This window comes from Flavobacterium sp. HBTb2-11-1 (assembly GCF_009826975.1).
Lineage (GTDB): Bacteria > Bacteroidota > Bacteroidia > Flavobacteriales > Flavobacteriaceae > Flavobacterium.
Genome location: NZ_WUMO01000005.1, coordinates 230,687 through 288,357, shown reverse-complemented (window position 1 = coordinate 288,357; position 57,671 = coordinate 230,687). Strand labels below are relative to the sequence as shown.

At 33.7% G+C, this 57,671-nt stretch carries 40 protein-coding genes (2 of these 40 running past the window's edge); 23 read left to right on the top strand and 17 right to left on the bottom strand.

All coding sequences use genetic code 11. The features are described 5' to 3' along the window. On the bottom strand, positions 1 to 33 hold the 5' portion of the coding sequence (locus tag GR162_RS13005; protein ID WP_160782525.1) for an NAD(P)H-hydrate dehydratase. The gene continues 816 nt to the left of window position 1, outside the view; 33 of the gene's 849 nt are visible here — the first part of the coding sequence; it begins with the start codon at positions 31 to 33; its stop codon lies off the left edge, out of view. 302 nt (positions 34 to 335) lie between these two features. On the opposite strand from GR162_RS13005, the gene gcvT reads away from it, so the two are divergent. The 14 genes from gcvT (at position 336) to GR162_RS12935 (ending at position 33,230) form a co-directional block, all read left to right on the top strand. Then, on the top strand, positions 336 to 1,418 hold the full coding sequence (gene gcvT / locus GR162_RS13000) for a glycine cleavage system aminomethyltransferase GcvT (protein WP_160782524.1): 1,083 nt from the start codon (positions 336 to 338) through the stop codon (positions 1,416 to 1,418). Between the two features lie 199 nt (positions 1,419 to 1,617). Further along, entirely contained in the window at positions 1,618 to 3,654 is a 2,037-nt protein-coding gene (locus GR162_RS12995; protein WP_160782523.1) for a S41 family peptidase, read from the top strand. A 287-nt stretch (positions 3,655 to 3,941) separates the two neighbouring features. Beyond that, entirely contained in the window at positions 3,942 to 4,655 is a 714-nt protein-coding gene (locus tag GR162_RS12990; RefSeq protein ID WP_129749175.1) for a YebC/PmpR family DNA-binding transcriptional regulator, read from the top strand. Between the two features lie 688 nt (positions 4,656 to 5,343). Continuing rightward, positions 5,344 to 10,038, top strand: coding sequence for a hypothetical protein (locus GR162_RS12985; RefSeq protein ID WP_160782522.1), 4,695 nt, complete (start codon positions 5,344 to 5,346; stop codon positions 10,036 to 10,038). A 2-nt stretch (positions 10,039 to 10,040) separates the two neighbouring features. After that, positions 10,041 to 12,116 carry a fibronectin type III domain-containing protein gene (locus GR162_RS12980; RefSeq protein WP_160782521.1) on the top strand — a complete coding sequence of 692 codons (2,076 nt, stop codon included), beginning with the start codon at positions 10,041 to 10,043 and terminating at the stop codon, positions 12,114 to 12,116. A 39-nt stretch (positions 12,117 to 12,155) separates the two neighbouring features. Next, positions 12,156 to 13,487 carry a hypothetical protein gene (locus GR162_RS12975; protein ID WP_160782520.1) on the top strand — a complete coding sequence of 444 codons (1,332 nt, stop codon included), beginning with the start codon at positions 12,156 to 12,158 and terminating at the stop codon, positions 13,485 to 13,487. 4 nt (positions 13,488 to 13,491) lie between these two features. After that, positions 13,492 to 14,664 (top strand): hypothetical protein, encoded by a 1,173-nt coding sequence (locus GR162_RS12970; RefSeq protein WP_160782519.1) that lies wholly within the window; start codon positions 13,492 to 13,494, stop codon positions 14,662 to 14,664. A gap of 74 nt (positions 14,665 to 14,738) precedes the next feature. Further along, positions 14,739 to 15,917: a hypothetical protein gene (locus GR162_RS12965; RefSeq protein WP_160782518.1), complete on the top strand. Its 1,179-nt coding sequence runs from the start codon at positions 14,739 to 14,741 to the stop codon at positions 15,915 to 15,917. Continuing rightward, entirely contained in the window at positions 15,914 to 22,270 is a 6,357-nt protein-coding gene (locus GR162_RS12960) for a T9SS type A sorting domain-containing protein (protein WP_160782517.1), read from the top strand. Before GR162_RS12965 ends, GR162_RS12960 begins: the two co-directional genes overlap by 4 nt. 94 nt (positions 22,271 to 22,364) lie before the next feature. Continuing rightward, complete coding sequence (locus GR162_RS12955) at positions 22,365 to 24,812, top strand: hypothetical protein (protein ID WP_160782516.1); 2,448 nt, start codon at positions 22,365 to 22,367, stop codon at positions 24,810 to 24,812. A 43-nt stretch (positions 24,813 to 24,855) separates the two neighbouring features. Continuing rightward, positions 24,856 to 31,314, top strand: coding sequence for a fibronectin type III domain-containing protein (locus GR162_RS12950; protein WP_160782515.1), 6,459 nt, complete (start codon positions 24,856 to 24,858; stop codon positions 31,312 to 31,314). 3 nt (positions 31,315 to 31,317) lie between these two features. Further along, positions 31,318 to 32,013, top strand: coding sequence for a hypothetical protein (locus GR162_RS12945; RefSeq protein ID WP_160782514.1), 696 nt, complete (start codon positions 31,318 to 31,320; stop codon positions 32,011 to 32,013). After that, positions 32,014 to 32,805: a hypothetical protein gene (locus tag GR162_RS12940; protein ID WP_160782513.1), complete on the top strand. Its 792-nt coding sequence runs from the start codon at positions 32,014 to 32,016 to the stop codon at positions 32,803 to 32,805. Beyond that, positions 32,802 to 33,230: a hypothetical protein gene (locus GR162_RS12935; protein ID WP_160782512.1), complete on the top strand. Its 429-nt coding sequence runs from the start codon at positions 32,802 to 32,804 to the stop codon at positions 33,228 to 33,230. The genes GR162_RS12940 and GR162_RS12935 overlap by 4 nt, the downstream gene beginning before the upstream one ends. A 53-nt stretch (positions 33,231 to 33,283) precedes the next feature. Here the strand turns inward: GR162_RS12935 and GR162_RS12930 are convergent, their stop codons facing one another. From GR162_RS12930 to GR162_RS12915, 4 genes are all read right to left on the bottom strand, one after another. Beyond that, on the bottom strand, positions 33,284 to 34,195 hold the full coding sequence (locus GR162_RS12930) for a LamG domain-containing protein (protein ID WP_237421361.1): 912 nt from the start codon (positions 34,193 to 34,195) through the stop codon (positions 33,284 to 33,286). A gap of 355 nt (positions 34,196 to 34,550) precedes the next feature. Beyond that, a complete protein-coding gene (locus GR162_RS12925; RefSeq protein ID WP_160782511.1) occupies positions 34,551 to 35,450 on the bottom strand; it encodes a LamG domain-containing protein in 900 nt (299 codons plus the stop codon). 345 nt (positions 35,451 to 35,795) lie between these two features. Beyond that, the gene (locus tag GR162_RS12920) at positions 35,796 to 36,836 is read right to left on the bottom strand and encodes a PLP-dependent cysteine synthase family protein (RefSeq protein ID WP_008462690.1); all 1,041 of its coding nucleotides are present in this window, start codon (positions 36,834 to 36,836) and stop codon (positions 35,796 to 35,798) included. A 71-nt stretch (positions 36,837 to 36,907) separates the two neighbouring features. Then, complete coding sequence (locus tag GR162_RS12915; protein ID WP_160782510.1) at positions 36,908 to 39,043, bottom strand: S9 family peptidase; 2,136 nt, start codon at positions 39,041 to 39,043, stop codon at positions 36,908 to 36,910. A 69-nt stretch (positions 39,044 to 39,112) separates the two neighbouring features. On the opposite strand from GR162_RS12915, the gene GR162_RS12910 reads away from it, so the two are divergent. Next, positions 39,113 to 39,433: a YbaB/EbfC family nucleoid-associated protein gene (locus GR162_RS12910; protein ID WP_008462685.1), complete on the top strand. Its 321-nt coding sequence runs from the start codon at positions 39,113 to 39,115 to the stop codon at positions 39,431 to 39,433. A 127-nt stretch (positions 39,434 to 39,560) separates the two neighbouring features. Here the strand turns inward: GR162_RS12910 and GR162_RS12905 are convergent, their stop codons facing one another. After that, a complete protein-coding gene (locus GR162_RS12905; RefSeq protein WP_160782509.1) occupies positions 39,561 to 40,580 on the bottom strand; it encodes a low specificity L-threonine aldolase in 1,020 nt (339 codons plus the stop codon). 152 nt (positions 40,581 to 40,732) lie between these two features. Between GR162_RS12905 and prfB the strand changes: the two genes are divergently transcribed. Both prfB and msrB read left to right on the top strand, forming a co-directional pair. Further along, positions 40,733 to 41,831 (top strand): peptide chain release factor 2 gene (gene prfB, locus GR162_RS12900; protein WP_119789908.1). Its coding sequence is split into 2 segments (ribosomal slippage): positions 40,733 to 40,795 and positions 40,797 to 41,831, totalling 1,098 coding nucleotides; the frame shifts between segments, so codons are not numbered across the junction. 61 nt (positions 41,832 to 41,892) lie between these two features. After that, positions 41,893 to 42,339, top strand: a complete 447-nt coding sequence (gene msrB, locus GR162_RS12895) for a peptide-methionine (R)-S-oxide reductase MsrB (RefSeq protein ID WP_160782508.1) — start codon at positions 41,893 to 41,895, stop codon at positions 42,337 to 42,339. Positions 42,340 to 42,483: 144 nt separating this feature from the next. On the opposite strand, the gene GR162_RS12890 is transcribed toward msrB, so the two are convergent. The 3 genes from GR162_RS12890 to GR162_RS12880 form a co-directional block, all read right to left on the bottom strand. Further along, positions 42,484 to 42,792, bottom strand: coding sequence for a DUF3817 domain-containing protein (locus GR162_RS12890; protein ID WP_160782507.1), 309 nt, complete (start codon positions 42,790 to 42,792; stop codon positions 42,484 to 42,486). A 2-nt stretch (positions 42,793 to 42,794) separates the two neighbouring features. Beyond that, positions 42,795 to 43,253, bottom strand: a complete 459-nt coding sequence (locus GR162_RS12885) for a hypothetical protein (protein WP_160782506.1) — start codon at positions 43,251 to 43,253, stop codon at positions 42,795 to 42,797. Positions 43,254 to 43,322: 69 nt separating this feature from the next. Beyond that, a complete protein-coding gene (locus GR162_RS12880) occupies positions 43,323 to 43,913 on the bottom strand; it encodes a TetR/AcrR family transcriptional regulator (protein ID WP_160782505.1) in 591 nt (196 codons plus the stop codon). A gap of 164 nt (positions 43,914 to 44,077) precedes the next feature. Here GR162_RS12880 and GR162_RS12875 point away from each other — a divergent pair, with 164 nt between their 5' ends. The 5 genes from GR162_RS12875 (at position 44,078) to hemN (ending at position 48,763) form a co-directional block, all read left to right on the top strand. Continuing rightward, positions 44,078 to 45,706 (top strand): acyl-CoA carboxylase subunit beta, encoded by a 1,629-nt coding sequence (locus GR162_RS12875; protein ID WP_160782504.1) that lies wholly within the window; start codon positions 44,078 to 44,080, stop codon positions 45,704 to 45,706. 122 nt (positions 45,707 to 45,828) lie between these two features. Beyond that, on the top strand, positions 45,829 to 46,251 hold the full coding sequence (locus GR162_RS12870; RefSeq protein WP_160782503.1) for a DoxX family protein: 423 nt from the start codon (positions 45,829 to 45,831) through the stop codon (positions 46,249 to 46,251). 97 nt (positions 46,252 to 46,348) lie between these two features. Then, complete coding sequence (locus GR162_RS12865) at positions 46,349 to 46,696, top strand: hypothetical protein (protein ID WP_160782502.1); 348 nt, start codon at positions 46,349 to 46,351, stop codon at positions 46,694 to 46,696. Positions 46,697 to 46,802: 106 nt separating this feature from the next. Then, entirely contained in the window at positions 46,803 to 47,279 is a 477-nt protein-coding gene (locus tag GR162_RS12860) for a hypothetical protein (protein ID WP_066032201.1), read from the top strand. A gap of 119 nt (positions 47,280 to 47,398) precedes the next feature. Then, a complete protein-coding gene (gene hemN, locus GR162_RS12855; RefSeq protein ID WP_160782501.1) occupies positions 47,399 to 48,763 on the top strand; it encodes an oxygen-independent coproporphyrinogen III oxidase in 1,365 nt (454 codons plus the stop codon). 18 nt (positions 48,764 to 48,781) lie between these two features. Here the strand turns inward: hemN and GR162_RS12850 are convergent, their stop codons facing one another. The 8 genes from GR162_RS12850 to GR162_RS12815 form a co-directional block, all read right to left on the bottom strand. Then, positions 48,782 to 49,483: a sulfite exporter TauE/SafE family protein gene (locus GR162_RS12850; protein WP_160782500.1), complete on the bottom strand. Its 702-nt coding sequence runs from the start codon at positions 49,481 to 49,483 to the stop codon at positions 48,782 to 48,784. Between the two features lie 6 nt (positions 49,484 to 49,489). Beyond that, positions 49,490 to 49,939 carry a FixH family protein gene (locus GR162_RS12845; protein ID WP_160782499.1) on the bottom strand — a complete coding sequence of 150 codons (450 nt, stop codon included), beginning with the start codon at positions 49,937 to 49,939 and terminating at the stop codon, positions 49,490 to 49,492. 12 nt (positions 49,940 to 49,951) lie between these two features. Beyond that, entirely contained in the window at positions 49,952 to 51,370 is a 1,419-nt protein-coding gene (ccoG, locus tag GR162_RS12840) for a cytochrome c oxidase accessory protein CcoG (protein WP_160782498.1), read from the bottom strand. A 10-nt stretch (positions 51,371 to 51,380) separates the two neighbouring features. Then, entirely contained in the window at positions 51,381 to 52,322 is a 942-nt protein-coding gene (locus tag GR162_RS12835) for a cbb3-type cytochrome c oxidase N-terminal domain-containing protein (RefSeq protein ID WP_160782497.1), read from the bottom strand. Positions 52,323 to 52,324: 2 nt separating this feature from the next. Next, positions 52,325 to 52,519, bottom strand: coding sequence for a CcoQ/FixQ family Cbb3-type cytochrome c oxidase assembly chaperone (locus tag GR162_RS12830; protein ID WP_111378528.1), 195 nt, complete (start codon positions 52,517 to 52,519; stop codon positions 52,325 to 52,327). A gap of 7 nt (positions 52,520 to 52,526) precedes the next feature. Continuing rightward, positions 52,527 to 54,713, bottom strand: coding sequence for a cytochrome-c oxidase, cbb3-type subunit I (gene ccoN, locus GR162_RS12825; protein ID WP_160782496.1), 2,187 nt, complete (start codon positions 54,711 to 54,713; stop codon positions 52,527 to 52,529). A 2-nt stretch (positions 54,714 to 54,715) separates the two neighbouring features. Then, complete coding sequence (gene ccoS / locus GR162_RS12820; RefSeq protein WP_095930917.1) at positions 54,716 to 54,907, bottom strand: cbb3-type cytochrome oxidase assembly protein CcoS; 192 nt, start codon at positions 54,905 to 54,907, stop codon at positions 54,716 to 54,718. Between the two features lie 115 nt (positions 54,908 to 55,022). Further along, positions 55,023 to 57,410, bottom strand: a complete 2,388-nt coding sequence (locus GR162_RS12815; RefSeq protein WP_160782495.1) for a heavy metal translocating P-type ATPase metal-binding domain-containing protein — start codon at positions 57,408 to 57,410, stop codon at positions 55,023 to 55,025. 202 nt (positions 57,411 to 57,612) lie between these two features. On the opposite strand from GR162_RS12815, the gene GR162_RS12810 reads away from it, so the two are divergent. Further along, positions 57,613 to 57,671, top strand: the 5' end (the start) of a protein-coding gene (locus GR162_RS12810) for a Crp/Fnr family transcriptional regulator (protein ID WP_129748689.1). Its footprint extends 625 nt past the window's final position; only the first 59 of its 684 coding nucleotides appear in the window; the start codon lies at positions 57,613 to 57,615; the stop codon falls past the right edge of the window.

Sequence of the window (57,671 nt, the reverse complement as noted above, 5' to 3'; positions counted from 1 at the left end):
TTCTTCTTTATTGATTAAATAGGGTGATTTCATCTAGACTATTTTATACAATAAAATTACATAAAAAATTGAAATCATGATTCTTCTTTTGAAACTGTCGCCCCTAGCCCTGATTACTTCACTATATTTTTATTTTTATAGGAGTTCAGTGAACTTCGTTTGTAGCGGCATCTCCCGATTTAGAAAAACAAGGCTTTTTAGCCGTAGTTTTTGTTGATCGGGAATATAGCGGATAGCAGGAAATAGCTCCTAATTATTGCGAAATTTATAATTTAAGGTATTCGAAATCGATATTTTTTGAATAGATTTGCAGAACAATTTTATAAAACAACACAATGAAAAATACTGCGCTTACGCACATACATGAAGGTTTAGGAGCGAAAATGCTTCCTTTTGCTGGTTATAATATGCCTATTACTTATGAAGGGGTTAATGCTGAACACGAAACGGTTCGTAATGGTGTCGGCGTTTTTGACGTTTCGCACATGGGTGAATTTTTGTTAACGGGTCCAAATGCATTGGCTTTGATTCAGAAAGTGACTTCAAACGATGCATCAACTTTAACAATTGGAAGAGCGCAATATTCTTGTCTTCCAAATAATGAAGGCGGAATCGTTGACGATTTGATTATTTATAAAATGAAAGAAGAGCAGTATTTACTTGTTGTAAATGCTTCTAACATTGAAAAAGACTGGAACTGGATTTCTTCTCATAATGATTTGGGAGTTGAAATGAAAAATCTTTCTGATGATTATTCTTTACTAGCAATTCAAGGTCCAAAAGCGGTTGAAGCTATGCAGTCTTTAACTTCTGTAAATTTATCTGAAATCGCTTATTATCATTTTGAAGTAGGTGATTTTGCTGGAATTGAGCATGTAATTATTTCTGCTACAGGATATACGGGTTCTGGAGGATTTGAAATTTACTGTAAAAACGACGAAGTAGAACAAGTTTGGAACAAAGTTTTTGAAGCTGGGGCTGCTTTCGGAATTAAACCGATTGGTCTTGCTGCTCGTGATACTTTACGTTTGGAAATGGGATTCTGCCTATACGGAAATGATATTAACGATACTACTTCTCCACTTGAAGCTGGTTTAGGATGGATTACAAAATTTACTAAAGATTTTACTAATTCTGAGGCGCTTAAAAAGCAGAAAGAAGCAGGTGTTACAAGAAAATTAATTGCTTTTGAAATGCAAGAGCGTGCAGTGCCAAGACACGATTACGAAATTGTTGATGGTTCTGGAGCGGTAATCGGAATTGTAACTTCTGGAACTATGTCTCCTTCTATGAATAAAGGAATTGGTTTGGGATACGTAACAGTTGCAAACAGTGCGGTAGACAGCGATATTTATATTAGAATCAGAAAAAATGATGTTCCTGCAAAAGTGGTTAAATTACCGTTTTACAAGAAATAATTTTTTGCTTTATATTATTAAAGAATGCGTTACGTTTGTAACGCATTTTTTTTGCTTTAAATAAGCAGATTCAGGTTAATTTATTTGATGCGTATTCGTTTAACGGTTAAATGCTTTTCGTTGTCGATATTTTGCTAAAAATACTACAATTTGTAAAAAAATTAGTGTAACTTTAATCATGAACCATGAATTTCCATTTATGAAAAAGATTTCACTACTCCTTTTTTTGCTGACATCAACTGTATTCTTTGGTCAGAACAGCGCAGAAACCTGTGAAATATTAAACAAAATAAATGCGCTTATTCAAGCTGAACATTTGAGACCCAAACCAGTTGACGACAGCTTATCTGTGTTCGTTTTTGATAACCTAATTAACGAACTTGACCCTTCTCGCAATATCTTTTTTAAGAGCGAATACGACGAATTGGCTCAGAAATACCGCTACAACTTAGATGATTTGATCCTAAAGAACGATTGCAGTTTTCTTACTGATATAAAAGCGAAATATGTAAATGGCCTCATACGCACCAAAAAAGTTTTAGAAAAAATCCAGACCATTCCGATTGATTATGTGAAGAAAGATACGATACGTTTTTATAAAAAATCTTTTGCCTTTTATTTAAAGAAAGAAGACTTGGAAAAAGTTTGGATGAAAAAACTGCGTTATCAAATCTTAGATGATATTGCTGAAATGAGCGAAAATCTAGACTCTGTAAAAACCAATTTCAAATCGATTGAACAGGCTTCTAAAAATCAAATTGTTTCGAATGAAATCTGCCGTTTCAGCACATTAATACAATCGAATACCAAACAGGAAGAAAAGCTGTATAATTTCTTCTGCACGTACTTTGACCCGCATACAGCTTATTTTAGCGATGATTCTAAAACTAGTTTTGTGGCTTCTTTATCAAAAGAACATTTGTCGCTTGGAATGACGGTTAATTTGAATGAAAAAAATGAAATTATCATAGATGAGGTTGACCCAAACGGACCAGCGTATCAGACCGGACAAATAAAAAAAGGCGATCAGATTATTTCGATTTCCAATCAGAAAGAAACACTTCAGGTTTCGTGTGCTTCGTTGGAGTCTATATCGACCATGATTTTATCTGAAAGCAACAAACATATCACGCTTACTTTAAAACGCAATTCAGGCAAAAGTTTTGATGTTTATATTGAAAAACAAATGATGAAAGATGAAGAAAATTCTGTTTTCAGTTTCATTATTGGCAAAGACAGCAAAATTGGTTACGTAAAAATTCCGAGTTTTTATGCAGATCTTGATGGCACAAGCAGAAAAGGCTGTGCAGATGATGTGGCCCGTGAAGTAATCAAACTGCAAAGAGACAGTATAAAAGGACTTGTTATTGATCTTATAGACAATGGCGGCGGTTCTATGGAAGAAGCCATAAAATTGGCTGGAATGTTTGTAGACTATGGTCCGCTCTCGATTGTAATTGACAGCAAAAAAGAAAAATCTGTAATTAATGATCCTTTTAAGGGTGTTATTTACCGAGGTCCAATTGTGGTTTTGGTCAATAGCAATACGGCTTCGGCAAGTGAGTTTTTCTCTTCTATCATGCAAGACTATAATCGCGCGCTATTGTTAGGAAGCACGACACTTGGAAAAGCTACGATGCAGACGATTCTTCCGCTTGACGAAGAAAAAAATACCGATTTTTTAAAAATTACAATCAATAAATTCTACAGGATTACGGGCAAAAGCCATCAATACATTGGAGTAAAACCAGATGTTGTGCTTCCTGAATTTTATGAAGATGTTTACCAGAAAGAAAGCGATTTTCTGACGGCCATAAAAAATGACAGCATCGAACCTTTCTTGAAATACAAAACGTATGTCAAGAGAAACTTGATAGATAAAATTGCTAAAAACAGTTCGGAAAGATTGTCAGACAATTATTTTTTCAACAACATTAAAAAGATCAATCTCAAGATAGATCAGCTTGTAAATACTCCAAAAGCAGAGATTCCGCTTACGCTAGATGCGGTTTTTAAACAGAAAAAAACATTGAATGCGCTTTGGACAGAGATTAATACTTTTAATGACGAAAATAATCCGCTAGATGTATACAATTCGAGCGTGAATCAGTTTCTTTTAGGAGCTTATCCTAATGATAAAACGATTAACCAATACCAAATGGATAATCTTAAAACTAACCCTTACCTGAATGAGGCTGTAAATATTATTAATGAATTTAATGGTGTCAGTAAATAGTCTTTAAGTTCTAAGATGCTGAGGTTCTATGTTTTTAGCAATCCCACAACTATCGGGAGCAAAGTTTTATTTATATAGCTTTGTGATTTTTTTATTTTATAGCTTAACTTAAAAATTTCTTTGCGTCCTTTGCGTTCCCGATAGCTATCGGGATTGCGTACTTTGCGGTTAAATTCAACACAAACCGAGTAACTTGATGCCTTGAAACTTGAAACAAAAAAGAACAATTTTGTTTTTGTAAAAATTAGGAAAACCTTATTTTTGCATCACAAAACTAAAAATTAGAAATGGGAAGAGCGTTCGAATTTAGAAAAGGAAGAAAAATGAAACGTTGGTCAGCAATGGCCAAAACATTTACCAGAATTGGTAAAGATATCGTAATGGCTGTTAAAGAAGGCGGACCAAACCCAGACGCCAATTCTAGATTAAGAGCTGTTATTCAAAATGCAAAAGCCGCTAACATGCCTAAGGACAATGTGGAGCGCGCGATTAAAAATGCAAGTAATAAAGATACTGCTAACTATAAAGAAATTTTGTTTGAAGGATACGCTCCTCACGGAATTGCAATCTTGATTGAAACTGCTTCTGATAATAATAACAGAACGGTAGCCAACATCCGTAGCTATTTCAACAAATGTAATGGAACAATGGGAACTCAAGGTTCTGTTGAGTTTATGTTTGACCATACTTGCAACTTTAGAATTGCAAAAGATGGTATCGATGCTGAGGAATTAGAATTAGAACTTATCGATTTTGGTGCTGAAGAGGTTTTTGAAGACGAAGACGGAATCTTAATCTATGCTCCTTTTGGAAGTTTTGGTGCTTTACAGAAAGAATTAGAAAACAGAGGTCTTGAAATCCTTTCTTCTGGTTTTGAGCGTATTCCTCAAATCACAAAAGAATTAACTGAAGCTCAAATCGCTGACGTTGAGAAATTGATCGAAAAAATCGAAGAAGATGATGACGTAATGAACGTTTATCATACCATGAAAGAAGATTAATCTTTCTATAAAATATATTTTAAAAAAAGCTCTGGATTTTTCTGGAGCTTTTCTGTTTTTTGAAGAACTTTACTTAAATAACTGTAAAAACAAAAAGCAAACCATTATTCAGCGTGAAATGGATACGTTATTTGGACTCATTTTAAACTAAGCTTAAATACTTCAAAAGATAACATTTCGATTATATTTGCAATACCTCAAATAAAATTAAAACTAAAAATGCAAACATCAAAAATCACACGAATTGCCGTAGTAGTACTGGTTCTTTTGTTCTTAGCACTAAGCGTTATTAGCTGTAGCGCACATGTACACACTCGCAGCCCACACCCTGCCCCAGGTAAAATACCACCAGGACAAGCCAAAAAAATGACTGGAGACCAAAGCGCCAAAGCATATGCTCCAGGTCAACAGAAAAAAAGATAATAAGCACAGGCCTTCCAATTTTGGAAGGCCTTTTTATTTTTTCTTCACAAAATGTGGAAACCCGTAATGTTTTGTCTAATTAAAAGTTTATTTTTGGCGAAATTTTAACAATCTATTACGTTTTAAAACCCAAATCAGATTTATGAAAATAACTTTACTTTCTTAAACATTGCTTTCAAGATTAGAATTTCGCAAGTTTATTCTCAAAGCATTCTTTTCTTCTTTATAGCCTTATCTCAAAACACATAACCAAACCTACTATAAATTGAAAAAAATTACTTCAAAGTTTCATTCTTTTGTATTTAGTATAGTTTTATTTTTATCAAGTATTAACTGTTTTTCAAACTCGAACATTGATACTATTTCAAATGTTAAAAAGAGCAATCCAAAACAGTCAATACTTGATCAGCAAGTTGTAAAAAGCACATTCAACGGCGTTACCGAAAGCGAATTTACGAGCTCATTTATAGCGAAAAATTACCCTGTAAGTGATCCAACCAATCAATTTCTTGAAAAAGCAAAAGAGGTTTTCAATGAAATCGAGAAAAACGATAATCTTACCGATTATTTAGAACCTAAAAATCTAACAATGCTACCAATAGGAATTAAAAAAACTATTGGCGGCATTCAATATTCTTTAGGGATTAGCAATGCCAAATTTACTCCTCAATATACTGAATTAACGGCTTTTGTAAAAATTGTACTTCCGCAAACAGATTCACAAGGAAATAGAAAAGAATTATTTTTTGGAGCCAATAATATCAAACTTTCTCATAAAGGGGGCCTAGTTGGTGACACTAATCTAGTTTTACTGGGTGATGTGCCAATTCAGATGTTTGGCGATAAAACGCTTTTGGTTTTAAAAGGCGGTATGGAAATGGCCACCGGTACTGTTACAAACAAGACCTATGTCACTATTGATTGTAACGGTTTTAAGGAACTTGGTGTAGATGCAGAGGTTCTATTCTCAAGAACTATGCTTGAGCCTGTTGATTCAGCTTATAATCCTATTGCTGGTGATAGTCGTGTAACGGCAAAATTTAAGGCTGTTGTTGGCAACTGGAATGATATTTTGATTGATATCAGCCTACCTACTTTTCAATTGACTAAACATCCTGGGTATTGTTTTGAACTGAACAGAGCGGTCATTGATATGAGCGATTTGAGAAATTCAAGTAATATTGTTTGGCCAAAAGATTATGAAAAGGATTATCTAGTGCCTGGAAATGAAAAACTATGGCGTGGATTTTATGTTCAGTCTTTAAAATTAGTTTTACCATCCCAATTTAAAAAGAAAGGCACAAACGAACGAATTACATTCCAAGCTACCAATCTGTTAATTGACAGAATGGGAGTTTCTGGTGTTTTTTCTGGAGACAATATCTTAAATATTAATGAAGGAAATGCTTCTGGATGGCAGTTTTCTGTAAATCATATTGAATTAGGCTTTAGAGCTAACTCTCTTGTTTCTGCAGGATTTAATGGCGGAATTGTTTTACCAGTTTCCTCGGGACAATGCACATCAGACGCGAGAGGAGAACTTGGATATACAGCTCTTTTTAATACCATTGACAATGAATATCTTTTAAAAGCTGAGGTTACTAACGATATTTGCTTTCAGGTTTTTAAAGGTAAAGCTAACTTAGAAAAGAACTCTTACGTAGAACTAAAAGTAAAAGAAGGCAAATTTTTACCAAAAGCCGTCCTATACGGAACTCTTTCGCTTAAAGCGAGTAACAAACCTGTAACCGCTGCTGAAGCTGTTGCTGGAGTAAAAGAGAAAACAGAAGGAGAAAACGCAGCGGATGAAAAAGAAACTGCTGTTTTCAAAGGAATTATATTTCAAAATCTAACTCTTCAAACTGTTAATCCAATTATTACTGCAGATTATTTTGGGTATAAAAACATAAAGGAAGATGACGCAAAGGTTAGTAACTTTCCTGTTACCATAAATGAGATTGCTTTAATAGCCAACACTGAATCGGCAAGCTTAAAAGTCGATTTAGCTATCAACTTAATGAAGGATCAATTTAATGGCCAGACAAAATTCTATGTTATTGGAAAATTTGCTCCTGAAGAAGGAATTCAGAAATGGAAATTCGACCGTCTTAAATTTGAAGAAATTAAAGTTGCTGCCGATCTTGGAGGAGTTAAATTTAAAGGAAGCATTACCATATTAGACAATGATCCTATTTACGGAAATGGATTCAAAGGAATGCTGGGCGCCGATTTTACAGGAGGAATTTCTGTTGAAGCCAATGCTATATTTGGTTCAAAAAGCTTTAGATATTGGTATGTTGATGCAATGGTCGACAACCTGAATATTCCGGCAGGCGCTATTACCTTTAAAGGATTTGGCGGTGGCGCTTACTACAAAATGAAAAAAGACGGATTTAGCAACAGTTTTGTCGCTTCTGGTTCTAACTATGTTCCAGATATCGATTCCGGACTTGGAGTTAAAGCCATGATTAAATTTGCAGGTACTGCTACTGCAGATGCTTTTTGGGGTGGTGCTGGATTCGAAATTGCATTTAATACACATGGAGGTATAAACCGAATCAGTATTTATGGTGAAGGACACGTAATGCAAACTTTCGAAATACCTGGAGCATCAGAATTAACAGAAGCTTTAAAAACTGTAACTGAAAATGAATCTTTAATGTCATCAGTTGCATTAGAGGCACTAAAAACTTCAAATCTTTCTAAAGCGGCCGAGCAATTGTACCCTACAGATGTTAAAGCGCGTATGGGAATCAATGCATTTGCAGCAATCGAATATGATTTTAGATCTAAAACTCTTCACGGAACTTTTGACTTGTATATAGATACTCCTGGAGGTTTTATTAAAGGTCGAGCATCTGGCAACAGAGCTGGGTGGGCAGTACTACATTTTGCACCGGACAAATGGTATATCAGAATGGGAACTCCAACAGATCGTTTAGGAATAAAACTGGCTATTGGATCTTTTGAAGTTGAAGCTGGAGGCTATTTTATGATTGGAGATGATATTCCCGCAAGTCCTCCTCCACCATCTATTGTTGCCCAAATTCTTGGGGTTAGTGCAGAATCTCTCGATTATATGAGAGATGAAAATAGCATAGCTTCTGGCAAAGGTTTTGCATTTGGATCTGATTTTAGTTTAAAAACAGGAGATTTAACTTTTCTGGTATTTTATGCCAACTTCCAATGCGGATTTGGGTTTGATATTATGGTGAAAGATTATGGCGAAGCACAATGTAAAGGTTCGGGGCAAATTGGTTTAAATGGATGGTATGCTAACGGACAATCTTATGCTTATTTGCAGGGAGAACTGGGAATCAAGATTAAATTGTTTATGATTAAAAAGAAAATATCCATCATAAAAGGTGGCGGTGCAGTTCTTTTACAGGCTAAACTACCAAACCCCGTCTGGATTCGAGGTTATCTTGGAGGTTATTTCAACTTACTAGGAGGTGCGATAAAAGGCAGTTTCAGGTTTAAATTAGAATTTGGTAAGCAATGCGAATTTCTTAATGATGCTCCCTTAGGTGGCTTAAAAACAATTGCTGACATTACTCCAGCAGAAGGTACAAAAGATGTTAGTGTTTTTGCAGTTCCTCAAGTTGGATTTAATTTTCCAGTAGAAAAGAGCTTTACATTAGAAGAAGATTCTGGTGTTAAGACATATAAGCTCAAATTAGAAGAATATACTGTTAAAAAAGATGGTGTCATTATTCCGGGAGAAATCACATGGAACCAAACTAAAGATTTATTAAGCTTCACTCCTTTTGATGTATTTCCGCCGAATTCAAATCTAGTGAGTACGGTAAAAGTAAGTTTTCAGGAATTTACTAATGGAGCGTGGAAAACAGTTTATGACGATGGACAGATTGCCACTGAAACTGAGGCTCGAAATTTCACTACAGGACTTGCACCAAACAATATTCCTGTAACTAATATCGCGTATTGCTATCCTGTAATAGACCAGAAATATGTTTATCAAAATGAATCCAAACAAGCATATATAGTGCTAAAACAAGGACAACCTTACTTATTTGAATTAAAACAAGGACAGTCTCAAAAAGCATTCTATAAAACGGGAACAGCTTCGAGTACAGGAACAATAACTTATAATAGCACTCTAAGAAAAGTAAGCATAGACTTGCCAGTGTTACAAACGTCTAAGACTTATAATATTTCCTTAATGACGCTCGAAACAAAAAGCGATGTCAATAGCAATTTAAAAGAAAGCTATACTAAACAAGATTTGGGTGAAAATGCAAATGTTGAGATAAAGGATAGTAAACTGGCAGAAGTTGTAACTGGTGGAGATGGTGTTGAATTATTGCAATATAATTTCAATACAAGCCAATACAATAGTTTCGCTGAAAAAATGGCGGCTAAAAAGCCAAAACAGACCCTAGTAGAAATTATCTACTCTGATGTTCATGCTTTACAGTCGCTAAACAGCTCAACTGAACCTTTTGATGAAATTGAGATTATAGGAAATGCAAAAACAATGTATGTTCCTTTAATCAATACTGAAGCAATATTAGATGACAGTTACTACAAAAATGAAATTTTCCCTTTAGTTTACCAAGGATATCCTCTAGAAAATGATTTCCAATTTGATAGAAGTAACTCCTCTCTTGGTGTTCCTCCAACAAAAGGTGTAGAAACTTTAGCATGGTACCAGGATTATCTCATCAATAATCCAACAAGCTATATGTTAAAGGAATATCTGCCTTTCCGATATAATCTGCCATATTATTATAAAACAGATTTTGTCAATTTGAGATATAAAGTGGTTAACAAATATTTAAACACTTTGAATCAACAAATGATTACGAAGTATGATTACATCATTAACGGAAAATTCCCTTATATCAAACAAGGAACCTATAACATAAAACTGAATTACACTCTTCCAGGAGGACAATTGGGAAGCAGTTCAGTATTCACATTCAATAAATCAATTTAATAATGAAGTTCAAATTTTTCTTTATCCTTTCTTTAATTTTCAATTTTTCTGGAATTGCCCAAAACAATTCTAAGGAAAATAATGACATAGAAAAAAAGAACGAAATCCAAGTAATTGCTAGAGTTCAAAAAGACCGCATTTTATTACGTTGGGCAGTAAATACTCCTATTGCTTGGAAAAAATTAAATACTTACGGTTATTTAATTGAACGATTTACCGTTACAAGAGACAACAAAACACTGGCAAAACCAGAACGTGTAGTTTTAGCTGAAGCTTTTAAACCAGAACCAGTAGAGACATGGGAAAAATTAATTGATGAAAATGATAATGCCGCCATTATTGCTCAAGCAATTTTTGGAGAAAGCTTTAGCGTGACTGGAGCTGATAATTTAGAATCTATTGTAAATCTTTCTGAAGAAGCTGAACAGCGTTTCACATTTGCATTATATACAGCTGATAAAGATTTTGAAGTTGCTAAAAAAGCAGGTTTAGGTTTTGAAGACAAAAATGTAAAGCAAAACGAAAAATATGCCTATCGAATTTCCTCAAATGTGCCCGAAAAAGAGTTAAGCATTGTTTATGGAGGAGTATTTGTTAGCTTAAAAGAATATGAGCCATTACCAAAACCAATGGATCTAACAGCACATTTTACTGACAATAGCACTATGTTAAGTTGGAATTTTAAAATTCTATCTCATATTTATGGAAGCTACTATGTGGAACGTTCTACTGATAAAATTAATTACAAAAGAATCACAGAAAAACCATACACAAGCTTAAGTCAAGAAAATGCAAACAATAATAGAATTTTTTATGTTGATTCTATAGCAAATAATACTTCATATAATTATCGTATTCAAGGAATTTCTCCTTTTGGTGAGCTAGGCCCCTATTCAGAGGTTGTTTCTGGAAAAGGAAAAGCTTTATTGAAATATGTTCCGCACTTAACGGTAAAAGATTTCAAAGACGATTCTACTGTTACATTAACTTGGGAATTTCCGGAAGAAGGGAATAATGAAATTTCTGGGTTCGAGCTTAACCGTTCTGATTACGACGATGATAAATATGTCAAAGTAATCAAAAATATTCCAGCAAAAGATCGTTCTGTAACTTATAATAAATTACTTGCTACGAATTACTTTACCATTACGGCCGTTGGAAAAAATGGAAATAGCAGAACTTCTTTTCCTATGCTAGTTCAGCCTGTTGATTCTATTCCGCCTGCAAAGCCAATTGGCCTAAAAGCTACAATTGATAGTTTGGGTGTTGTAAAATTATCTTGGGCTCCAAATAAAGAAAAAGACCTTTTAGGATATCGCGTTTACAAAGGAAATACTGCCGAAGAAGAATTTAGCCAATTGACAGTCAGCCCTCATGAAAAGAACACTTTTGAAGACAAAGTAATTCTTAAAAGTTTAAACAGTAAGGTTTACTATCGTATTATAGCTGTAGATTACCGATATAACATGTCTCCTTTTTCAGAAACTTTAATTGTAAAAAAACCAGATGTTATTCCACCTGCTTCTCCTGTTTTTACAAAATATGAGGTAAAAGACGGAGCCGTATTTTTAGAATGGGCAAACAGCCAAAGTGAAGATGTAAAGTCACATCAGCTTTATCGAAAAGAAAATGATCAGGAAAAATGGGAATTAATATGGAGTGGCACAGATAAATCTGAAGCTTATCAAGATAAAAAAGCAAAAGAAGGCTCTACTTACAGATATGCCATTTATGCAAAAGATGAAAGCGAACTAGTTTCTAAGCCGTCTCCAGAAATTGCTCTATTTGTTCCAAATTATACCGTAAAACCAGCTGTAAAAGGATTCTTTGCGCAAGCAAATACAACTACAAAAAGTATTGACTTGTCTTGGAGCTATGATGAAGCTGGAGTAGAAAGTTTTGAAATATACAAAGCTACAAATGCAGAACCTTTGCAATTAATTCAAATGGTAAAATCTGAAACTAGAAAATTATCAGATCCAACATTAACAATTAATACAACTTATAAATACGGAATACGAGCATTGTTCAAAGATGGAAGAATGTCTAAGATGGATTTCTATACCGTGAAATTTTAATTTATAGATCTTGTTTTAAATTCCAACTTTAATAAATATATGAGGAACCTCTACATACTATTTTTTCTATTTACTAGTGCATTTTGCTATTGTCAAACTTATGATTTTGATGTAGTCGATGGTGTATTATGCAATACTTGCTGGGAGGGTCCACAAGGACCAACTTACAACACTTTTGAAGCTACTAAGTTCACGTGGTCTGTAAAACAAAATAGTACAATTACAATAGCTTCAGGTAATAAAAATGGTTATGTTCCTAATGGTAAAAATACCACAAGCTATACAAACAAAGTCTTTTCAGCAACAAGTACATTTTTAATTTCAATTAATTCTACAGGAAGTGTGCATTATGAAAATGGCAGCAGTGGTCCTTGTAATACAAATACTTCTGTAACTGCCACACTTGATAATTTAATAATAAATGGCTTTGCCGGATTTAGTGATTCTCCTTGTGGAATTACAGCCCGTATCACGAACTTCAAGCCAAGTAATTTAGTCATCACTAATTTAAACCTCGAAAATCCAAATAATGTATGCGCGGGCGAAATGTTAAACCTATCTGTAAATGGAGCTGGATTGTACCCAAACGTAGCATTTCATTGGCAGTATTCGGTAGACAACTCAACTTGGATTGATTTGCCAACTGCTAAAAATAATAGAACAATTACAGAATTTTCTATACAAGAACTCTTAGGCAATTCGCATATTAATTATTTTAATAAGCCACTTTATTTTAGATTAGGTTATATAGGAAGGCCATTTACTAACACATTTACTATTAATTATTCTCCTTGTGCTCCTGTTGCTGAAAGAATATTTTATCAAGGTCCAAAATGCAATGGAGATAATATTCAAGCAATTGATGTTTTTTTTGATCGCAACCTTACACAAAATGAAGATATCAGTATTATGTATGTATTAAATAGTGTTACATCAGCTATATCTTTTCAAAATACAGCAATAATAAAATCTCTTGTTTTTGATTCGGCAGTCCAAAAATATAAATACTCTTTTACAAATCTTGGAAAATTAGAAAATGGCCAAACCTACAATATCAAGTACCAAACGAGATTAAATGAACAAAATACTGGAGCTTTAGAAAGTACAAATACTCCGTTCAAATATGTAGATCCCGAAAAATTAAGTTTTAACACTAAAGGTGAGCTTCCTTCTTGTGTGGGAGGAAATGATGGCTTTATTGAAATCACAATTACTAGTGGCACTTCTCCTTTTCATTTTTATAAAAATCAAGAGGAAATCATTCCCGAATATAGCAATGGAAAGTATTACATTAGAAATTTAAGCCAAGACAATTATAACATTGTAGTTACTGACGCCAGTGGCTGTATAGACAAAAACGCAAATGACTAAAAAGATGAAAACAAAATTATTGATTGTATTATTTCTCTTTTTTGGACTAATACAATTTTCAAATGGACAGGCAACCAAATATGGTATGCTGGTAAAAACAACATTAGACCCTTTTCAAGGCTGGAATGGAAGTCATGCAGGAAATTTAAGTATAACAGTAGGCTCTAATTCCGTGACAGAAGGCAGTAATACAACAGATAATGTTGTTACTGCATACACATTCTTTTATGTAACCGATAATCCAACAAAAATTGTTTGCAGCAGTCGTACAGCAGGAAACAAAGATGGAAGTGATTGTACTTTAAGCAAAACTATTGCTTACAACAAAGAAACATTTGATAGTGATTTTTTTGGAGGCTGCATTGGAGATGCCGACATGATGGGAATATATCTACCACAGCCATCTAATTCTAATGTCTGCAAAAATGATGTAATCACTTTAACAAGAGGCTGGAACTGGCAATATAGTTATGATGGAGTTAACTGGTCAAACTTTCCAAGTAATTATCAAGCAAAACGGGCTATTTCTTTTACAATGGCAACATTAGGCGGTTATGAAGGAAAGACTCATTTATATATAAAAACTGGATACAATACAACTTTCACAGACTTCATTATCTATGACATTATTCCATGTCCACCTGGTTTAATTGAAACTCCAATTGTCACAAGCACTACCTGTATCAACAATAATGACGGTAAAGTTGTTTTTACTTATGATCGAGATTTAGACTTAGCAAAAAATGAACGTTTTGTTTTTACTTTCTTTAAGCAACCAGGTGATATTGTAGTGGCTACACCTGATTTGTCTATTGATAACGTAAACAGAAAGTTAAATTTCTCGGGCTTGGCCCCAGGTAACTATTCTATAAAATATCAAACTTTTATAAGCAATCAACCAACAAGCACAAATCCCGCTCCAGACCCAAGTTTTACTATTCCTTCTGCTACAGCTGTAACTTTCCAGGTTACTGAAATTCAACCCGCTTGCTTTAATGAGAAAGGGAAAATAAAATTGACTGCATCGGGCGGAACAGGAATTTATTTTTACAAAATAGATTCAGATCCTGAAGTACAATTTACTTCGCCAACAGGCGAAATTAATGTTTCATATGGTCAACATTCTATTAAAGTAAGAGATACTAATTCATGTATCGATTTATCAGCTAACGAATAAGTATGAAGAAATTTTACTTTACATTTTTTATTATTTTATTTATAAACTGCAAAGTTTGTTCGCAAACGTATATTATGTATACAAATGCTGGAGATGCTGGCAGTTATACCCTCAATTATTATACAAAAGATCAATACTATTATAGATACTGGATAAAAAAAACTGATGGAAATTTGCTATATCCTATAAAAGCAGTCAATAATTATTTAATATTTGATCAAAAACCCACTCAATTCTATTTTGATGCTTACAGACCTGAGTCTTACAGCTGTAGTGGTCCATGCGGTGAAGACTGGACTTCTGGATTAGAAGCCACCAATTTTAATGTCAATTGTTATAAAGTGTCAGGCATTTCTGGTGGTAGGTCAGGTGCAGAAATAATCCCTGAATTCAGCATAATAAGTAATCAAGTATTAATACAGCCGAGTCCTGATAACTCTTTCTGTGATAAAGTAAACTTACAAGCTACAGGTTGTACAGGCACGCAGCGTTTTATATGGGAATATCGAATTGAAGGCGGCAATTTTCAATCAACAAATGTCAGTACAGCCTTTAATCAAACATTTCAATTTAATAGATCAACTTATGTTTCTTCAACTTATGTCGGAAACATTGACTTTCGTGTTCTCATTGATTCTGACACTACTATTACTGGAGAAGAAGTTTACTCAAATATTGTATCATATTATGTAAATCCATGCCCTCCTGTTTTAAACTCAGTTTCTTCAAATAATCTCACATCTTGTGTATATAAATCTGATGGCGAAGTAACATTAAACTTTGACAGAGGACTTCAAGATAATGAACAATATGAAATGGCTTTGAAACATACTGATGGTTCCGGTTTAACTAATAAAATTATAACAAAATCTATGATGGCAGCCAATCCAAAAAGCTATACATGGACAGGACTCGGAATACAATCCTATATTTTAACTTATCAAACAAGATTAACAACCGCAAATGGCACAAGTTTAAGTCAGGCTTTAAATAAAACTTTTACAGTAGGCCCACCCAGCCAATTTAGTTATCAAATAATAACGACTCAACCGGCATGTCACAATCAATCTGGTATAATAAAAATAAGTGCTTCTAATGGAACTAGTCCCTATTTCTATTCCATTGACTCAGCAACCGAAGTTGAATTTTTATCTATTACAGACGAAATTACTTTGCCAGCAGGTGATCATTATATAACAGTTAGAGATTCTAAAAATTGCATAGATATAAACGCAAACGATCAAAAAATATGAAAAAAATTATACTCTTTTCTTTATTATTAACATCCTTCCTACTTTATTCTCAAACAGGAGTTAGGAAAGTTGTTATTAATAATCCTGCAGCTATTGTTATTGAAGGTACAGAAAAAGCAGCTTCAGGTTTTGGAGAGAACAACGGACGTATTGAAAGTTTTGCTATAACTGGAGGAACTTTATTAAATAATGCCAGCTACACACAAGTATGGACAAAGGATGGGGCTCAATTTACTCCTACTGACTTCAATAAGCTTTATGCGGGTACTTATATCGTAACAGTGACCGACTCTAAAAACTGCTCTCTTTCAAAAACATTTACTATAGGCCAGCCTCAAAAATTAGAAGTTCTAATTTCTGGAAATAAAATTGCCTGCTTTGGTGGCACTGGAAGTCTAGTTGCATCAGTTTCAGGAGGTACTGTTAATTTAGGTTATTCTTATGTCTGGCAAAAAAAAGAAGGAGCCATTTACAATACTGTATTTGGAAAATCAGATAGCAATCCTAATGGTTTAGATACAGGCATTTATAGAGTTGTAGTTACAGACAATGCTAGTCCTGCCAATACAACTATTTCTGAAGATTTCTTCTTAGACCAAAATACACAATTAACTGCTATACCAAATTTAACAAATGTTAACTGTAGAGGAGGAAATAACGGCATGGTAAGTTTAACACTTGGAGGAGGAACAGGTGCTTATAATGTACAATGGACAAATGGTCCAGTAGGAGCAACTAGAACAAATTTGGTCGCAGGAATTTATCAGTATACTGTTACTGATGCAAATGTTGCAGGCTGTTCTATAGTTGGTTCTGTCCAAGTTACGGAACCCTCAACATCATTAACTGTCAATCCTTCAATAACTCAAACCCAGCCTTCTACACCAACGACCTTTGATGGAAAAATAAAAGTGTCCGGAACAGGCGGTACTCCGGGATATACTTATGCATGGTACAAAGGAAACACACTAATTAATCCCGATCCTGATCAAGACGGTGAAGCTGTTGGTCTTGATAATGGTACATATCATGTTATCATAACAGATGCAAATAATTGCTCTGTTACGAGTGCAGATATGGTACTAAATGCTTTAGCAATAGCAATTGATGCTCATACAGATATTAAATGTTTTGGCGAATCGACAGGTAATATAACAGCAAGAGCTTTTGGAGGTTTAGGATCTGGATATACTTATAAATGGTACAAAATTAATGGGGGTAGTGAAACTGCTATAGGAATAACAGCTGCAACAATAAGTAATATCCCATACGGAACTTACAGAGTAAGAGTTAACGAAGGACAAACTCCTTCGGCTTATATCGATTATACTCTTACACAGCCGACTGCACCGCTAAATGTAACTTATACTAAAGCTGATCCAAGTTGTTTTGGAGGAAATAATGGTAATATTATATTGGACGTTTCTGGAGGAACAGTAGGAAGTGGCTACACCTATTTATGGAGTAATGGAAGTACAGCAAAAGATCAGACCGCTTTAACTGCAGGAACTTATTCAGTAACTGTAAACGATGCCAACAATTGTCCGTTTACTATAAGCGGAATTGTTCTTGGACAACCTACTCCTATTACTATTCCTGCCCCTTCAATTACAAATGTTTCCATTTACGGGCAAAGTACTGGTGCTATTACTCTAAATCCTATAACTGGAGGAACTCCAAATAATGGAAACTATACTTATAACTGGACATACGATAAAGACAATACCTTTTCAAGAACTACAAAAGATATTTCCGGGCTTAAAGCTGGTAAATATACTTTAGCAGTAACAGATAGTAAATCATGTATTGCCACACAAACATACACAATTACTGAAAATCCAGAATTAATTGTTTCTATAAATGAAACTAAATCTATTTTATGTAATGGAGACACTAACGGTGAAATAACAGCTACTGTTAACGGAGGAGTTGCCAATTATATCTACAAATGGTATAAAAACGGGGTTTTAATTGCAGGAAACACTAATGTTCTTCCTAATTTGGGTTTTGGAAAATATAAGTTAATTGTAACCGATAATGTTAATGCAACAAAAGAAAGCAATGAACTTGATCTAGTACAACCTAGCATCTTAACTGTTGCACTAACTTCGACCACACCTGTTTTATGTTACGGAAATGCTACAGGAGCAATAAACATTAATGCTTCAGGTGGAACTACACCGTATACTTTTGCTTGGAAAAAGGACAATGCTGATTATGCTAACACAGAAAATTTAACAGGGCTTACTGCAGCGATTTATAGTTTAGTGGTTACAGATAAAAATGGATGTTCAGTAGCATTAAACAACATTGCAATAACCCAGCCTGTCGCGCCACTAGCCATAATTGATGTTCAAGTAAAAAACTTAACAGGTTTTGAAACCAAAAATGGTGTTATTGAGGTTAATATTACTGGAGGAACAACGAATTATACCTATGCTTGGAGAGTAAAAGGAACAACTCCAGTCATAGGAACTTCAAAATTATTAGATCAGCTGGCAATTGGAACTTATGTACTTACTGTTACAGATCAAAGTAATTGTACTATTACTAAAGAATATACATTAATTCAACCACCTAGATTAGATATTACGGGTATCACAATGACTCCAAATACACAAGTAAAATGTTTTGGAGACACAACAGCAGAATTAACTGCAACAATTACTGGTGGTGTGCCTGCTTATATTTATAAATGGTATAATGCTTCGGCCCCAACTGTAGTATTATCAACAACAAACAAAGTTTCAAATTTAGGAGCTGGAAAATATATTGTTTCAGTAACAGACCAAAACAATAACGTTTTATACGGAGTAAACGAATTTACAGTTACGCAACCAAATCCATTAGCAATTGCCAATACAAAGACGGAGGTTTCTTGTAAAAATGGAAACGATGGTACGATCAATTTAACTATAAATGGAGGTTCTTCTGACTATAATATCGTATGGAATTATAATTCTACAGTTAATAACGGGAAAACTAATATTAGTAATCTTCCCGCAGGAACTTATACTGTGACAGTATCAGACAGAAATGCCGTAAACTGCTCTATCAGTCAAACAATTACCATTTCTGAACCTGCTAATGAACTAGCAATTGCAAGCGATGAAGTTAAAAATGCAACTGGTTTTGGGCTAAGCAACGGAAAAATTTCTGTTCAAATCTCTGGCGGAACTTCAAATTATTCTTATAAATGGTTTAAAAATAATGTAGAAATTAATGGTCAAACTACAGCTGTTCTGAACAACCAACCAGCTGGATCGTACAAATTAGTCGTAACGGACAGTAAAAATTGTACTTTAGAAAAAACATTTACAATAACAGAACCATTAGAACTTAAAGTTACTGTTTCTGTAGCTAAAACTATTGATTGTTTCGGTTCAACTGGTATCTTAAGAGCAAAAGCAGTTACAGGAACTGGTGTTCCAGATGCGCAGGGATTCTACACTTACAAATGGTTCAGAGAAAATGGTACTTTAATTAATACAACTTTAAATGCTGAAGCAACAACAGGAAATATTCCTACTGGTAAATATTATGTAACTGTTATCGATTCAAATAACAATCAGACTACTTCTAGCCTATTCGAAATTACACAGCCAACTCAAATCATTGTAACTACGGCAAATAAACAAGATGTAACTTGTTATGATGGATACGATGGAGTTGTAGAAATTAACGTAACTGGAGGAACGCCTGATATCGTTGCAGGAGCACCTGTTTACACTTATCTATGGAGTAACGGAAGCACCGATAAAAACCAATATAGCTTAAGAAAAGGAACTTATTCTGTTTCGGTTTACGACGGAAACTTATGTATTGGAACATTAAACAATATTGTCATTAATCAGCCTCAAGATTTCGGATTTGATTTGGATAAAATTGTACCAACAATTCCAACAGCTGGAAATAGTGACGGCGCACTTCATATCGAGATTGTCGGCGGAGTTGCTCCTTACAGATATGTATGCAGAGACAGTAACGGAACAATTATTAAAGACGTTCCGAATTCGAATTTAAAACAAGTTGATTTCACAAATTTAGCTTCAAGCATTTTTACTGTTTCGGCAACCGATGCAACTGGATGTACAAAATCAACAGAGTTTGATTTTAACAACAATGTATTGGAAATCAGCATTAGCCAGTCTGCAGAAATTACTTGCAATAATGGTAAAAATGGAGCTATAACAGCGGCTGTAAAAGGAGGTTTTGGAATTAGAACAATTTCTTGGTATAAGAATGGTGTTAAAATTCCGAACGAATCAAATGCATTGCTAAGCAATCTTGAAATCGGAACTTATTATGCTGTGGTAAAAGACTTCAATAAAGTAGAAGTTACAAGTCAATCAATTGTCATTACACAGCCAGATCCGATTGCGGTTACTTATACGCAAAAAAATGTAAACTGTTTAGGATTCAATGACGGTACTATAACATTAACAGCTTCTGGTGGAAGTAATCTTTTCCAATACCGCTATAAATCGCAAGATTCAAATTATGGCAATTGGATAGCTTTTAATAATCTTACTGCAGTAATTCCAAATTTAAAAGCTAATACTTACGACATTCAAGTGCAAGACAGTAAAGGCTGTAATTATACTTCAATCGTAAATGTTGAAATTACGGAGCCAAAGCAGCTTGTAATAACTCAAAATACAATAACTCCAGCAACAGGTTTTGGACTTTATAATGGAAGTATCAATATTGTGGTTCAAGGCGGAACCCAGGCTTATAACTATAAATGGTTTACAAGTTCAAATATTCAGGTTAACGGAACCACTGCAACTGTAGCAGATCTTTCTGCTGGTAAATATTATGCTATTGTAACTGATGCCCAAGGATGTACAATTACTTCTGAATTATACGAAATTACACAACCTGATTTATTAGTTGCTACTATTACTTCTGTTAGTTCAGTTTTATGTAATGGAGATAAAAATGCCAGTATTAAAGCAAATGTAACTGGAGGTATTGCAGGATATACATACAAATGGCATTCTGTTCCAGATACAGGCGTTCTTGGAACAAATGTTACCTTAGGAAATCTTGGAATTGGAACTTACTATGTTGAAGTTACTGATACAAAAAACAACATTTCAAAAAGTGAATTGTTTGTGATTAACGAACCTCAAAAATTGAACAATACACTTTCTGCAGATTACACACTTTGCGGAGATGGAAATGATTGGACTATTACTCCTTCTGCTATTGGAGGAACAAAACCTTATACCTATTTATGGAATACTGGCGCAACTACTGAAGTTCTAAAAAATGCTGTACCAGGAACATATTCTCTAACAGTTACAGACTTTAATGGATGTACTATTACTAAATCTATTTCGTTTATTGCTCCACCTCATCTTGATGCTTCAGAAACAATTAAAATGCCAACATGTTATCTAGGCTCTGATGCAAAAATTGTGGTAACGCCAATTGCAGGTACAGCTCCATATACTTATTTATGGAACACTGGCGAGAAAACAAATACATTAAGCAATGCTCCAGCAGGTGCCTATTCAATTGAGATAACAGATTCTAGAGGCTGTAAAATTTTAAGAAGTTATACTGTGGTAGATCCTCCAAAAGATGTTATTTATTTGGGCGAAGATGTTACACTTTGCTACAAACAAAGCCTAACAATTAATGGTACTGTCGATGATGATAAGGCTACTTATGCATGGGCTTCTGACAAAGGATTCAAAAGTACCAATCCAATCATTACAGTTTCAGAACCAGCAAACTACACTCTTACGGTAACCAATAAATTAGGCTGCCAGGCAACAGATACAATTAATATTTCGAGCCAAGAATCTGATATCAGTGCTGAGTTTATTATGTCATCTCAAGTATTTGTTAATGAAAAATTTATCATCGTAGATGTTAGCAACCCAAAAGCAGATAAAATTGAATGGAAATTGCCTTCGGAAGCAATTGTTACAAACAATAATGGAGATTATGCCGAAATGAGTTTCCCTAAAGCTGGCGAATATGATATTACAATAAATACAGAAAAAGGCCGATGCACAGCTTCTCAGACCAAAACGATCATAGTAACTGAAGGTGAATATGTAGATCCAGACAATACTGATTTACAGAAAAAATTTGATATAAAACTTTATCCAAATCCATCAAACGGAATTTTTACTGTTGATGCAACATTAGATAAAGTGATGTCAGCCAGCGTTAAAGTTTACAATCTAAATAATAATGTAGTAATCGATTCAAAAAGCGGCACTGGAAAAGATGCATATTCATTCAATTTTAGCTTAAATGGACTTTCAGCGGGAATTTATTTTGTACTGTTTGAATCACAGCAGGGAACAAAACTGAGAAAACTAATTATACAATAAGTTAAAAACGTAAAATCAAAAGCCAATTTTTAAATAAAACAGTTCGAAATAAAAGGCTAGTCCTTCCCTATTTTGTTGCCCTGAATTTATCATAATGAGTTTAAAAAGAATATTATTTTTCAGCATACTATTGTGTAATACAATCACATTTGCACAAAATTTCAATGTTGAAGAATTAGGAAAAGCCAAATTAATAAATGTTTCTGGAGGAGCTTCAGCCAATGGAGTTTTCTATTCTGGAAACGCTGCCAGAGAACCTTTTACCTATTTCTTAAACGGAAATATCAATGTGAATGTCGCAGGTTTATACAATATTCCATTTTCATTTTCATACACCAATCAGAAGTTTGGATACAATAAACCAACTCTTATGAACCGCCTTAGCATACATCCCTCTTATAAATGGATAACTGGCCATATTGGAGACGTAAGCATGACTTTTTCGCCATACACTTTAGCAGGGCACCAATTTACAGGTTTGGGTGTTGATTTAACTCCGCAAGGAAAATTCAAAATCAGCGCCATGTATGGACGTTTGGTTAGAAGCAGCGAATATGATGCTATAAACACTGAACTTGTCCCAACATACAAAAGAATGGGATACGGTTTTAAAACACAGTATGCGCTTGAAAAAGTAAATCTAGGCCTTACCTTTTTTAAGGCAAGAGACGAGATAAATTCATTAGATATTCCTATTCCATTTGAATTGGGAGTTTCACCAAAAGAAAACGCTGCAATCAGCTTTGAAACTTCTTTTAAACTATTCAAAAAATTACAAGTTTTAACAGAATTTGCAAACAGCAGCATTACAGAAGATACTAGAGTCACTGGAAACACAAAAGCTCAAAATATTTCTTCTTTGTTTTTAAGCTCAAATCCAACAACAACGAGCTACAAAGCGATGAAAGGACAATTGGTTTATCCTGCGGGAAAAGGAACCTTAGGTTTGGGTTACGAACGCATAGATCCAAATTATAGAACATTGGGCGGTTATTATTTCAATAATGATTTAGAGAACGTTACAGTAAATGCTTCTCAAACTTTATACAATGATAAATTGAGCTTAAATCTGAATTTAGGTTTACAGAAAGACAATTTAGACAAACAGAAACAAAGCCAGATGAAGAGATTGGTTTCTTCAATAAGTGCAGATTTCAGAGCTAATCAAAAATTAAATTTCAACGTTAATTATTCTAATTTTCAATCGTATACCAATAGTCGAAATCAATTTGATTATATCAATCAAACCAATCAATATGAATATTTAGATACATTAAACTTCAGACAAGTCAATCAGAATGCGGCACTTACTGTCAATTATCTTTTGAAAAATGATAAAAAGCAAAAACAAGCTTTTAATGCTACATTCAGTATGCAGGATGCTGTAAATCAACAGGAAGGAAAAACAATTGCAGGCGGCTCAAGCACTTATTACAACACAGGACTTTCATACATTATTGGCTACCCGCAAAGAGATTTGAACCTAACAGCTTCTTTCAACAGCACCATTGGAAAACTGGACACTAGTGATAATCTAATTTTAGGACCTACAATTGGAGCTACAAAATTGTTTTATGAAAAAAAATTAAACGCCTCTTTTTCTACAAGTTACAACACAAGCTTTAATAATGGTGATAAAGTAAATGACATTTTTAATATCCGTTTGAATGGTTCTTACATCTACATGCAGAAACATAATTTCGGTTTAAACTGTATTACACTTTTTAGCAGCTCGCAAACCGTTCGCAATAATGATTTAACGGCTACTTTGTCTTACACCTACTCTTTTGATAAAATAAAACTTCGTCCTAAACGAGTGGAAGAAAAGCCTGCAGTTACAGCCAATGAAACTCGAGATAATATTTTGAAAATTTCTTCTCAAAATGTTGTTTTAGAAGGAACGAAAAGTGAAATTATCACCAAACTGGAACAGCTTCAAAACGATTTAAAACCACTACCTGATGAGCAATCAGAAAAGCTGAATAAGGAATTGAATACAGCAAGAATGGCTTTAGAAGATAAAGAATTCAAAGAAAAAGTATTGGATTATCTGGATGTTTACAATTCAAATAAAGAAACTATCGCACAATACAATTCTGTTCTTTCGGACATTATTCAGAAGTTAAATCGTGAAATAACTGCAAAAGATCAAAATATAGAACAAGTTTACACCACAGCAATTGGACGTGTTAATATGGACAAAATGCATGGCATAAATAGTGAAGATGCAAAAGATAAAGCAGCTTACAACAAATATTTAAAATTGGTAGAAAGAAGTAAAACAGCAGAAAAGCAATTAGTTAATCACAGATGGATGATGAGAGAATTTGCGATGCTTTCAAAACTACCTCAAAGCGAATTACAAAATAACGAATCAATTGCAGCTTTCAGCAAAATGGAAATCAATACGTTTTTTGATTTAAAAAATGATAAAAAACCAACAGAAGAAATCAGCAAGCAATTAGAAGAAAAAATGATTCCGTTTTACCATCAGCTTGCCGTAGAAAGAGCTGTAAATGATTCGATTGAATTAAAACATTAAGAGAAAAAGATTTTTAAAGTATAATAGTTATAAAAACACCCAAATGCTAAAAAAACTACAATTTCAACTATTCTTAACCCTTGGGTTTTGGCTTTCCGCAATAGTTTCTGGTATAGCACAGACTTATCCAGTAACAATTAGCACTCAAATAACACAGCCATCGCCAATCTATTTAAGCAATTATGCCGATGCGACTACTATAAACAGTCCCATTAAAGTACAGATTGCTTTAAACGATTTAACTATTTCCAATCGTCAGATACGACTGAAATGTTATTTCCAAGGACAGTCTATTTCGTTAATGACCAACGATTTTGTTGTCGGAGCACGTAATCTTTTCTTAGAAGGCGGAGTACCGCTCCAGTTGACCAATGTAGATTTAGCACCATACTTTGAATATCAGAATCTTGTCGGAATCAATCCGAATCAATATGCGCAAGCACTTCCAGAAGGTATTTATAATTTTTCTGTTGAGGTATATGACTTTGCAACCAACAAAAAACTTTCGAAGAAAACGAGTGTAACCACCATTATTTTCCAAAACGATCCACCATTTCTAAATCTTCCGCTGAATAATGCTTCTATTATGCAACAGAACATTCAGAACATTATTTTCAGCTGGACGCCTCGCCAAATCAACGTGAGCAATGTTGAATATGAGTTTTCTTTAGTCGAAATCTGGGATAAATACACTCCAGTTCAAAATGCATTTTTATACTCTCCTCCTCTTTTCACAACAACTACGCGTTCTACAACATTACAATATGGAGTTTCAGAACCGCAGTTGCTTCCTGGAAAAAAATACGCTTGGAGAGTAAAAGCAAAAGCACTTTTAGGCGCAGAAGAAATTGGTGTTTTTAAAAATAATGGATACAGCGAAATTTTCGCTTTTGATTACGAAACCTATTGTACCGCACCGCTGGCAATTACTACAACCGATATCAGCCAAGACCAGGCAAAAATAACATGGAGCGGAGATATTGATAATTTTGATTATCAAGTAAATTACCGTGAGAAAAACGCCAATTCAGATTGGTATAAAATAGTTACACCAAGGGAATTTGCAACCATCAGTAATTTAAAGCCAAATGCTACTTACGAATATACTGTTGGTGCATCTTGTGAAGCTGGTAAATATACTCATAGTACAGTTCATGAATTTACCACTATCGCGAAGGATGAAATTGCTTTTGTTGGTTGCGGTATCAAACCAGACCCTGCAGATTTAGCCAATAAAAATCCGCTTCCTGAACTTTTTGCAAATGACGTTGTAAAAGCTGGAGATTTCCCAATAGTCGTTTTACATTCAACTGGAAGCAATGGTAAATTCAGCGGAGATGGTTATGTAACTTTACCTTTCTTAGAAAAATTCCGTACACTTATCGACGCAGCTAATGCAGCAGGTGGGCCAGATATTGGCAAATATTCTCGTATTAGAATCACTTTCGATAACATCGGAATCAATACAGACTTTAAATTAATCTCTGGGGAGATTATCGCTAGTTATGATCCGACTTGGAAAGGAATGGCTGACGGAGATCAAATCCTGACAGATATCCTCGGAAGCGATGGTAAACCTATTGAAGGGAAACTAGATTATATTGTAAAATCTGCAACTTTAAATCCTGATGGAAGTACAACTATTACGGGTGAAAATGGAGCTGTTACAACGCTTCCTAAATCTCCGTATGATCAGGTTTATACGGATAAAAATGGAACTACAGTTACAATTCCTGCCAACGGAAGTGCCGCACCAACTATTGGCGCTCCTGCTCCTGCTGGAAAAGCAACAGCTTCAAATACAAATGGAATGTCATCAAGCGGAGAAGTGGCACAAATTTCATCTCCCGATGTTAGAATAACTTTTGAAGACAGTAAAGACAGTAAATACGCCTTTGATCCACAGCCAGAAAACGGATCAGCAAAACTTAAAAGCAGTTATGAGGTAATCCCGACTGGAGACGGAAAGATTTACAAAGTAAATTACAAAGCCGTTTCAGACTTAAATGGAGATGATTATGTTATAGCTAAAGCCGAATTTTCGAAAGGCAAGAAAAACTCAGATATTGTTTTCAAAACCATTACAGGAGGAAAAGTTGACGCAGAATGGACTTCTGATAATACCGCTAAAATTGCTCTTAAGAAGACTTTGAATTTTGGAAAAGACGGAATTATTGCCACAGTAAAAGGAACTCCAGTTAAATCTGCTCAAGATACTACCAAAACGGTTGAAGGCAAATATGATATTGCTGGAAAACTAAACGTTTGGCATTTGACTAAAAAATCTCCAATAAGCGTTACGCTTTTAAGTGTTAATGGAGCAACTACTCCAAATGTTGGCGATGCAGAAAAATTCCTTAATGAAGTTTACAATAAGGCTGGTATAAGCTTCACGGTAACAACTCAAAATGTAAAAATTAATACTTTGCCATCTGAAATTGAATGTGGCAACAGCGATCTATTAAATGTTTACACCGATGGACAAATAGATATCATAAGCCAGATTGAATCTAATGCAGATTTTAAATACAACGAAAAGACCTATTATGTTTTATACACTGGAAAATCTGGCCAAGATGGTTATGATGGTTTCATGCCACTTGGAGGTCAATACGCCTTCATATTTAATAGCGGAAATTTAAAAACTGCTGCGCACGAATTAGGGCATGGAATTTTTGGTTTAAAGCACCCATTTTCAACTAAAGAAGAATCTGGTAAGACTAATCTTTTAATGGATTATGGAAATGGTACCGTTTTATCTCACAACGATTGGGATATTATTCATAGTGGCGGATGGAAGTTTTATGGTTTCCAGAAGAGTTCTGCTGGGGCAGATCGTCAAGCTAATGAGCTTGATTTACTTGGAAATATTTTTAAAGTAACCGAAAACGAAGCTGCAAGTGGAAATATATTAGTAGCTCAACTCTCTGAAAAGACTCCTTTTTTAATTACTGGTTTTAATTTGCATCAAACTGAAACTAAAAAATTGCTTGCAACTTTTATAGGAAAAGTATCAGGTAATGAAGTAGTATACGAATTATCATATAGAGATAATGACTATACACGCGTTAGAAATATTGGTGATAAAATGCCATATCCGATTACCTTAAAGAGTAATGGAGATGCAGTCATTAAAATTTTGAATGATCAATGTTCTTATAGCAAAAAAACAATTTATGCTTGGAAGAAACCTGATAATGCTACTACTGCAAATGTAATTGAGCAAGTTAAAAAATATCTTGAAAAAGATAACAAATTTACAACTGTTGCATTATATTCTGCTGATCCTTCATGTAATGTCGTTAATTCATTAGTAGATTTAATTAACCATGACAAAAATAAATGTCAGCCTAATATTATTGAAGTCGATCTGAAAAAACTTAATACGCTATTTGCAAAATCAAGTTTTTCAAACCCAGAATTAGTTGATTTAATTGTAAACCAGCAAGTTTGTATTTCTGCTTTAAGAAAAGTAAGCTGGGAAAATTTAAGGAAAGCATTTAAACAATTAAGTTTGTCTTCTGAAATTAAAAATGATCAGGAAATTGCTATTTTGAGAGTGATGGTTGCAGTAAATTCAAAAAATTTACCTGATTTCTACAATTTATTATCTGCTAATAATCATGAAATTCTTATCAGTTTAAACAAAAAATTACATGATCATTCTATCAATCCTTATGATAATGAAAATTACACTTCTTTCTACCAGGGATTAATGGCAATGTTTTCTATCAATAATCTTGATCTTGATAGATTAATTCCTAAAGATGATTCAGCTGCTTACAATTTCATTAAAAATCTTGTCCCTGAATCTGTTACTGGTTTTGACGAAAGCTATTATTATGAATACGTAACAAACCAATCTGTAAGTGATAAATTTAAAATGATTCCTGTTTTCTGGAAAAGCATATCTATTGAAACAAGAAAGAATCTGATTGATTTAGCACTCAACAATAATTCAATGTTTGATAAATCTGAGGAAATTCTTTTAAATCTCTTCATTCATGTAAATGATCGTTATGGAATAACTGAAGAATTACAAAAAAATAATTATAGTTTATTATGGAGCGTTTATAAAGTATTGGATGGAAAAGAGAGAAAATTTTTCGTTCAAGATATTTTCTACAAAACATTAGTTTACAATAAAATTCCAAATGGTTATGCAAATAATTTAGCATTAGAAGTTACTAACAAATACAATACAATTCCTCCTTTAACAGAAGTTAGAAAAGAGCCATATTTCATGTTCTATGATCAAGGAATATTTAACGTGGTTTCAAATAATGGTGCTGTACTAGAATATCATTTACTTTCTACTAAATCATTGAGTAACCCAAGTCGAATTCTGTTTAATTGTAGTTATCAAGTAATAAATTCGAAAGATCCGAAAAATCCAGTACAACATCTTTTTGATCTCGCACCATATGATTATGTTGTTTTAGAGATTCCGAAAGATTTTACAGTAGATGGCAGGCAATTCAAAAAAGGACTTTTAGCTGTTCCTGCAATTTATGCATACTGGATGATTAATGCTGTAGAAGACCACAATGATGCAATATTACTTAGATTAGTAGCTGATGGAGTTGCTATAGCTTTGGCTCCATTTACAAGTGGCGGATCATTATTAACACTAGAATTAACAATGGTTTCTGCGGATGTGCTTATAACAGCAACTAATTATAATAATCCAGACGCTATAAGTCCGAAATATAATGCCATCTGGGATGCTGTTTATGCAATCTATAATTTACCAAGAGCTGTTTCTGGACTAACCAATTTAACACGAGGAGTTTTTCAATTTGCGGTTAAAGAAGGAAAATATATTGAAACCGTACGAGTAATGCGAAGTAGCATTAAAAATTTTGTTGCAGATTTTCAAAATTTAAATGAGACAGAAAGGCTAGCCCATTTAAATGCACTTGATAATTTAGCAGAAACGATAACCACTACGGTGAATAGAGGAACTCTCAACCCTGATGAAATAAGAGTTGCTAAAAAAATGTATGATCTGGTTGTGGAAGCTCGAATAAAATGCCAGAACATTGATCAAAGTCTTTCTTCAATTATAGATATAACTGTCGATAATGGAACTATTTTATTAAATAATGGTATAACAGCTAGTCCTGCAGTTGCAGAAGTTAACGTTTCAAAAAATATAGTTAATTTAAAAAATATAAAATGGCAACCAACTAATGTTAGAAATGTAGAAATTGTAAGCACATTTGATAAACTATCATATATAGATAAAACAGGGCAAACGACAACAGGAGCACTGAACATTGTAGAAGACTTAAATAATAGAGGATACTTTTATGCAACTCCAAAATTATTAGGACCTGTAACATTATCATCTAAACTAGAATCATCTCAACTTGCATTATTAAAAAGTGAAGTAAATGCATTAGATTCAACTCTAAAAACTAAGTTCTTTGAAGATTTTGCACTTGCAAATGATGCTGTTTTAAAAGAATTAGATGATATAGTTCATTACAATGACGATTACATCGCATTCAAAGAATTATGGAAAAACTCAAAACCTACTGACGTAAAAAGTTATGCCGGAGACATAGATAAATTCAAATCTTGGTGGTATCCAAATAAAGCAAAAGTTAATAATGAATTTTTTATTAATCAAAAGGCATTTGAAAAAGCTTTAAACAAAGATTACATTGAGAAATTAAACCTAGAAAAAATTCCAAGTACAGTAAGAGGTCAATATTGGAATAATTACAAGCAAAGCCAATGGGATAAGCTCGAAACCTTAGCAAAAGAATATAATATAAATTTTGATTCTAAAAGTAATGCTTTATGGCCACCTGCAAATGGCGGATATGGAGCACTAATTAAAAGAGTACCTAATAAAAATGAAGTTTTTGACAGATATGGTGGTTCATTTGGAGATCTTTCAGACGGGACGCCAAATTTAGGAGGAGCTTACACTAGTCCTATGTTTAATGGAAAACCTTATGACTTTGATAGTAGAGCATTAAATATGGAAAGAAATGAATATGATTTTTATTATCAAATTATAATCAAAGATCCATCAAAATTTGAAATCGAAACTAATAGAGCAATTCCTTGGTTTGGAAAAGTTGGAAAAGGTGAGCAATCTCGATTCATAATAAAAGATATTGATCCTGTAACAGGTTATCCAAAGACATGGTCTCAATTAGCACTAGAAGGATCAGTTGAAGTAATTGTTATGGAATCCCCAAGTGGTAAATATGCGACATGGGTTGGAAAAGGAAGAACGATATCTAAAACTGTAACTAGCGGTGCAGATACCTTAAGTGAATTTAAAGCATTAGGATTTACAGATGATATAGCAACTAAAATTATTGCCAAAAATAAATCGTTAAATTTGTCCGAAACAGAAGTTAAAACATTGATGCAAGATTTAAAAAGTAACTCTACTTTAATGAAAGCCCTTAGTAAAGATCCTGATAATGGTATTGATGCTTGGAAAATATTTAGTGATAATAAGAAACCTTTTTGTGATTAGAAAATGATGCAACTAACAAAAATAGAAAAGTTATATAAATTTGAAAATATAAATAAAAAAATAGAATTTGTTTACGCTGGATGGGAAGAACCTAATAGAGGTCTAGAACTTGTATATTATACTTTATTAATTAACGGAGTAGATAAAACACAAGACTTATTTACAGAAAAAAAGATCCAGTGTTTTATCGATGAAAAGATTGAAACAGAACATCCTATTAAAAATTTTGCATTTATACCTTGCAAAGATTTATTTTTATTAGATATTGAAAATTTTAGCAAAGTAAGTTTGAAAGTTTATTTTAGAGAAAATGGTAAGACAATTCAAGACCGCTTGGTTGGCAGTTTTTTTTATGAAGAAGATCATCTATTGATTAATAAAAGAAGTCTAATTATAACAAACCTTTCAACTTTACAAAATATCAAAGTAAAGTTTGAAAAAGATATTGATATCGAGTGGGCATTTTTTATTAATGCAACACAAATACAAATTATTCAGTCATTTTCTAATAGCTGTTTTGTATACGATTTGAAAGAGCAGAAAATTATTTATAAAAAAAACATTATCAATGAATCTCTTTACCCTGATATATTCCGATGGATCTACAGAGGGCAAGAATATAATTCAAAACAGTTACAAATGGAGCTACTCCAAAAAAAAGAAAGCCAATTTATAAGTACTTATTTTAAAATAGAATAAATGAGAAATATATTAAAAAGATTCCTTTTTTGTTTAATATTATTAATTCAATTCACTTCATATGCTCAAGGCGAAGAGAGTATATGTCCCGTATTTGCTCTAGCAAATGACCTATCAACAGCTAATGCAGAATTCAAAACTTCAATTAAAGATCCAGAAATTTTTAATGCTTGGAATCTATTGAGCAAAGAATCTTCTGCTCTAAGAACCAATATTGAGGAATTAAAATTAGTTTCAAAGAATTTAGATGAAATTAATACGGTCGGTGGATATTTAAAATGGAAAGGGATACAAGGAACAACAACAACAATATTTAACGACTTTAAGAGGCGTATAGATTTTGGGGGTGATATTATCAAAACTTCGGGAAAAAAATTAAATATCTTAGGCAGAGTGGGTCCAAAAAATGAAACAATGGGAACAATGCAATTATTTAATGAATTGAAATTAAAAGGTGTTCCTGAAAATGAAATGTCAGGTTTATTCCAACCAATACCTAAAGAATGGGCCTCATTATCAGTTATGGAACAAAATACAAAATACTGGAATGAAATAAATAAAATTCATATAGATAATGTAATTTTAAATAAAGGAGATATTAGATTCATTCATGATCCAAGGTTAGCGGTAAATCAATGGAATATTGTTGCTGATATGCCAGAAAATGCCTTTAAGGAGAAATGCATTAAAGAAGGTCTTGTAAAACTAAAAACATATATGAAGATGGAGTATGATTATTTACTTTCAAAAGGTTATATTCTTCAAGAAACGGGATTAATGATTAAGCCATGATAGATATCGATTACAATGATTTTGAAAATGATTGTCATGAAATTTTTGGCAAATATCTTATTCGATTTAATTTCAAAGAAATTCATAATGAGGAAATGAAATTTGAGAAAATATATGAAAATGAATTTTGGAAGATTGAAATATCAATGATTTCAAATTTTCCTCAAATTGGAATTTCATTCGAATTTAAATCGAAAGAAGGTAATTATTTAAAAAATAATTTACTGAATGAATTATTAGAAATTGACAGAAAAAAAATTCGGGAAGTTTATGACCGTCTTTTAAATGAAGATTATAATAATAAAGCAATTAATGAACAGTATAAAATTCAAATGATTTATTCTGTAGAGATATTAGAACTGTTTTACAAACCATTATTAAATGGAAATATTACATTTAATGATTATAAAGACCTTTTTAGTTAATCTTTGATTTAAATATCATACTAAACGTCATACGCTAAAATGATATAACAACTTTACTTCTTCCCATTCGTATTAATCACCTTAATCAAATAAGTACCTTCTGGCAAATCTGTAATATTGGAAGCATTGGCGCTCATTATTTGTCTTCCTTGTGAGAAAACCTCAATAATTTTACCGCTTTTATTTTTTTCAACAAAAGCTGCAGGTGCCGGTACAGATGCTTTTGCAGGTGTTGTAACAGTCTTTTTAGATGCACCTGATGTTGCAGGACTTGAAACAGGCGCACTTTCGGTTACTGGCGCACCACTTGGCTTAGAACTATTATATGCTTCTTTAACTTGTTCGTCTGTCATGGCGACACTATACAATCTTAAATCGTCAATATCTGCGTTGATACTCGTTGAGGTATTTAATTTTCCTAAATTTAAAATGTAGCCTTTAGCTGAACGTTGAATTCCGTTTGCCGTTTTTAATAATTCACCGTTACGGTAAATTTTTGAGACATTACCATCGTAAGTAATGCTATACATATACCAAGTTTCCTTAACAAGCGGAACCGATACAATAACATTGTTGCTATCTCCCCACCCTACTAGACTCAAATCTGAATTGCTTCCAGACACGGGCTGTTGCACTAATCCAAAATATTGTCCGTTTACTGCTGCACCGTATCCTAAAATGTAATTTGGAATATTCACCGCATTAAATTTTACCCAAACCGATATAGTTTTTGGTTTATTATCCTGCGGAAGCTCTCCCACTACAGCCTGATAAGCTTTATTTGTAAGTCGCAAAGCGCTTTTGGGACTTCCCATTCTATCGTTAACAAAAAGTGGCGTCCCTAAAAAAGAAACGGAATTATCAGCACTGTTAAGATTACCGTTAAAATTAAATTCCTGTACCGGATTTTGCGCATTGGCAGTTAAAAAATTTACAAACATTAACGTGAGTAATATTTTTTTCATAGTTATAGGTTTTTATCAGAATAGTGGTAAATGGGCAAATAGTGTAAAATGGCAATTTGAAATCATTTTCTCGACTTCAAACTTTCGTTTATTATTTTCATAAATTTTGTTAAAACTATAATTTTAATTCAGCATCACCAAACGATTCCTACACACAAATGCATAATTCTCACAAAATTACAATTAACACGTAAAACAATAATGCTTTAATGCATTTTAAACAACTTTAGAATGGAAATTAAAACTAAAAAAAGCTTCCTGATCCCAGAAAGCTTCCCTTACTATTCCAAAAACTCAATTGCTTACGCAATAAAAAAAATACTAACTAACATTTAAAAACAAACTAAAAAACCATTTATTTTGAAGTAATTTTCTTTGATGCAGTGCTGGTAATTTTTAATAAATAAGTCCCTTCAGGGAGATCAGCTATGTTCGCTGCATTACTTCCCATTATTTTTTGTCCTTGCGAATAAACTTCTACACTTTTAGTTGTACCGTTAACTTCATTTGAAGTAATAATAGCCTCACTTGCAGTTTTCGCTTTTACAGATGTTTTTCCCGTTTTAGCTTCTACAGATCCCACAGGAGACAAATTAGAAACCTTTTCGCTATCATACAATTCTTTTACCTGAACTGGAGTCAAAGCAATATTATAAATCTTTAAATCATCTATATCAGCATTTATTCCAACCATTGTATTGATTTCTCCCAATCTAAAAATATTGCCATTTGTAGATCTAGTCATACCTTCCAGATACTTCAGTAATTTACCGTCACGGTATATCTTAGAAGTAGTACCTTCATAGGTAATACTATAATGGTACCAAATATTTTTTTCTAGCGGTGTAGATACGATAACATCATTAGAAGCTCCCCAAGCCGCTAAACTTAGGTCAGAGTTAGAAGAAGTTGTTCCTTGCTGCAATAAACCGCAATATTGAGCATTTAAAGGATTTCCGTAGCCCCAAATATAATTTGCATTTGAAATATCGTTGAATTTAACCCAAATACTGATTGTTCTTGAGCTTTTTCCTTGTGGCAGATTATCAATTACTGCTTCTAAAGCTTTATTATTTAACCGCTGAGCGCCTTTCAGAACACCCGCTCTATCAGCTACATAATTGTCGGTTCCAACAAATGAGATTGTATTTGCCGTATTGTTTAAAGTACCATTAAAGTTAAATTCCTGAATCGGTGTTTGTGCATTCACATTCAAAAAACTTACAAACAATATTGTAAGTAGTAATTTTTTCATAATAGTAGATTTTAGGGATTAAACAACTTTCGTTATCTTAACACCTCAAAACTAGACTATTATAATTTTCACAAGAAAAATTTCCGATAAAATGCCTAAAAATTCGTTAAAATAACGTTTTTCATTCATTTTGACGGTAAAAACATTTTTAAAAAATCATAAATAATATTAAAATATTAAACTTAACTCAAATAAAATCACAATTTCTTACGTATAAATACGGTATATTCAACAAAATAATTATTTTTAACTTTTTACAAAAAAACTTATCACACAGAAAAGTTTATCACAAAAAAAACTCCATTCAAGAACGAATGGAGTTGTATATTTTGAAAAGTACTTTTATTATTTTACGAATTCAATTTTTTGAGCTTCTTCTTCATTAACGCTATCAAAGAAACCTTGCTCGTTCATCCAGTCATCGCTAAATACTTTACTCATGTAACGAGAACCATGATCTGGGAATATGGCAATAATATTGCTGTCTTTTGTAAATTCTCCTTCTTCAGCATATTGCTTAATAGCTTGCATTACTGCTCCTGAAGTATATCCAACAAATAAACCTTCTTTTCTAGTGATTTCTCTAGCAGAGTGAGCACTTTCTTCGTCGGTTACTTTCATGAATTTATCAATGATATCAAAATCTGTAGCAGATGGGATTAAGTTTTTACCAAGACCTTCTATACGATATGGGTAAATTTCTTTGCTGTCAAACTCTTTTGTCTCGTGGTATTTTTTCAATACAGATCCAAAAGCATCAACTCCTAAGATTCTAATATTCGGATTTTTTTCTTTTAAGAATTTTGCAGTTCCAGAGATAGTTCCTCCTGTTCCGCTGCAAGCAACTAAGTGCGTAATTTGTCCTTTTGTTTGTTCCCAAATCTCTGGACCTGTAGTGTTGTAGTGGGCATCAATATTTAACTGGTTGAAATATTGATTAATGTAGACTGACCCTTTTGTCTCTTCGTGCAAACGTTTGGCTACATTATAATAAGATCTTTCATCATCTGCAGAAACATGAGCCGGACAGACATACACTTTGGCGCCTAAACTTCTCAACATGTCAATTTTGTCTTTAGATGATTTTGAGCTTACTGCCAAAATACAATTGTAACCTTTAATAATGCTTACCATTGCTAAACTAAATCCTGTATTACCAGAGGTAGTTTCGATAATGGTATCTCCCGGAGATAGAATTCCTTTTCTCTCGGCTTCTTCAATAATATATAACGCTATTCTATCTTTTGAGGAATGACCTGGGTTGAAAGCTTCTACCTTTGCGTAGAAATTTCCTTCTAACTCTTCGGTAATTTTATTTAGCTTAATAAGGGGGGTGTTTCCTATTAACTCTAAAACATTATTATAAGCAGTTATTTCTTCTTTCATAAAAAAATAGTTAATCAAAGGCCTTTTTAAATTAACCTTGATAGGTTGCAAATTTAACAAAAAATTTCTAATTAGCTTTTAATTTTTTCTAAATCTAATAAAAAACTAAATTCCTTTGCTAAGTCTTTTAAAGCCTCAAAACGTCCCGAAGCCCCGCCATGACCTGCATCCATGTTGGTATCTAAAAACAAAAGTTTGTTATTTGTTTTTAAATCTCTCAGTTTTGCAACCCATTTAGCTGGCTCCCAATATTGTACCTGCGAATCATGTAATCCAGTAGAAACATACATATTAGGATATTCCTGCGCTTTTACATTATCGTAAGGTGAATACGATAACATATAGTCGTAATATTTTTTATTGTTTGGGTTACCCCATTCGTCATACTCTCCAGTTGTAAGCGGAATACTGTCGTCTAACATCGTAGTAATTACGTCTACAAAAGGCACCTGAGCGATAACGCCATTATACAATTCAGGAGCTTCATTTACGATTACTCCCATTAAAAGTCCGCCAGCCGATCCTCCTTCTGCATAGAGATGTTCGGGAGAAGTGTACTTTTGGTCTATTACAAATTTAGAGCAATCGATGAAATCTGTAAAGGTATTTTTCTTTTTTAACAGTTTTCCGTCCTCATACCATTGTCTTCCTAAGTCCTCACCTCCTCTAATATGCGCAATAGCGTAAACAAATCCGCGGTCTAAGAGCGATAACCTTGTTGAAGAGAAATAGGTATCCATTGTAATTCCGTAAGAACCATACGCATAAAGCAGTAATGGATTTTTACCGTTTTTCTCCAATCCCTTTCTGTAAACCATAGAAATTGGCACTTTTACACCATCTCTTGCAGTTGCCCAAACTCTCTCTTCTATGTAATTTTCTTTATCAAACTTTCCTCCCAAAACCTGCTGTTCTTTCAAGATTTCCTTGGTTTTGGTCTTCATATTAAAGTCAATTACCGAAGACGGAGTTGCCAATGACTGATAGCTGTAACGCAAAATATCGGTATCAAAATCAACATTGGTTGTAGTGTAAGCATTATAGGTTTCACTGCCAAAAGGAAGATAATAATCTGGCTCGCCATTCCAAGGCATGATTCGAATATGATTTAATCCGTTAGAGCGCTCTTCAACAACCAAATAGTTTTTAAAGATCTCAATATCTTCCAATAAAACATCTTCTCTATGCGGAATAAGATCGACCCAGTTTTTCTTTCCTGTTTTGCTTTCAGGCGTTTTCATCAATTTAAAATTGGTCGCCTTATCTTTATTAGTCAAAACATAAAATGAATCCTCGTAATGAGAAATGCTATATTCTAATCCGCGCACACGGGGCTGAAAAACCGTAAATTCCCCATCCGGATTATCTGAATTCAAAATTCTATATTCAGTTGTCAAAGTGCTTCCAGAGCCAATAACAATGTATTTTTTTGATTTTTCTTTGCTGATAGAAACATTAAAAGTATCGTCAACTTCATCATAAACCAAAACATCATTTTCTGAACTAGTGTTTAATTTATGTCTAAAAACTTTATCAGCCCTTAATGTCACCTGATCTTGTCTCACATAAAAAATAGTATTGTTATCGTTTGCCCAAACAGAAGCTCCGGTAACATTTTCTATTTTATCTGCTAAGATTTCGCCTGTTTCTAAGTTTTTAATCTGGATAGTATAAATTCTTCTCCCTACAATATCCACTCCAAAACTGGCAAATTTATTATCTGGGCTAATGCTCAAACCGCCTAATTTGAAATAAGCATGTCCTTTTGCCATTTCGTTACAGTCAAAAAGAATTTCTTCATCTGCAGAAAGGCTTCCCTTTTTTCGAGCGAAAATTGGATAATCCTGACCTGTTTCAAAACGCGTAATGTAAAAATACCCATTGTAGAAATAAGGAACCGAAGAGTCATCTTCTTTAATTCTACTTTTCATTTCCTCAAAGAGACTTTCTTTCAAATTTTGAGTGTGGGCAGTCATGCTTTCGTAATAAGCATTCTCCTGATTCAGATAATCTATTACCTCTGGGTTTTCTCTGTCATTAAGCCAGAAATAGTTGTCAATTCTAGTTTCTTTATGTTTTTTTAATGTCTTTGGAATTATTTTAGCCTTTGGGGCCGATATATCATTTTGCATTGATTGAGCATTAATTTTTAAATATGAAGACGCAAAAATAGCACAAACCCAACAGAACAAAATTAATTTTTTCATAAAATATTCTATTGAATTAACACAGCAATATACTAATTTTGTCTGAAATAATTTAAAAAATCAACAAAAATGGATTTAATGGGAATGATGGGTAAACTTAAAGAAACCCAACAAAAAATTGAAGATACAAAAAAGCGTTTAGATACTGTTTTGATTGATGAACAAAGCGCTGACGGATTATTAAAAGTCACTATTACCGCAAGCCGAAAAATAAAATCTCTTTCTATTGACGATTCTCTTCTAGAAGATAAAGAGCAACTGGAAGATTACTTAATTGTAACGCTAAATAAAGCGATAGAAAAAGCAACAAGTGTAAACGAAAGAGAATTAGATGCTGTTGCCAGAATGGATATGCCTTCTATTCCTGGAATGGATAATTTGTTTAAATAAGGGACAAAGGTACAGAGAGGCAAAGGTTCAAAGGTTTTCTTTCTTTGTCATAAAAAAAGAGGATGTTTTTACATCCTCTTTTTTTATCCTTTGTCCCTATGAGCCTTTGCCCCTTTGAACCTCTTTTTTAAAATTTCGAAAGTGTTTCTAAAACATACGTATGCATAACCTCTTTGTAATCTAAATGCGTTACAATTCGGAGTTTATTATGTCCTAATGAACTTATCAGGATATTTTTCTGTTTTAGTTTCTCAATTAATAATTGATCGCTGTAACCTTCTGCAAGCGAAAAAATCAGAATATTAGTTTCTACAGGTTCAATAGATGAAATCCAAGGTTTTGTGCTTAGGATTTTTGCGATTTCTTTTGCTCTGCGGTGATCTTCTGCCAATCGTTCGATATTATGAGCCAACGCATATAATCCTGCCGCAGCTAAATATCCTACTTGACGCATTCCACCGCCCAATATCTTTCTGATTCTCAACGCTCTGTGAATATCAGCTTTGCTTCCAAGAAGTACAGAACCGATTGGAGCTCCTAATCCTTTAGAGAGACAAACCGAAATAGTATCGAAAATAGCTCCGAATTCTCTAGGATTCTGCCTTTTAGCGACTAATGCATTCCAAATTCTTGCTCCATCTAAGTGAAACTTCAAATTATGAGCATCGCAAACCTTTTTTATTTCTCTTAAATCTTCCAATTCGTAACACGCGCCGCCGCCTTTATTGGTTGTATTTTCAACACAAACCAAACTGGTTAATGGACTATGATAAAATTCTGGATCGTTTATTGCCGCTTTTACTTGCGCCGCCGTAATCATACCTCGGTTTCCATCCAAGAGGCAGCAGGAAACGCCACTGTTAAAAGAAACACCTCCTCCTTCATAATGATAAACATGTGCATATTTGTCAGCTATTAGCTGTTCTCCAGGCTGCGTATGCAGTTTTATTGCAGTCTGGTTTGCCATAGTTCCAGATGGAAAGAAAAGACCAGCTTCCATACCAAAAAACTCTGCTGTTCTATTTTCCAATTCAATCACCGTTGGGTCCTGTTTGTATACGTCATCGCCAACGTGGGCATTAAACATATACTGCAGCATTTCATAAGTAGGCTTTGTTATGGTATCGCTGATCAAATTTATTTCCATATTCTAAAAACTATATCTTATTTTTGTATGCAAAATTACGTATTACTTTATAGTTATTCTCAGCAAGTTTTGGTAAAATTTAACTCGCTGGTTTCTCTAGACCAAATTAACGTAATAATTCTAAAAAACATATAAAACCTAGTAATTAATTTATGACAACAGCCGAACAAGTAAAAGGTATTGTGGAGCGCCTTGGTGCGTTGAGGAGGTATCTTTGACGTTGATGCCAAGCTTATCGAAATTGCAAACGAAGAAGAAAAAACGTTTGCTCCTGACTTTTGGAACAATCCAAAAGAAGCAGAAAACATTGTAAAAAATCTTCGAAACAAGAAAAAATGGATTGAAGATTATGACAAAGCAGTCTCTCTAACAGAAGAGTTACAGCTTGCTTATGATTTTTACAAAGAAGGAGAACTTTCTGTAGATGAATTAGATGAACAATATAATGTTGCTCAAGCACACATTGAAAACATCGAATTTAAAAACATGCTTTCTGACGAAGGAGACAGCTTAAGCGCTGTGGTTCAGATTACAGCTGGAGCCGGAGGAACAGAAAGCTGTGACTGGGCAGGAATGCTGATGCGTATGTACATGATGTGGGGAGAAAGTTATGGCTATAAAATAAAAGAACTTAACTTTCAGGAAGGTGACGTAGCCGGAATTAAAACCGTAACTTTAGAATTCGAAGGAGATTATTCTTTTGGATATCTTAAAGGAGAAAATGGAGTTCACCGTTTGGTTCGTATTTCGCCTTTTGACAGTAACGCTAAACGTCATACTTCATTTGTTTCTGTGTATGTTTATCCGCTTGTAGATGATAGTATCGAGATTGACATTAACCCTGCCGATATCGAAATTACAACTTCTCGTTCGAGTGGTGCTGGAGGTCAAAACGTAAACAAAGTTGAAACGAAAGTACAGCTTGTTCACAAACCAACCGGAATCCAGATTCAGTGTTCTGAAACAAGATCACAGCAGGATAACAGACAGCGCGCTATGCAAATGCTTCGTTCTCAATTGTATGAAATCGAATTAAAAAAACAGCAAGCACAACGTGCTGATATCGAAGCAAGCAAAATGAAAATTGAATGGGGTTCACAGATTCGTAACTACGTGATGCAACCTTATAAATTGGTAAAAGATGTTCGTACAGGTTACGAGACCAGCGATGTTGACGGCGTAATGAACGGAAATATCGATCCTTTCTTGAAAGCTTATCTGATGATGATGGGACAAAAGGAAGAGGAATAGAGTTCAGTCGCAATTTGCAGTCACATTGAACCTGAAACTTGAAACTTTAAAACAAAAAGTTATGATAAAATGGGCAGATGTAATTCATTTTACAAATAAAGGAAATCCAACTCCAGACAAAAAAGTGGAGAAAACGGAAGAAGAATGGAAACAGATTCTTACTCCAGAAGAATTTCAGGTAACACGTTTAAAAGGAACTGAAAGATCTTTTAGCTCTGAATTGTGCAGCTTATTTGATCCTGGAATTTACGAATGTAAATGCTGTGGAACGGTCCTTTTTGATGCAAGCGAAAAATTCGAATCTGGAACAGGGTGGCCATCTTTTACACAGCCTGTAAAAGAAAATGCAATTGGATATCACGCAGATAAATCATACGGAATGATTCGCGTTGAGGTAACCTGCAATACATGCGATTCGCATCTAGGACACGTTTTTCCTGATGGTCCTCCGCCAAGCGGTTTGCGTTATTGCATTAATGCACTTTCTTTGACTAAAGTAAAAGAATAGTTTCAAATTATACTAAAAAACCAGAAGTTCATTCTTCTGGTTTTTGTTTTTTATAAAGCTTCGCATTCAAAGTCAATTGCTTCTATTGGAAAGTTATTTTTTAGATAATAGCCTCTTTACATTCCAATCGAAAAGCCATAATTGTCAATTATTGATTTTACTTAAGATTTTAGAGTCTATGTAAAAAGTCCCAAACGGAATTACACAAGCCAGCAGCACTTTCCAAGTGGTATCTTTAAATTTCCAGTTTTGCTCTACCCCAACGCTCAAAGTATTAAAAATAAAGAGCAAGAATAAAGCACCATGAATGGTTCCAATTGGCTGTGTTAAAAATGGCATTTCAAAAATATACTTAAGAGGCATTGCTATAAAAAACAAAATCAAAAGTGATGTTCCTTCTAAAAAGCCAATAATTCGCAAACGTCCTATGCTGGACTGAAGTAAATTTTTCATAATTATCTTAAATAAGGTCGGGTTGAAAGAGGTGAAAATGGCCATGGGATAGCAATAAAAATGATAATCAAAGCAATTGAAAACCAAACTAACATGGTTTTAAATTTTTGTTCATCAGAAAGTCTTCTTTTTGCCAAAGCAGAACCAATTGTAATAAAAACAACTGCTAAGAGCATTAAAACAATGTGAATTAACCCGAAGAAAACGGTGTCTTTATTCTGAAATCCTTCTTTAAAATTTCTCCAGAAATATTTCACAATCGGACTTTGAACATAAACCAATATTCCAAAAAGAAGCTGAATATGCGCAATAGTTGCAGTCCAGTGTCGGATGAGATTAGCTTTCCCAGTAAAAGGAAGCTTATAAGAATACCCTTTGCAAGCAATGTAAATCGAATAGATTAAGCTTGCCAATACAAGCCACCTCATAAAGGAGTGGCAAATTAAAATAGATTGATGCATTGTTTTTTGATTTTGACAATGCAAATGTATCTAAAAAACATACTATTTGGTATGTTTTTCGTTTTATTTTTATTTCAGACTGTTCAAATACTTTTTAAACTCCTGTAAATAAACATCATAAACAGATTTATCATTTTGCAATTTTCCAAAATTCCTTATACCCCAATAGCCTGATAAGATAAAAAATGCGACTTGTTCCCCTACAACATCCTTTCGAATCAAACCTTCCTCTTTTCCTTTTTCAACTGCTTCTATAATTTTTTCTTTCCATAAATTAACCAAATCTGCCAAAGCATCACTGAATTTAGTACTCCATGGAGTCATTTCCTGAGTCAGATTTCCAACTGGACATCCATATTCTAGTTGCAGAAAAGGATCTTCTAACAACAAATACGAAATCATATTATAAAAATCTTCAATCGGATTTTGAGATTTTTCAGTTGGTTTTACATAACGCTCCATCATTGTAGGCTTCAGAATTTCTTCAATAATAGCAACTCCCATTTCATCTTTGGTTTTAAAATGGTAATAAAATGCTCCTTTAGTTACTTTAGTAGTAGCTATAATTTCGTCTATACTGGTGGTTTGATATCCTTTTGTATAAATCAATTCAAATGCTTTCTGAAGAATTGTAAGTCGAGTATTGGCCGCTTTTGACATAAAAAAATACTAATTAGTATGAAGAACAAATTAAAGAAAATTATTTCAATTAGGCGTTTTAGCAATTCGACTTCTGAGCTTCATTCTAATCAAAACTACTTTCGTTTTATTTCAATTGATTTTGTAAATTAGCCAACACTATTTTATCAAATCAATACTATATCATGGATTTAAACTTCAATAAAAACGAAGATCACAATAAATTACTTCTTTCTGAATTAAAACAAAAATTTGCCAAAGTTAAATTGGGCGGAGGAGAAAAAAGAATCGAAAAACTGCATTCTGAAGGTAAAATGACTGCTCGCGAAAGAATTTCTTATTTATTAGATGAAAATTCCAAAAGTATTGAAATTGGAGGTTTTGCCGGCGAAGGAATGTATCCCGAACACGGCGGATGTCCTTCAGGAGGTGTTGTGGTAAAAATTGGCTATATCAGAGGAAAGCAATGTATAGTGGTTGCCAATGATGCTACAGTAAAAGCTGGAGCCTGGTTTCCGATAACAGGAAAGAAAAACCTTCGCGCGCAAGAAATTGCCATGGAAAATCGACTTCCAATTATTTATCTCGTAGACAGCGCAGGAGTTTATCTGCCGATGCAGGATGAGATTTTTCCAGATAAAGAGCATTTCGGGCGTATCTTTAGAAACAACGCTCAAATGAGCAGTATGGGCATTACTCAAATTGCTGCCGTTATGGGAAGCTGTGTTGCTGGCGGCGCCTACCTTCCAATCATGAGCGATGAAGCTTTAATCGTTGACAAAACTGGAAGTATTTTCCTTGCAGGAAGTTATTTAGTAAAAGCCGCTATTGGCGAAACAATCGATAATGAAACTCTAGGTGGAGCGACAACTCATTGCGAAATTTCGGGCGTTACCGATTATAAAGCCAAAGACGATAAAGACGCTTTAGATAAAATCAAAAATATTGTAGCTAAAATTGGTGAGTTTGACAAAGCTGGCTACAGCAGAATCAAAGCTGAAAAACCTGCTTTAGATCCAAATGAGATTTACGGAATTCTTCCAAAAGCAAGAACCGAACAATATGATATGATGGAAATCATCAAACGTTTGGTTGATAATTCTGAATTTGAAGCGTATAAAGATGGTTACGGACAATCACTTATTACAGGCTATGCCAGAATTGATGGTTGGGCTGTCGGCATTGTGGCAAATCAGAGAAAAGTGGTAAAAACCAAAAAAGGCGAAATGCAGTTTGGAGGCGTTATATATTCTGACAGTGCCGATAAAGCTACTCGTTTTATTGCCAATTGCAATCAGAAAAAAATTCCATTAGTATTTTTACAAGACGTTACTGGTTTTATGGTTGGTTCAAAATCAGAACATGGCGGTATTATTAAAGATGGCGCTAAAATGGTTAACGCGGTAAGTAATTCTGTTGTTCCTAAATTTACAGTTATTGTTGGAAATTCATACGGAGCAGGAAATTACGCGATGTGCGGAAAAGCATATGATCCTCGATTGATATTCGCATGGCCAAGTGCAGAACTTGCCGTTATGGGCGGAACTCAAGCGGCAAAAGTATTGGCGCAAATTGAGGCTTCTTCTCTTAAAGCAAAAGGAGAAACAGTTGATGAAGCAAAAGAAGCTGAATTATTCGATAAAATAAAAGCCCGTTATGATGAGCAGACTTCACCTTACTATGCTGCTTCAAGACTTTGGACTGATGCCATCATCGATCCGTTGGAAACCCGCAATTGGATTTCTATCGGAATTGAAGCCGCAAATCACGCTCCCATTCAAAAACCATTTAATTTAGGAGTTATTCAGGTTTAACGATTTAAGAATTCTCAACAAGACGTTAAATAAAAAGTAAAAAACTTATTTTCAAGGTGTTAAAAATAAATATCTGATTAAAAATTAGTAACTTAGTGCATAATTTTTAATCACACAACATCATGGAAAATGTAAAAAGTTTGAATAAATGGGCAAATTCGCACACTTATTTACCAGTTGATTTAGTACGTATTGTTTTGGGTGGATTTTTATTTATGAAAGGTGTCTCTTTCGTCACCAATGTTCAATACCTGCATGATTTGATTTCCCCGATTGATAAGTTTGGAGGAGGTATGTTTATGCTGCATTACATTGCTCCAGCTCATATGATTGGTGGTATAATGATTATTTTCGGGCTTTTGACCAGATGGGCAATCGCAGCTCAATTACCCGTTTTATTCGGCGCTGTTCTTGTAAATTCTATGGGAAGAATGCATTCTGAAAGTTTAGTTTTAGCTATAGTCGTTTTATTAGTCTCTATATTCTTCCTCTTTTATGGAAGCGGCAAACATTCTGCAGATTATTATTTTAAAATGCAGCAATAACCTCATAAGTCCTCAGTTACACTGAGGACTTTTTTTTGAGTGTTAATTAATTCTATAAAATTTCTTTAATTGCGTTTTATGACTTAAATTCGCCGACATGAATTGGATTCGTAAAACCGTTATTCTTATTACACTTATACTTGCAGGACTGTTTGCTTATCAGGCAAACCAATCTTCTGTACAAGTAATTGAAATGGAAAAAACCGATACCAACTTCTGCAAAGACATTCCTGATTCGTCTGCATTTATACAGCCTCAGGGAAGTTATCAGCTTGCGGCAAACGTCAAAACAAATCCTACTGGAATAATTAAATGTTTTGACAACCTTTTACCTCTTATCCCGCAGCATCAAACCGTTACACACACTACAGCATATACTAAAATCTTTACAACACAAAGTAAAAAGGTTTTAGTCATACTCTATGCTTTCCATTTTTTCTGGTAAATAAATACTTGATTTTTCATTAGAAGATCTATTCTTCATCACGTACTTAACCGTTTTCAAATCGAGAACTGTTTTGCATATCATTTATTTATTACATTAAAACATTATGGAAACTACTACCACAATAATGGGAATTGTGATTTTAATCATTGTTGCTATCCCAATATATTTCTCTGCACGTTCATCAGCTGCAAGTAAATCGAGAATTTTAAACATCAAAAAAAGATTCAATCCCAATCATCCAGAAGATTTTGATTTGACAGAATCAATCAACAATAAGACTTTAACAATTGATCAAAAAAACAATAAGTTTATTTTGATGAATTTCAATCCAAATCAGCAAGAGTCAATTTATGTCGATTTGAATACAATTTCTTCATGCAAATTAGTTCCAACAACAGATGCTGGTTCTGATACTATTGTTAAAATTGATTTTGATTTTCAAGAAAAAGAAACTGGTAAAAAAATAATAATTCCATTCTATGATTTTGACGATGACCGCATCAAACAGATTAGCGTCTATCAAGATCATCAGTTTGCGAAAAAATGGCTTAAAATCATCCAAGATTCTATATCACGTTAGTTATTTAATTCAGAAAAGAGGCTCCAATTTAGGCCTCTTTTTTTTGCGTTTTACATGATATTTGTCATTTTCTATCTTCTACTGAAGTTTTAATTTTGATGTAAACTAAATCCGTCATTATGAAAATTTCTTTGACTCAAAAGTACAACGTCCCAGGTCCAAGATATACTAGTTATCCGACTGTTCCTTATTGGAATGAAGCTGACTTTACATCCGAAAAATGGATCACTACTTTAAGACAATCTTTTTCTGAAAGCAATTCAAAAAACGGAATAAGTTTATACATTCACCTGCCTTTTTGCGAAAGCATGTGTACTTTCTGCGGATGCAACAAACGCATCACAAAAAATCATTCAGTAGAAGAAAAATATATTCAGGCAGTTCTAAAAGAATGGAAAATGTATTGTGATTTACTTCCCGAGAAACCTATAATTAAAGAAATCCATTTAGGTGGAGGAACTCCCACTTTCTTTTCAAAGGAAAATTTAGAATGTCTTATTAACGGAATTTTCAATTATGCTATAAAAGCAGAAAATCACGAATTTAGCTTTGAAGGACATCCAAACAACACTACTCACGAACAGCTCAAAAAATTATACGATTTAGGCTTTCGCCGAGTGAGTTTTGGCGTTCAAGATTATTCTCCTACAGTTCAAAAAGCGATTAATAGAATTCAGCCTTTTCATAATGTTGCCAAAGTAACATTTTGGGCAAAAGAAATTGGCTATACTTCAATTGGACACGATATTATTTTCGGACTTCCATTTCAAACTATCGAAGATGTAGTAGATACAGTCGAGAAAACCAATTCTTTAAAACCAGACAGATTAGCATTTTATAGCTATGCGCACGTGCCGTGGATAAAAGGAAATGGACAGCGAGGCTTTAATGACGAAAACCTGCCAAAAGATGCCGAAAAGAGAAAATTATATGAAATTGGCAAAAAGCTTCTGATTCAAAATGGCTATCACGAAATCGGAATGGATCATTTTGCTTTAAAAGCCGATAGATTATACAAGGCGGCCCACAACGGAAATCTGCATAGAAATTTCATGGGATACAGCGCTTCTAAAACTCAAGTTATGATTGGTTTAGGCGTTTCTTCAATAAGTGACAGCTGGTACAGTTTTGCTCAAAACACCAAAAACTTAGAAGAATATTATGAGATTTTAGAGTCTGATAAACTTCCTGTTGTAAAAGGTCATATTTTAAACGATGAAGATCTTATTATTAGAAAACACATTCTGAATTTAACATGCGAATTGGAAACTTCCTGGACTGCAGAATCTTTAAATTTTACTGAACTTCCTGAAGTTCTAATTGCTTTAAAAGAAATTGAAAACGATAATTTAATTGTTATTGAAAATAATAAAATCAAAATTACAGAAGAAGGAAGACCTTTTGTTCGTAATATCTGTATGGCATTTGATTTACATCTAAAAAGAAAGTCACCGGAAACAAATCTGTTCTCGATGACTGTATAATAACTTAAAATATATCTTCTAGTGGCAGTTTGGAGTCTGCTGCACAAATAAACTCATGTTCGAAGGAGAAATATATGGAATTCCTAATCCTAATCCGCGAAGGATGAATAAAACACCAATTATAACAGCTACATACGGAATTGCCTTTTGGATTTTGTTTCTGAAAGGCAATTTTAATAGGGAGTTGACATAAACTACAACTGTCATTAACGGTATCGTTCCTATTCCAAATAAAAGCATGTAGAGAACCCCAAGACCAGCACTCTGCATGGCAATTGCTCCAAATAAAGCAACATAAACCATTCCGCATGGCAGAAATCCGTTTAAAAGACCAATAGTAAACAGCGATTTATAACTTTTGTTTTTAAACTGGCTCCCTAAATTTGATTTAATTTTAGAAATGATTTTATAAACAGGTTTAGAAAAATTGTATTGAGCAAATTTTTTCTCCGGAATCAAAACCACAACAATCATAATTACACCAATAATTATTGACATTTTCTGCTGCAATCCCGCCAGAAAAAAACCTCTTCCCAATAATCCAAAAATCAATCCAATTGTTGAATAAGCTGTTAGTCGGCCAAAATGATAAGTCATAATCTGCGTTGCTTTTTTTGCTTCGTTTTGTCTATCGACAGGAAGCATCATAGCAATTGGTCCGCACATACCAACACAATGCAGACTGCTGATTAAACCTAAAAAGAAAGCAGAGAATAACATTTTATTTTAGTTTACGTAAATAACTTCTTTAGTGAGGTATTTTTTGCCTTCGTATTGCCATTCCATATTAACATCCCAGCGTCCTTTTAATAATTTTTTCTGCGGAATAATAATTTCTGAATTGGTTAAAGCAATTTGAGTATTAAAATCGAATTTTTTGTTTGAAGGTCTATATAATTGAATATTTCCTTTCACTTTATCGCTTTCAAATCCTGCAGGAAAAATTACAGTCACACCTTCTCCAGTATATTTGATTGATGGTTTGTGCTGCAAATCGTGCGCATTCTGAATTCTTGCCATTTCTTCCTGAAAGTGCGTATCGTGTTTGTAATATTCTTCAACAACCAAATCATTATCATATTTAGAGTTTGATTGCACTTCAAAAACAAAATATAAAATAAACGTCATAAACAATGCGAATGCAATGACGATTCCGGTTCCCCAATTAAATTTCATAATACTATATTTTTAATTAAAACTTCTTGGTCCTAAGAAATTTGTAGTCGTTGTTTCTAGGAGTTCAGAACCATTATAAACTCCAATTTTTACTTTTGTTTTATCACTTTCAAGTAAAACCTCATCAATTTCAATAAATAATGTTCCTTGAGAAATTCCTTCTTTAGCTATTTTAAAGTGTTTTTTGCCAACGTTTTTAATTTCTCCTTTCTGATCAATTAATTCGAAATGAATATCATTGTAATCCTTCATTGTTTTGTTTACGATTTTATAGGTGTAAACATTACTGATTTTTTCGCCATTATGTTGGAACAGCTGGCCAGGCAAGCGTAAAACTACTGCCTGTACATCTGTTCTCAAAAACAGCATTCCAACAAAAATACTCAATAAAATGAAGAGAACAGCTGTATATCCTTTCATTCTTGTTGTAAACTTGAAAGGTTCTTTTTTAGCAATTTCATCTTCAGAAGCGTATCGGATAAGACCCTTTGGTAATCCTACAGATTCCATAATATGATCACATTCATCAATGCAAGCTGTACAATTTGTGCATTCCAATTGAGTTCCATTTCTAATGTCAATTCCCATTGGACAGACGTGAACACATTGAAGACAATCGATACAATCTCCTTTTCCAGTTAATGCTCTATCTTCATTTTTTTTGAATTTTGCACGTCCTTCTTCTTTTTCACCTCGAACAAAATCGTAGGCAACATTTATCGATTTATTATCTAAAAGAACGCCTTGCAACCTTCCATATGGACAAGCGATAATACAAACCTGTTCACGAAACCATACAAAAACAAAATAGAAAACACTAGTAAAGATAAGCAGTGCAATAAAATTGCTTGCCTGTTTTACAGGACCTTGCTCAATCATTAAGAATAAGGCATCACTTCCTACCAAATAAGCTAAAAAGACATTAGCGATAAGAAAAGAAATTACGAAGAATATAGTCCACTTTAAAACTCGTTTTCTAATTTTCTCACCATTCCATTCCATTCTTGCCAAACGAGACTGAGAACCTCGATCTCCATCGATCCAATATTCGATTCTACGAAAAACCATTTCAAGGAAAATAGTCTGCGGGCATATCCAGCCACAAAATATTCTTCCAAAAACAACAGTAAATAAAATTATAAATACAACGCCGACAAGCATTGAAATTACGAAGAGATAAAAATCCTGAGGCCAAAAAGGGAATCCAAAAATATTAAAACGACGTTCCAAGATATTGAACATCATAAACTGATTCCCATTAACCTTAATAAAAGGATTTATGAATAAAATTGCCAGCAAAACATAGCTGACAATTTTCCTATAATCATAAAATTTACCAGACGGTTTTTTAGGAAATATAAATTTTCGTTTACCACCTTCATCTATTGTTCCAATGGTATCTCTAAAAGCTTCGTCTGGTAAATTTGACATGATATTCTAATTATTTTTTAACTTCTGTGGTATCTTTTGTTGTTGCTGCAGCGGCATCGGTTTTAAGAGCACTATCATCTACCCAAACTTCTCCTTCTGCTTCTTTTGGATCTTTTGGATTACTTCCTTGTAAAGACAGAATGTAGCTAGCCACTTTTTGAATTTCTTTTGGTTTTAAACCATTGTTTTTCCAGGAAACCATTCCTTTTCCGTCTCTACCTCCATTTGTAATAGTATGGAAAACATTTTTAATTCCTCCTCCTAAAATCCAGTGATCATCTGTTAAGTTTGGTCCAATCTGTCCTCCAGCATCAGCTCTGTGACAGGCCGCACAATTGGTCATAAAGATTTCTTTTCCTGCCGCTAAACTTGGTTCATCAGTTAATAAGACAACCGTTTTTTCGTCCATTAGATCTGGAGCAGTTTTCATGTATTCTTCAACATCAATTTTCGCCTGCGCCATTTCTTTTTTCAACTCCATTTCTTGATCATCAGCTCCTAACACATCGTAACGAACCACATAGATTACACCAAAAATGATACAGATGTAGAACAGATATACCCACCATGGCGGTAAATTATTATCCAACTCTTTTATTCCGTCATAATCATGATCCATCAATAAATCGCCTTCTTTTTCAATCGGCTCTGTTTTAGTCAATTTATGCATTAGGTTTTTAAACCAAGTGCTTTCTTTGAAGCTTAAACTTTCTTCAAGTTCTTTTTGAGCTTTTTCTTCTGGCGTTAATAACTGATACATTACTCGATTAACAGCGCTAAGCGTAATCTCGATTGCAATCAGAATAAACAAAAAGACAAATAAAAAGAGCGATACCATTGGATATTTTACAAAAGCCGGCTTATCGCCTGAATCTATAAAATATTCCATCAAAGCAAATACGATGAAGAAAATCAACGGTACTCTAACATATACTGGGAAAAACTTTTTCATTTTTATCTATCTTTTGTAATTACACTAAGTCCTTCATCTAAAGGTATATTACTCATTTCTTGAATTTTTTCTTTTCTATAAGAGAACACCCAAATACCTAATCCTACAAAGAAGAAGAAGAAAATCAAGAGGGAAATAATCGGGTATAATTCTACACCCGATATTGTTTCCATATTGTGTTTTATTTGTTCAAACATAATGCTGTTATTTAGTTTCTTTTACTTTAATATCAGTACCAAGTCTTTGAATATAAGCGATCAAAGCAACGATTTCTCTTTCGTTCATCGGAATAAATTTCTCGCCTTTTGCTTCAGCTTTTTTACGGCTATCTTCGTAACTCTTAACGAAATCAGGATCGCTTTCTAAGCTTTTTTCTATCTTAACCGCCTGCTCTCTTAAAGTTTTTTGCGCATTTGTAACATCTTCTGGAGAATATGGCACACCTAATGAAATCATTGCCTGCATTTTCTTCTGCGTCAAAGAAATATCCATTGGTTTGTTATCGAACAGCCATTTGTAACCTGGCATAATTGATCCAGCAGATGTACTTTGCGGATTCCACATGTGGTTAAAGTGCCAATTGTCGTTGTACTTACCACCTACTCTTAACAAGTCTGGTCCTGTACGTTTAGATCCCCATAAGAATGGATGATCGTAAACAAACTCACCTGCTTTTGATTGTGGTCCGTTATAGCGTACAACTTCACTTCTAAAAGGACGAATTGATTGAGAGTGACATCCAACACAACCTTCTCTAATATATAAATCACGTCCTTCAAGCTCTAACGGCGTATATGGTTTTACACTTGAAATAGTTGGAATATTTGATTTCACCATAATTGTTGGCACAATCTGAATAATACCTCCAATTAAAATTGCGATTGTAGCTAGAATAGTTAATTGAATTGGTTTTCTTTCTAACCAAGAGTGGAATTTCTCTCCGCTTAATCTACCGCTTTTTATGGTTTGCAATGCCGGAGCCTGAGCCAATTCATCTTCTACTGGATTTCCTGCTTTGATTGTCATCACAATATTATAAACTAATGTAAGCATACCTACCAAGTACAAAGTACCACCAATAGCTCTCATCCAATACATTGGCATAATAGCAGTTACCGTTTCAAGGAAATTTCCATAAGTTAAAGTACCGTCTGGATTAAATTGTTTCCACATTGATGCTTGTTGGAAACCTGCCACATACAACGGAATTGTATAAACAATAATACCTAAAGTACCAATCCAAAAATGGAAGTTTGCCAATTTCTTAGAGAATAACTCCGATTTTGTCATTCTTGGAATCAACCAATAGATAATACCAAACGACATGAAACCGTTCCAAGCTAAAGCTCCTACGTGTACGTGAGCTACGATCCAGTCAGTATAGTGTGCAATAGCATTTACGTTTTTTAAAGATAACATTGGACCTTCGAAAGTCGCCATACCATAACCCGTAATTGCCACAACGAAGAATTTTAAAACTGGTTCTTCACGAACTTTATCCCAAGCCCCTCTTAATGTAAGAAGTCCATTGATCATACCTCCCCAAGATGGAGCAATTAACATTACTGAGAATGCAACCCCTAAGTTCTGAGCCCAGTTTGGCAATGCAGAATATAATAAGTGGTGAGGTCCAGCCCAAATATAGATAAAGATTAAAGACCAAAAGTGAATAATTGATAATCTATAGGAGTAAACAGGTCTATTTGCAATTTTTGGAACGAAGTAATACATTAATCCCAAGAACGGAGTTGTAAGGAAAAATGCCACCGCATTGTGCCCGTACCACCATTGTACAAGTGCATCCTGAACACCAGCATACACAGAGTAACTTTTTAAACCTGAAACCGGAATTTCAATATTGTTAAAAATGTGCAGTACAGCTACCGTTACAAATGTTGCCAGATAAAACCAAATTGCAACATACAGGTGACGCTCTCTACGACGCAACATGGTACCAATCATATTAATTCCCATTACAACCCAAATCAAAGCGATTGCAATATCAATTGGCCACTCTAACTCTGCATATTCTTTAGAAGAAGTATAACCTAGAGGAAGTGTAATTGCGGCAGCTACAATAATCAACTGCCATCCCCAAAAGTGAAGATTACTCAGAAAATCACTAAACATTCTGGCTTTTAGCAATCTTTGCAGCGAGTAATACATACCGGCAAAAAAGGCATTACCCACAAAGGCAAAAATAACTGCATTAGTGTGTAACGGTCTTAATCGGCCGTAACTCAGCCACGAAATCCCATCTGTCATGTTGGGAAAAAGGTACATTACCGCCAAGGTAAGTCCCACTAACATACCCACAACACCAAAGAGTATTGTGGCGTAAATGAATTTTTTTACAATTTTGTTGTCGTAATAAAACTGTTCCATTTCCATAATTATACTTGTTTTTCTTCGATTGGTGAATTATTATTTTGGGAATTAATTTTGGTTTCGTCATCAAAAAGAATTCTGACTGAAGGCGTATAATCATCATCATACTGTCCAGATTTGACAGCTGCGATAAAGGCAATAAAGAAACAGATTGCCACAAAAATACTTACTGAAATTAATAAATAAATAACACTCATACCTTGGATTTATATTAACAAAATTACTCTGTTAAAGAGGCATAAAATATGATAATTATCATAAACAAAAAGATATGTTAAATTTATAAAAAATATCTTTCAAAACAATTTAAAATCATTCTAAATTTTTGTTACTGAAATAGTTAGACATAAAAGTAACAAAACTTACAATCGTAATTGTACTAAGCGGCATGATGATCGCAGCCACCAATGGAAGCAGGTTTCCTGTAACTGCAAATGCAAGCCCAATAACATTATAAATCAGTGATAATGTAAAACTCATTTTTATGATCAAAATAGCTTTATGGGAAAGCTTTAAGAAGTAATTGAGACGTGAAAATTCTGTTGCGTCCAAAATGGCATCACAGGCAGGCGAAAAGACATTTACGTTTTCTGATATTGAAATCCCTACGTTACTTTGAGCCAATGCTCCAGCATCATTCAATCCATCGCCAACCATCATTACATTTTGCCCTTTTTCCTGAAGTTTCTTTATGTATTCTAGTTTTTGCTCGGGTTTTTGATTGAATATCAACTCGGTACCTTTTGGCAGAATGGATTCCAGGTTTGATCTTTCACCATCATTGTCACCAGAAAGCACTTTTATTTGGTAATTTTTGCTCAGATTTACAAAAAGTGTTTCTAAGCCTTCTCTATATTGGTTCTGAAAAGTATATTTCCCAAAATAGAACTCTCCTATTTTAATGTGCAATGCTGTCTTCTCAATTTCCGAACCATCAGCAACTATATCATTAACAAATTGTCCAGATCCAATTTTTATTTCTTTCCCATCAACAAGAGCCAAAATGCCTTTCCCCGTAATTTCTTGAAAGTCTTCTATATTAATGCGTTTCGCTTCTGGCAGAAAATCATAAAGCATTCGGCTTAATGGATGGTTTGAACCTCGCAATACATTTTTAATCAATATAATATCTGAATCTGAAATAGAATTTCCTTCATACATTATATTCGACTTTTTGTTAGTTGTAATAGTTCCTGTTTTATCAAAAACTATTGTATCAACTTTGGCAAGCTGTTCGATTACAACAGCATTTTTCAAATAAAATTTCTTTTTACCTAAAATTCGCAATATGTTTCCAAAAGTAAACGGGGCGGTGAGAGCCAGTGCACACGGGCAAGCTACGATCAATACCGCTGTAAAAACATTAAAAGCAGTATTAGCATCTTTAAAAATCCAATAACCAAAACCAGCAAATGCAATGAGCAATAATATGGGGGTAAAATATCGACTTATTGCATCTGTTATAGTCTTATGCTTCTGGTCTACTTTTTTCTGAAAAATCTCGTTGCTCCATAATTGGGTTAAATAACTTTGAGAAACAGAGTGCAAAACTTCCATTTCGATTACTTTACCAATCTGTTTTCCTCCCGCAAAGACTTTATCTCCAGATTTTTTAGTAATTGGGACTGCTTCTCCTGTAACAAAACTATAGTCAATTTCGGCGCTTTCGCTAATTAAAATTCCATCAACAGGAATAAGCTCTTGATTTCTTATTAATAACCGGTCTCCTTTTAAAACATCATAAACAGCAACGTTTTCCTCAGAAGCATCTTTATTGATTTTAGTAACCGCAATTGGAAAGTATGATTTGAAGTCCCTTTCGAAACTTAAAAAACTATAAGTTTTAATTTGAAACATTTTGCCAAGAAGCATAAAAAATATCAAACTAGCCAAACTGTCAAAAAAACCTGGACCATGATCCATCAGCATATCATAAGTACTGCGAATAAACATCACGATAATTCCTAAAGCAATCGGGATATCAATATTAAGCATTCTCGTTCTAATGCTATGATAAGCAGAAACATAATATCCGCTTGCTGAGTATAAAAAAGTTGGCAGTGCTAGAAGAAAAATCAATAATCTGAAAAATGGTTTGTAACTATCGAGCCAGAACTCTTTCATTTCGAAATATTCTGGAAATGAAAGCAGCATAATATTTCCGAAACAGAAAAATGCAACACCCAATTTATAGGTTAAACTTCTGTCGATTTTTGCTTTTGCTGATCCGTAATTTTCTAAACTAATATAAGGTTCATAACCTATAGAACTTAGGAGATAAACTATTTCTTTTAACGAAACTATATCTGAATTAAAGGTAATTCTAACTTTCTTTTCGTGAAAATTAACTTGAGAAGTGCTAATTCCTTGCTGAAGACGATTTAGGTTTTCTAAAATCCAGATGCAAGAACTGCAATGGATATGCGGAATATTTAACGAAACAATCGAAGTGTTGCCTTCTTGAAACTCTAAAACTTTTGCTAGAATAGTTTCATTTTCTAAAAAATCATATTTTCCTTTGATGTCTTGCGGTGTGGCTCCTGGAGACTTTTCAAAATCGTAATACGATGTTAGGTCGTTGATGCTGAAAATTTCGTAAACTGTTTTACAGCCAGCGCAACAAAACTTTTTATTATCAAAATCAATTTCTTCATTTTGTTCAATAGTTAAACCACAATGAAAACAACTTTGCTCCCTCATAAACTTGTTTTTATTTGCCACAAATTTCCAATTAAAGCACAATTATTAAGATGATAATTGTCATGTTATTTTGAAATTGGATTCCTAAATTTATAAAATAAAAAGCTCAAAAAAGAATTAACCCTAATTTATAATAAATTTACCTTCTAAAGGTGGTTAAAACCCTCAAATATCCTTACTTTTGCAGCAAACAAATATTGTCATGAATAAATGTGATCAATGCATTGTACGCCAGTTAAGCTCATTAAAAGCCCTTAACAA

Excerpts from the sequence above, each read along its gene's own strand:
- GR162_RS12940 (WP_160782513.1), top strand. The coding sequence starts at position 32,014 with ATGAGAAATATATTAAAAAGATTCCTTTTTTGTTTAATATTATTAATT.
- GR162_RS12975 (WP_160782520.1), top strand. The coding sequence starts at position 12,156 with ATGAGGAACCTCTACATACTATTTTTTCTATTTACTAGTGCATTTTGC.
- GR162_RS12860 (WP_066032201.1), top strand. The coding sequence starts at position 46,803 with ATGGAAACTACTACCACAATAATGGGAATTGTGATTTTAATCATTGTT.
- GR162_RS12870 (WP_160782503.1), top strand. The coding sequence starts at position 45,829 with ATGGAAAATGTAAAAAGTTTGAATAAATGGGCAAATTCGCACACTTAT.
- ccoG (WP_160782498.1), bottom strand. The coding sequence starts at position 51,370 with ATGTCAAATTTACCAGACGAAGCTTTTAGAGATACCATTGGAACAATA.
- ccoS (WP_095930917.1), bottom strand. The coding sequence starts at position 54,907 with ATGAGTGTTATTTATTTATTAATTTCAGTAAGTATTTTTGTGGCAATC.
- GR162_RS12945 (WP_160782514.1), top strand. The coding sequence starts at position 31,318 with ATGATGCAACTAACAAAAATAGAAAAGTTATATAAATTTGAAAATATA.
- GR162_RS12960 (WP_160782517.1), top strand. The coding sequence starts at position 15,914 with ATGAAAAAAATTATACTCTTTTCTTTATTATTAACATCCTTCCTACTT.
- GR162_RS12885 (WP_160782506.1), bottom strand. The coding sequence starts at position 43,253 with ATGCATCAATCTATTTTAATTTGCCACTCCTTTATGAGGTGGCTTGTA.
- GR162_RS12995 (WP_160782523.1), top strand. The coding sequence starts at position 1,618 with ATGAAAAAGATTTCACTACTCCTTTTTTTGCTGACATCAACTGTATTC.
- GR162_RS12815 (WP_160782495.1), bottom strand. The coding sequence starts at position 57,410 with ATGAGGGAGCAAAGTTGTTTTCATTGTGGTTTAACTATTGAACAAAAT.
- GR162_RS12925 (WP_160782511.1), bottom strand. The coding sequence starts at position 35,450 with ATGAAAAAATTACTACTTACAATATTGTTTGTAAGTTTTTTGAATGTG.
- GR162_RS12955 (WP_160782516.1), top strand. The coding sequence starts at position 22,365 with ATGAGTTTAAAAAGAATATTATTTTTCAGCATACTATTGTGTAATACA.
- GR162_RS12830 (WP_111378528.1), bottom strand. The coding sequence starts at position 52,519 with ATGTTTGAACAAATAAAACACAATATGGAAACAATATCGGGTGTAGAA.
- GR162_RS12920 (WP_008462690.1), bottom strand. The coding sequence starts at position 36,836 with ATGAAAGAAGAAATAACTGCTTATAATAATGTTTTAGAGTTAATAGGA.
- GR162_RS12980 (WP_160782521.1), top strand. The coding sequence starts at position 10,041 with ATGAAGTTCAAATTTTTCTTTATCCTTTCTTTAATTTTCAATTTTTCT.
- hemN (WP_160782501.1), top strand. The coding sequence starts at position 47,399 with ATGAAAATTTCTTTGACTCAAAAGTACAACGTCCCAGGTCCAAGATAT.
- GR162_RS12950 (WP_160782515.1), top strand. The coding sequence starts at position 24,856 with ATGCTAAAAAAACTACAATTTCAACTATTCTTAACCCTTGGGTTTTGG.
- GR162_RS12930 (WP_237421361.1), bottom strand. The coding sequence starts at position 34,195 with ATGAAAAAAATATTACTCACGTTAATGTTTGTAAATTTTTTAACTGCC.
- GR162_RS12850 (WP_160782500.1), bottom strand. The coding sequence starts at position 49,483 with ATGTTATTCTCTGCTTTCTTTTTAGGTTTAATCAGCAGTCTGCATTGT.
- GR162_RS12935 (WP_160782512.1), top strand. The coding sequence starts at position 32,802 with ATGATAGATATCGATTACAATGATTTTGAAAATGATTGTCATGAAATT.
- GR162_RS12890 (WP_160782507.1), bottom strand. The coding sequence starts at position 42,792 with ATGAAAAATTTACTTCAGTCCAGCATAGGACGTTTGCGAATTATTGGC.
- GR162_RS12905 (WP_160782509.1), bottom strand. The coding sequence starts at position 40,580 with ATGGAAATAAATTTGATCAGCGATACCATAACAAAGCCTACTTATGAA.
- GR162_RS12990 (WP_129749175.1), top strand. The coding sequence starts at position 3,942 with ATGGGAAGAGCGTTCGAATTTAGAAAAGGAAGAAAAATGAAACGTTGG.
- GR162_RS12965 (WP_160782518.1), top strand. The coding sequence starts at position 14,739 with ATGTATACAAATGCTGGAGATGCTGGCAGTTATACCCTCAATTATTAT.
- GR162_RS12865 (WP_160782502.1), top strand. The coding sequence starts at position 46,349 with ATGAATTGGATTCGTAAAACCGTTATTCTTATTACACTTATACTTGCA.
- GR162_RS12875 (WP_160782504.1), top strand. The coding sequence starts at position 44,078 with ATGGATTTAAACTTCAATAAAAACGAAGATCACAATAAATTACTTCTT.
- GR162_RS12915 (WP_160782510.1), bottom strand. The coding sequence starts at position 39,043 with ATGAAAAAATTAATTTTGTTCTGTTGGGTTTGTGCTATTTTTGCGTCT.
- GR162_RS12845 (WP_160782499.1), bottom strand. The coding sequence starts at position 49,939 with ATGAAATTTAATTGGGGAACCGGAATCGTCATTGCATTCGCATTGTTT.
- GR162_RS12910 (WP_008462685.1), top strand. The coding sequence starts at position 39,113 with ATGGATTTAATGGGAATGATGGGTAAACTTAAAGAAACCCAACAAAAA.
- msrB (WP_160782508.1), top strand. The coding sequence starts at position 41,893 with ATGATAAAATGGGCAGATGTAATTCATTTTACAAATAAAGGAAATCCA.
- GR162_RS12970 (WP_160782519.1), top strand. The coding sequence starts at position 13,492 with ATGAAAACAAAATTATTGATTGTATTATTTCTCTTTTTTGGACTAATA.
- GR162_RS12835 (WP_160782497.1), bottom strand. The coding sequence starts at position 52,322 with ATGAAAAAGTTTTTCCCAGTATATGTTAGAGTACCGTTGATTTTCTTC.
- ccoN (WP_160782496.1), bottom strand. The coding sequence starts at position 54,713 with ATGGAAATGGAACAGTTTTATTACGACAACAAAATTGTAAAAAAATTC.
- GR162_RS12880 (WP_160782505.1), bottom strand. The coding sequence starts at position 43,913 with ATGTCAAAAGCGGCCAATACTCGACTTACAATTCTTCAGAAAGCATTT.
- gcvT (WP_160782524.1), top strand. The coding sequence starts at position 336 with ATGAAAAATACTGCGCTTACGCACATACATGAAGGTTTAGGAGCGAAA.